Consider the following 52,793-nt stretch of genomic DNA (forward strand, 5'->3'; position numbering starts at 1 on the left):
CCCCGCCTATACCGCCGAGCAGCGTGCGGCGGGGATGCAGGGGCAGGGGCGCATCGGCCTCGTCATCTCGGCCGAGGGGGCGGTGGTCGAGGCGGCGATCCAGCATAGCAACGCGCCGGCCGAACTCGATGCCGCCGCGCTGGCGGCGGCGCGGGCGCTGAAATTCGCGCCGGCGGCCGACAAGGCGGGCAAGCCGATCGCGGTGCCCGCGGTGCTGCCCTTTTCCTTCGCGGCGGCCGACGGCAATCCGATGTATGTCGAGCGCGTCGAGCCGCTCTTCAGCGACGCGGCACGCGCGGCGGGTGAGCATGGCAAGGTGGTGATCGACGGCAAGATCGGGGCCGACGGGCGGCTGATCGACGCGGTGGTGACGACAAGCAGCCGGTCGGCGATGCTCGACGCGGCGGCGCTCGAGGCGGCCACCGCCTCGCGCTATCGTCCGTATCGCGACGGCGCCGGAAAGCCGATCGCGCTGCCGGTGCGGCTGCCCTTCGGTTTCGACAATTACCGCACGCCGGGACCCGGCGGCGGCATATTGCGCTATCGCTGCGACCAGTTCGTGCGCGACGAAAGCTGGTGGGCTGCGACCTGGCCGGCGAGCGAGAAGCGCGAATTCTATACGATGATGCTGGGGATCGGTGCGTTGTCGCAGGGCATGTTGTCCGAGCCTGCGAAGCTCCGCGAGAAGATGGCGGCGTTCGATCTGCGCTATGCGGCGGCGGGGCTGGAATGCGCGGCGCGGCCCGAGAAATTGTTCGTCGACGTCATGAAGGTCGAAGGGCCGATCGCGCGGCGGATGGCCGAGCAGGCGAAATAGCCGGCGATATTAGCCATTGCCAAGCCGGTCGATATCGCGAGGATGGCTCGCACCCAAAACGGACTCGACAGGGGATAAGCCATGAAAAAGACTCTGATGCTCGCGATCGCCAGCAGCCTCGCCCTCGCGGCGTGCGGCGACAAGGCGGCCAAGGACGGCGAGTCCGGCAAGGCCGCGTCGAACGAGCCCCCCGAACTGCGCCAGCCGGGCAGCTGGAGCCAGGAGATCGAGATCGTCAAGCTCGAGGGATCCGAAGTGAAGCCCGAGGACAAGGCCAAGATGCAGCAGATGTTCTCGATCCTCAGCGGCATGACGGTATGCGTGACCCCCGAGGTGGCGAAGCAGGAGGATTTGGCCAAGAGCCTGTCCGACATGGGCGCGCGGGGCGAGAATTGCGCCTTCGACAAGAAGGTCTTCAGCGGCAAGACGGTCGATTTCGCGTCAACCTGCAAAGGCGACGGCGGCATGACGACAAAGGTGACGGCGACCGGCACCAGCGGCGCTACCGCGCAGGACATCACGATGACGATCCTTGCGAACAAGGAAGATGGTACCAAGGCAACCGAGGTGGTCATGCGTCTCACCGGCGAGCGCAAGGGCGAATGCGGGCCGAACGACATCGCGCTGCCGCCGCCGCCGGCGCCCGCCGCCAAGAGCTGATCGGGTCCGCCGATGCTCGGTTATGTGACCATGGGCGCCAGCGATCTGGACCGGGCGCGCGGATTCTATTCCGCGCTGCTCGGGACGATCGGCGCCAGCGAGCTGATGCGCATGTCCGATACGGAGGCGAACGGCTTCACGCTTTACGGCACCGGCTGGGGTCAGCCGGGGATCGCGGTGACGCGGCCCTATGACGGCCAGCCCGCCGATCGCGGCAACGGCCATATGGCGGCGCTGGTCGTCGACGAACGCGCCAAGGTCGATGCGCTGCATGCCAGGGCGCTCGAACTCGGCGGGACCTGCGAAGGCGCGCCGGGCCTGCGCGGCGACGAGGGCGAACAGGCCTTTTACGCCGCCTATTTCCGTGACCTTGACGGCAACAAGCTCTGCGCCTTCCGGATCGGACCGGCCTGAGCGCCGCGACCTGGCTCGACCGGCGCTGGGCGCCGCTCCTCGTCGGGCTCGCGGCGGGGCTCGTCGCTGTCGCCGCCGCGCTTGTCGCCGGCAAGGGCGCGCCGCAGGAGGCGCTGCTTGCCGCGCGCTGGACCGCGCGCACCGCCGCGCCGGTCTTCCTTGTCGCCTATCTTGCCTCGACGCTCTGGCGGCTGTGGCCCGGGGCGCTGACCGCCGCGCTGCTCAAGCGCCGCCGCCAATGGGGGCTGGGCTTCGCGCTCGCGCATACGATCCATCTCGCCGCGCTGCTGGTGAATATCATCGCCTTCCGCCCGCGTCCTTTGATGACGCTCGTTGGCGGCGGGCTCGCCTATGCGATGATCTATCTGATGGCGCTGACCTCGAACGACGCGTCGCAGCGCGCGCTCGGCAAGGGGTGGAAATGGCTCCACCGCATCGGCATCCATTATATCTGGCTGATCTTCACGATCAGCTATGTCAGCCGCGCGATCCACGCCGACCCCGCCTATCATGTCGAAGGGCGGCTGCTGGCGCCGCTGTTCCTTGCGGCGCTCGGCCTGCGGCTCTATGCGGGTCGCAGGCGGCGATGATGCGTCGGCAGGGGCGACCGCATCGTGATTTTCAACAGGGATATGCAGGCGGACTTGCCGGACCGGGAAACGGGTGGGGCCATTTCCCGACCCGGCGAAGTCTCTGTGTATGAAGTCGGAGAGCCATGTGACAGATGCCAGGGACCAGCTCGCACCTATCGGTTCACCAACCTCAATTCGTCATGCCGGACCAAGGCCCGGACCAGACGGCGACGTCATCGAGATGACACCACCACGGTCATGGATTGCCCGAAACGGGACAAGAGGGTGAGTTACAACGGGTCACGTAGCGGGTTGTCGCAATCCGGTAGGGAATTTTTAACCTTGTTTCGCCGTTTTTCGCGCCCGTTTGGCCGCAGCGTAATTTTATGTTATAGAAATTGGCTTTGTTGTTACCGTTACAAAGAAGTAACAACGGCTGGTCGCGCCAGGTTATTGGCGTATCTACCGCGCAGCAGCTCGCTAGTGGGCAATCAGGGGTAGTATGGACCGCACGAAGGTGAGCGCTGATCAAACTTCCGACGATGCCGAGAGCATCGTTGCCGACGAACTGGCGCGCCTGCTCGAATCCCCGATGTTCGTACGCTCGCCCGTGCTGACCCGGCTGTTGCAATATCTGGTCGACCACCGGCTGCAGGGCAATCGCACCGCACCAAAGGCCTATGCCATCGCGACCGAGGCGCTGGGACGCAGCAGTGACTTCGATCCCGCCATCGACAGCTATCCGCGGGTTATGGTCGGCCGGCTGCGCAACCTGCTCGACCGCTATTATGCCGAGACGCCATGGCTTCACCGGCTGCGCGTGCCGCAAGGCAGCTATGAGATCGTCGTCCAGCATCGCACCGCGCCGCCCAGTTCGCGCAATGCCGACGCGCCGCGCGACGAGAGCACCGCGACGCAGCCCGACGCGGGCGGTGCGGCCTCGATGCCGCCCGCCAAGGCCATGCCGCCGGCCGCACCGGTGCCGGGCCGCTCGCGCCGCATCCTGCCATGGCTGGGTTTCGCCGTCGCGCTCGTGCTCGCTGCGCTTGCCGGCTGGTGGTTCGCGCGGTCGGACGGGCAATTTCTCGGTGCCGATTTCGTGCCCATGCCGACGATCGAGGTGAGCAACCCGGCGTCGGGCGACACCGGACCCTCGCGCGCGATGGCGCGCGGACTCGACGGCAAGCTGCGCGACGGGCTGCGCCGCTTCGAACTGGTGCAACTCCTGTCGTCGCGCAAGCCTGGCGCGGCGGCGCGGCAGGTCCCCGCCGATTACCGGCTCGACGCGTCGATCGTCCGCACGCTCGAAGGGCCGGTCGATGTGACGCTGGTGCTCAACCGGGTCGCCGACGAGCGCGCGATCTGGTCGCAGCAGATTCGCCTGACCGACGAAGACATCCCCGAGTTCCGCGGCCTCGAACCGGCGATCGCCCAGATGGCGGGCGACTATGGCGTCATCGTGCGCGACCAGTTGCAGCGCGAGCCCGACAATTATGCCCCGGGCTTCCCGTGCCTCGCGCAGTTCAACCGGCTGCGCCAGATGCGCAGCCCGGCGGCGGCGCTGCGCATCGACCGCTGCCTGCGGGCAACGCTGGTCGACATGCCGGGCGACCCGGTGCCGCTGGCCGCGCTGTCGCTGCTCCGCTTCGGCGAATGGCAGCAATTGCGTGCGACGCCCAAGGGCAAGGAAGCCTTTGCCGAAGGCCAGGATTTCGCGCAGCGTGCCTATATGGCCGCTCCGAACAGCGCGCCGGGCATCTTCGCCATGGCGCGCGCGCATTTTTATTCGAGCAATTGCCAGCGCGGGGTCGCGATGGGCAATTCGGCGGTCGAGCTCAACCCCTATGACCCCGACCTCGCGGGGTTCATGGGGCTGTTCAAGACATCGTGCGGGCTGGGTGCGGAGGGCGAGGCGCTGCTCGCGCGATCGGTGATGCTCGACGATTCGCACGCGGGTGTGCCCGCGGTGACCCTGGCCTTCGTGCATTCGCAGCGCGGCGAACAGGCCGAGGCGCTGGCCTTGCTCGATCGCATGCCGTCGCCGAGCAACCTCGAACCCCAATATCTGATGGTGCGCTCGATCGTGCTCGCGCGGACGGGCAAGGTCGACGAAGCGCGTGTCCTCTGGCGCCGCCTGCTCGACTATACCGGCCAGCCGGCCGCGGCGCCGCCCGAGACGGTGCTGCGCCAGTTCATGATAACCCCCGCGGTGATCGCCCGCGCCTCGATCGCACTCCGCGAAACGGGGGTCGTCGGACCGCGACCGGCGCCGCCGCCCGCCGGAGCGAAGCCCGCCAATTGACAGCATCGCCGCCGACGAACAGGATCGGGCGATGCTGACAATCTTTGCCGCCCTGACGCTTGCTGCCGCACCGCCGCCGCCCGCGCAGGTCGCGGTCGCCTTCGACCGCGAGGGCAAAATCGAAACGCGCGTCGTCGAGGGGGAGGCCGACCGGGCGACCGGACGCCCGCTGACCGCCGACGATCCGGTGCGGATCGCGTCGGTGTCGAAGCTGGTCGTCGCGCTCGGCGTGCTGCGGCTCGCCGAGGCGGGCAAGCTCGACCTCGATCGCGACGTGTCGGATTATCTCGGCTGGCGGCTGCGGGCGCCGGCCTTTCCCGACCGGCCGGTGACGCTGGGACAATTGCTCGGCCATCGCGCCGGGCTCACCGACAATGTGAATTATGCGCTGCCGCTCGACAGCGATCTCGAAACGGTGCTGCGCGATCCCGCCGCGTGGGACGCGGCGCGGCCGCCCGGCGGCGATTTTACCTATGCCAATCTGAACTATCCGGTGGTCGCCGCGGTGATCGAGGCGGTTGCCGGCGAACGCTTCGACCGGGCGATGGCACGGCTGGTCCTCGAACCGCTGAGGCTCGAAGCCTGTTTCAACTGGACGACGTGCAGCGACGGCGCGGTGGCGCGCGCGGTGGTGCTGTACGGCGCCGATGGCAGCGTCGAGCGCGACGAGTTGAAGGGGCAGCGTCCGGCCTGTCCGGTCGTGCCCGCCACCGATGGCAGCTGCGACCTTTCCGTCTATCGCCCCGGCCGCCATGGCGCGGGGTTCAGTCCGCAGGGCGGATTGCGCATTTCGGCGAACGGCCTGGCGCGGATCGGCGTGATGCTGCTGCGCCGCGGCGACGGCTTCCTGAAGCCCGAAAGCCTCGCGCGGCTCGAGGCGATGGCGCCGGTGCATCCGACGAGCGGCGAGGGGACGGGCGGCTTTTTCTGCGAATATGGCATGGCGATGCACAGCAATGGCGGCCCCGCACTCGCCGATCCCGCGTGCCGCGACGATCTGTTCGGCGACGGGCGGCTGCGGCTCGGCCATTCGGGCGATGCCTATGGTCTGCGCTCGGGATTGTGGTTCGACCTTGAACGCGGGCGAGGCATTGCCTATTTCACCACGCAGGTGCCGGAGGGGCAGAAAGGGAAGCGGTCGGCCTATAGCGCCGCAGAGGAGGCATTGGTCGACAAAGCACGCGCCGGGCACCCCGACGCCAGCCCTCTTGCCAGCCCCGCTGGGGCGCATTAGGGCAAATCCCAACATTCACGGCTTAGTCAGAAAAGGAATAGCGCATGAGCGATTCGGCCGAAAAGGTTAAGAAGATCGTCGTCGAACATCTGGGCGTCGAAGCCGACAAGGTCACCGAGGAAGCGAGCTTCATCGACGATCTGGGCGCCGACAGCCTCGACATCGTCGAACTGGTGATGGCGTTCGAAGAAGAATTCGGCGTCGAAATCCCCGACGACGCGGCGGAAAAGATCGCCACCGTCAAGGACGCGATCGACTATATCGAAGCGAACAAGGGCTGATCCAGCCTGTCCGGCGTTGCCGGACGCGGCGGCGACGCCGCCCACGCGTTTCCGGCTTCCCGGTCCCGAGCGCTCGCGCGCAGAGACCGGGAAGCTTTTTTTATGCGCGCGGCTCCTCTAGAAGCGCGCCGAGACGATTGATATCGGGTCCCGGGCGAAGCGGGGCCGACGAAAGGAATGATTATGCGCCGGGTTGTGGTGACGGGATTGGGTTTGGTGACGCCGCTGGGCGGCGACGTCGAGACCACATGGGCCAATCTGCTCGCGGGCAAATCGGGCGCCGGCCAGATCACCCATTTCGACGCGTCGGACCAGAAATGCACGATCGCGTGCGAGGTGAAGCCTGCCGACCATGAATATGGCTTCGATCCCGGCAAGCGCGTCGACCACAAGGTCCAGCGCCAGGTCGACCCGTTCATCATCTATGGCATCGATGCCGCGGGACAGGCGATCGAGGACGCGGGACTCGAGGAGATGTCCGACGAACTCAAGCTGCGCGCCGGCTGTTCGATCGGATCGGGCATCGGCGGCCTGCCGGGCATCGAGAGCGAAAGCCTGCTGCTCGCCGAAAAGGGCCCGGGTCGCGTTTCGCCGCACTTCGTCCACGGCCGCCTGATCAACCTGATCTCGGGCCAGGTCAGCATCAAATATGGCCTGCAGGGTCCGAATCATGCCGTCGTCACCGCCTGCTCGACCGGCGCGCATTCGATCGGCGACGCGGCGCGGATGATCCGCGACGACGATGCCGACATCATGCTCGCGGGCGGCGCCGAGGCGACGATCTGCCCGATCGGTATCGCCGGCTTCGCGCAGGCGCGCGCGCTCAACATGAGCAGCAACGACGCCCCCGAAAAGGCCAGCCGCCCCTATGACAAGGACCGCGACGGTTTCGTCATGGGCGAGGGCGCGGGCGTGGTCGTGCTCGAGGAATATGAGCATGCCAAGGCGCGCGGCGCCAAGATTTATGCCGAGGTCGTCGGTTACGGCCTGTCGGGCGACGCCTATCATGTCACCGCGCCGCATCCCGATGGTTTCGGCGCCTATCGCTCGATGGAAATGGCGCTGAAAAAGGCGGGCATGACCCCCGCCGACATCGACTATGTCAACGCGCACGGCACCTCGACGATGGCCGACACGATCGAGCTGGGCGCGGTCAAGAAATTGTTCGGCAACGAAATCGCCAATGTGTCGATGAGCTCGACCAAGTCGGCGATCGGCCACCTGCTCGGCGGCGCCGGGGCGGTCGAGACGATCTTCTGCATCCTCGCGATCCGCGACCAGATCGTCCCGCCGACGCTCAATCTCGACAATCCCGACGAGGGCACCGACGGCGTCGACCTGGTGCCGTGGAAGGCGAAGAAGCGCCCGGTCAAGGCGGCGTTGAACAACAGCTTCGGTTTCGGCGGGACCAATGCGAGCCTGATCGTCAAGGCGGTCGAGGGCTGATCCCATGCGCTGGCTGCTTGCAGCCCTGATGGCCTTGACGCTCGCCGCCTGTTCGGGCGGCGCGCCGCGCGACACGGTGGTCGTCATCCCGCAAGGCGCGAGCATCGCCAAGGCGGGCGAGATCGTCGAGAAAGCGGGCGCGGTCTCGGCGTCGAGCTTTCGCAACGAGGCGCGCTTCTTCGCCTCCGACGACCCGATCAAGCCCGGCGAATATAAGATCGAAAAGGGGATGGACGCGGGCGACATCCTCGAACTGTTCCAGTCGGGCAAGACGGTCCAGCGCTTCGTGATGATCCCCGAGGGCATGCCGTCGATCATGGTCTGGGACCGGCTGATGGCCGAAAGCCGCTTGAAGGGCGACATTCCGGTGCCCGCCGAGGGCAGCATCCTGCCCGACTCTTATGCCTTCACCACCGGCGAAAGCCGCGCCGCGGTCGTCAAGCGCATGCAGGCGGCAATGGACAAGGCGTTCGACGCGCTTTGGAAAAAGCGCAGCCCGCGGACCGCCGCGAAGGACCGCAACGAGGCGATCACGCTGGCGTCGATCATCGAGAAGGAAACCGCCGTTGCGGCCGAACGCCGCACGGTCGCGGGGGTCTATACCAACCGGCTGGGCGTCGGCATGCGGCTGCAGGCCGACCCGACGATCATCTACCCGATCACCAAGGGCAAGCCGCTCGGCCGCCGCATCCTGCGCAGCGAGATCCAGGCGGTGAACGGCTATAATACCTATAGCATGGCGGGGCTGCCGCAGGGACCGATCGCCAACCCCGGCAAGGCGTCGATCGCCGCGGCGCTCGACCCCGAGGCGAACGACTATCTCTTCTTCGTCGCCAAGGGCGACGGCGGCCATATTTTCAGCCGCACGCTGAGCGAGCACAACGCCAATGTGCAAAAATGGTACCGGCTCCGCCGCGATCGCGGGGAGATGGAATAGCGCGTCTCCCCGGCTCGGGTGACGGACAGGGGGTGACGATGACGGCCAAGCTCTTCCTCCATGGCGTGCCCGACAGCCCGGCGATCTGGCGGCCGTTGCTCGCCGCGCTCGACCTTGGCGATACGCCCGTCGCGGTGCCCGCGCTCCCGGGCTTCACCGCACCGCTGCCGGCGGGTTTTGCCGCGACCAAGGAGGCTTATGCCGACTGGGCGGTGGGGCAGGCCGAAGCCTTGTTCGCGCAGCACGGCCCGATCGACATCGTCGGGCACGACTGGGGTGCGCTGATCGCGCAGCGGGTGGCGATGCTGCGGCCCGATCTGCTGCGCAGCTGGGCGATCTCGAATGCGGTGATCGATCCCGATTATCGCGGGCATCGCCTCGCGCGGATCTGGAACACCCCGATCCTCGGCGAGCTGTACATGATGGTGAGCAACCAGCCCGCGAAACTTGCCGAGGGCCTGACGGCGGCGGGCATGCCCGCCGACATCGCGGCCGAAGAAGCGGCGCAATGGGCGAATAAGGACAAGCGCCGCGCGATCCTGAAACTATACCGCTCCGCCAAAGGGCTGAGCTTCGCGCATGACTGGGCGCTCGACATCCCTAAGCTGCCGAAGGCGGGCGCGCTCGTCTGGGGCGCGGGCGATCCCTATGTCGAATTGTCGGTGGCGCAACGCTATGCGGCGAACACCGGGACGCCGCTGACGGTGATCGACGGGGCAGGGCATTGGGCGATCGCCGAGCGTCCGGCCGAGGTAGCGGCGGCGTTGAAGGCCTTCTGGGGCGGCCTAACGGCCTGATAATATTATTTCATCGCTTTATACGATTATTGTCATGCATTTTATCGATTGGCGTTTTTCCGCGGCTTTCCCCATTTGGGGACCATCAGAGACAGGGTGTCCCATGGACGTCGGCATTCCCCCTCCTCCCCGCCGCGTTCTTCCCTGTCCGTGAACGGCGATCCGGTCATCCCCCCTCCCGGCCGGATTCCTGGTGCCGCGCCCATCATCGTGACTGCGACGATGGGTGCGGCCGACCAGCACCGCTTCGACACGCTCCGCGCCCGCCATTTTCCGCCCGAGCGCAACCAGCTTCGCGCCCATATCACGCTGTTCCACCAGTTGCCGCCGTCGTGCCTCGGTGAACTCGACCGCCTGCTCAAGGCGATCGCGCAGGATGCGCCGCCGCCCGCGACCGTCAGCGACATCTTCTCGCTCGGGCGCGGCGTCGCCTATCGGATCGAAAGCCCCGAACTGCTCGCGATCCGCGCGCGCATCGCCGACTGGTTCGCGGGCTCGCTGTCGGCGCAGGACCAGGGTGTGCCGCGGCTCCACATCACCGTCCAGAACAAGGTCGATCCCGCCGAAGCCAAGGCGCTGCTCGCCGAACTGCGGCGGGATTTCCGCCCGCATCCGCTGGCGATCACCGGGCTTGCCGCGCATCATTATCGCGGCGGGCCGTGGGAAACCGCCTTCGAGCGCAATTTTCGCGGAAGGCGGGCGCGAGGTCAGGGAGCATATTGACCGGGGGGCGGCGCCTATCTATAGGCGCTGCTCGCCCAACAGGGCGGCCTTTCGGGGCGGAGTAGCTCAGCTGGTTAGAGCACCGGAATCATAATCCGGGTGTCGGGGGTTCAAGTCCCTCCTCCGCTACCAAAGACCCATATTCCACCAACGACCCATTTTGACCACCGGTGGATTTTTCTGCAATAAAATCAACTATTTCTTGCGGTTCATTGCGTGCTTGGGCGTCCCGTTGCGGCTCGCTGCGACCACCCACGTCGATTTGAATTGGGGGTATTTTGGGGGTATTTTTGGCCTGTCCCCAAAACAGGCGATACCCCCACATGGCTCTCAAGGAACTCGAAGTAAAATATGCCACCAAGCGACAGCGGCCCTACAAGCTGTCCGACGGGGAGGGGCTGCACCTGCTCGTTCAGCCCAGCGGAGCGAAGCTCTGGCGTCTGAAATATCGGTTCGACGGCAAGGAAAAGCTGCTCAGCTTCGGCAAATATCCGGTCGTCACGCTGGCAATCGCCCGCGAGAAGCGCTGGGAAGCCAAGCGCCTGCTCGATCAGGGCAAAGACCCGGCGGAGGCGAAGAAACAGGCGAAAAGGCAGCGGGCTGCCCTCAAGCTGTTCGAGGAGATCGCGCGGGCCTGGCATCGGAATCGCGCCGAGGGGCTCGACCCGGCGCACGCCAAGCGTGTCATCAACCGGATGGAGCGCGACGTCTTTCCCGTCATCGGCAAGCGCCCCATCGCCGAAATCGACGCCCCCGAGATTCTGGAAATGATCAGGGCGGTCGAAGCGCGTGGTGCCCTCGACGTCAGCCGGCGCCTCAAGCAGGGCGTGAGCCAGGTTTTCCGGTTCGCGATCGCGAGCGGCTGGGCGACGGTCGATCCCACCCTCGGCCTCAACGATGCGCTCAGGCCCAAACCGCCCGTCAGGCACATGGCGCGCGTGCCTCTCGCCGAGTTTCCGACGCTGGTTCGCGCTATCCTGGCCTATGACGGCGAGGAAACGCCCCGGAGGAGCGACATCACGCGCGACGCGCTCATGTTCACCCTTCTGACCTGGGCCCGGACGAGTGAAACCCGGTTTGCCAGATGGGACGAGTTCGAGAATCTCGACGGGGAGCAACCGCTCTGGCGGTTGTCGTGCGAACGCATGAAGATGGAGCGCGAGCATCTTGTGCCGCTGTCGTGCCAGGCCGTCGAGCTGCTGCGCCGTCGCCGCCGGGAAACCAACAGCGACTTCGTGTTTCCAGGTGCCAAGCAGGAGAAGCCGATTTCAGAGAATACGATGATCTATGCCTGTTATCGCATGGGATATCGCCGACGCCAGACGGTGCACGGGTTTCGGGGGCTGGCTTCAACCTGGGCGAACGAAGCCGAGTGCTACAAACCCGATTGGATCGAGATGGCGCTGGCGCACGAGGACGAAGATGAAGTGCGCGGGGCGTATAACAGCGCGCTCTATCTCACCCCGCGACGGCGAATGCTCCAGGATTGGGCGAACATGATCGATGAAATCGCCAGACCTCCGAGCGTCGGGGACCGTGTGGCGCGCGCAGAGCCGCCGAGATCGACGAGCCCTCACCGGGTTGAGCCCGAGCCTCAACGCCTGTTGCCGGAGACGCGTGACGCTTTCTGGCGGCGGCCACGTCGACCGGTGCTTATTACGGCAACGGATATTCGCGACTGAATGGACGGCACCTGTCGTGTGCCGTCGCTCGCGCTCCTTTCGAGGTGAGCCTGGCCCCAACCGCGGGTCCCATGCCTCTCGAGAGGCAGAGGAGACCCGAGCCAGCAATTAACACAACATTCGTTTGCAGAATCATTCCGCCTCGTTTATCTGTGGGTCGCAGTCCAGTATCGGGAGAAACGCGTCATGGAAGAGTCGGTAAGGAAGGCCTATCGGGAGGACGGCGCCGTTCTCATGAAGAATGTCCTTAACGCGGAACAGTTGGCAGCGTGTCGCGACATCTACGACTGGATTGTCGCGAATCCGGGTCCCAATGGTCATGCCCTGTATCGGGGGGACCAAAAGGAGCACATCTCGTCGCACGTCGACAATGCCAATCCGCTCGTTAAGGATCGCCTTGACCGTTTCGTGGCAACGCTGCCCCTCGGCGACCTGTTCGCCGACCTCTGGGGATCCCGGAATGTCTGGTACTTCGCCGAGGAGGTCTTCCTGAAGGCCGGCGGCGAAGGCACCCGTACCTATTGGCATCAGGACACCTCCTATCTTCCCTGGGCCGGAAATCACTGGGGGAACGCCTGGATCAGTTTCGAGCCTATCCCCAAGAAGAACGCGCTCGAGATCATTCGCGGCTCGCATCGGGGGCCGCTCTACGACGGCACGACCTTCAGTCCGAACGACCCGACCGACCCGCTCCATGGCGGCGACGCGCTGCCACGTCTCCCGGACATCGAGGCGGAACGCAAGGCCGACCCGGGCAAGTATGAGGTACTTTCCTGGGCAACCGAGCCGGGTGACGTGCTATTCCTGCATCCCGGCTCACTTCACGGCGGCGCGAACGTCGACGCCGATTGTCCCGAGCGACATACGCTCGTCTTCCGCTTTTTCGGCGATGACGCGACCTTCCGTCCGCTGCCTGCGGTCAGCAAGTCGGGCTATGAGCGCAACGGCAATCTTTTCAAGGAAGAGGTTGCCAAGATGGAGCCCGGCGCGCCTTTCCGCGCATCGATCTTCCCGCAAATCGTCGAAGCATGACGGCCGTCGACGCTCGGCCGTAGCCGATCCTGAGTATCTCCCGCCGATTATTCGGCTCCGGGCAACTGACGCGGCGGCGGCGGAACTCCGCCGCCGCCGCTCTTTTGTTGTCTTCCTGACGTTCGTTCCGCGGGCCGGATCGGCGCGGGCGGTCTAGGCCGGCACCGGCGCAGCACCGGCCTGATCGACCTCCTGCTGGCGCACAGAATGTCCCCGTGCCGACCATAGAATGGCGAGCCGTCGATAATCTGGCTGGATATGCAAGCGCGTCGAGGATTTCGCGGACGGCCAGCCGCCCTCAGGGGGGCAGGCGACAGCCGCAGGCCAATCGGTCCAACAAGCACGATAATGTCACCTGTCACGCCATCGATGTGACGCCTGGCAAGGTGTCCGCGCCCGACGGCTCGATATCCTACTTTGCAAAACATATGTTGCGTAAAACTGCGACCTTGTTATTCTCATAGTCCGGACCTGCGCAGGCATGCGCATGACAACGGGTTTTCGAGGCATTTCGGCGTTCCCGGCGCGGGTCGCTCGGGTTCCGCGCTCCACGCAGCGCGGAAGAAGATGGGGAAGCATGATGCAAGATAGTCAGGGCACCGCCAACGTCACCAGTCGCTATCGTCCCATCGGCGGCTGGCTGGAGACGCCGCGCGATTTGCAACCAAGCCTCGACACATCCGTCACGGCTGACGTCGTCGTGGTTGGAGGGGGATTTGCCGGCCTTTCGACCGCGCTCGAATTGGCCTCCACTGCTGCCGATGTCGTGCTGCTCGAACAGGAGTTTGCGGGCTTCGGCGCGAGCGGCCGAAATGCCGGCTATCTCGCCGGCGGCCAAGGTCTCGATTATGACATGTTCCTCAAGCGTGTGAGCGCCGACCAGGTCAGGCAAATCGTTCGCTACTTCGAGGAAGGTGTGACCTATGTCGAAGGGAAGATAGCGCAGTACGGGATTGAATGCGACTATCTGAGGACAGGTCTCCTCCGTGCCGGCATCCACCCCTCACAGGAAAAGAAGCTTCGCGAAAGCATGGCGCACGGCAACGAATTTGGTGCGTCGGCGCAATTTCTGGGTGAAAAGGAGCTACGCGCACGCGGCATCCCGCCCGCGTTCCTTTTCGGCTACCTGACGGCCAATGGCGGGACCCTGCAGCCTGGCAAATATGTGCTCGGGCTGCGGCGCGCCGCGATCGATGCCGGGGTTCGGATTTTCGAGAAGAGCCCGCTCGTTCGCTATGTCGAAGGCCCGACCGTCCGGTGCGAGACCGAAAAGGGATCCGCGACGGCGCCGTTCGTCGTGTTCGCCACCAATGGCTACACGCCGCAACTCGGCCTTCTCCGCGACAAGGTCGTGCCGATCCGCGTATCCGCGCTCGAAACCCAGCCCCTCACGCCAGCCCAGCTCGCGGCACTCGGATGGGAGAATAGGGAAGGGATAACAACCCAGCATCTGATCATGGAGAGCCATCGTCTGACCGTCGATAACCGGCTGGTTCTGACCACGAAGCATCTCGATTACGTATATGGCTCGAAGACCCCCAACGTTCCCGACAAGGTGGCTTACAAGGAGCTGGCGGGGCTCTTGGGCGAGCGCTTCCCGATGCTGGGACGCGTCGCGGTGCGAGCTTGCTGGAGCGGCTATATCAGTTTCGCCTATGATGCCTTGCCGGTCGTGGGCGAAACAGGCGACCGCGGGAACATCCTCTACACTGCCGGCTGCTCGGGCCATGGCGTGGGCACCCAATCCTATGTTGGACGGCTGTTGTCGGACCGGGTGCGCGGGATCGAACATCCCATGCTTGCCGCGCTTCGCCACGCAACGCCGCGCACGTTGCCCGAGCCGCTCCAGTGGGGCATGATGAAGTCGATGTTTGGCGCAGCCCATTTCCTTGACAACCGCGTCAATCGCAAGGTTCGCAACTGAATTCCCTATCCGGCGACGGGGCGGCAGCGCCCATCGCCGGCGTGAGGGCCGATCAGCTGCGCGATGGCGCCATCTGCCGAAGCAAGGCGTCGAGGAGCCGGTCGACCCGCTCAGGCGTGAAGCGGTCGGGCTCGATCGGTAACATCATCGCCCATCCATCGGCGAGAGCGGCGATCTGTTCGGCAAGCAGCTCCGCGGAAATGTCGTCACGGATCGTTCCCGATTTCTGTTGAGCTTCGATCCGCCTCGTGGTGATACGGCGGTATTGCGCGTAGGTATCCCTGTATATCGCAGCAAGCTCCGCGTCATGACGCGCGCGCGTCAAAAGCTGGAAACCGGCAGGCCATATAAAAGAATCCGCGTTGATGTCGAACCAGTGTTCAAAACGGCGACGATAATCGCCGATATCTTCGCCAGCATAAAGCATCTCGTCGAACCGTTGGAACATATATTCGACGATCGCGGCGAACAGCTGCTCCTTGTTCGCAAAATAATAGGTTACCGCGCCCGTCGTATATCCGGCCTTTTTTGCAACTTTGCGCAGCGATGCGCCGCCCAGTCCCAATTCAGCGATAACCTGGACACCGGCGTTGAGCAGCTCGATCCGCCTGGCTTCGCGGTCGCCGACGGGACGTCCCCTGCGTATTGTCACGTTGTCAGTGGGGGAGAGATGCCCATCGCCTTTCATACGCAAAGCGTAGCGCCATTACGCTTCCGATCAATTGAAATGTCGTGCGTTTTTAAAAAACGGCGACGAGTTCGCTTTGCGACGTCTCATCATCGGTCGTGGACTAACGCTGCAATCTGCCCGCGTCGATCGAAGACGACGACCGCTGCCGCCGGCGGACGGGAGCATTGTCGAAATCGGAGCGGGCGCGGGTGCTCCTGACAGGACCGGTATGCTGGTCGTTTCGAACCAGCCGTTGCTTCAGCACAGCGCCGAACGAAACGCATTATTGCGATGAAGCCCGCGGCACCGTCGCATGAGACCGTCTTCCGCTTGTGCCGACAGCTGACCAGCTTATTTAGATATCGTGCGTTGCGTAAATATGATTCAGCGGCTATGGCGGAGTCGGAATCATATTTTAGGGAGCTGCAAAAATGGATGCTGCGTTGCGTAGGAGCTTCGATGATGATGGCGCTGTCGTCGTAAGGAACTGCCTCGATAGCGATCAACTGGCACTGTGCCGGGGTGCGTTCGACTGGGCCGTTGAAAACCATGGGCCGAATGCTTCCATGATGTTCGAGGGGACGGAGCAGCAGTCGCACGTCGACAACGCCAATCCGAACGCCAAAGAGCGCCTGGACGAACTGGTGACTCAACTGCCGTTCGGGAAAATTTTCGCCGACCTGTGGGGCTCGGAAAACGTCTGGTATTTTGCCGAAGAGATCTTTTTCAAGACGGGTGGCAATAGCGCCCGGACCTCCTTCCATCAGGATACCTCCTATCTGCCTTGGACCGGCAAGCATTGGGGCAACGCCTGGATCAGTTTCGAGGCGGTGCCGAAGAAGAATTCGCTGGAGATCGTCAAGGGTTCGCATCGCGGAATCCAGTATGATGGTCCCAATTTCACGGATCCCAACGACCCGACCTCGCCCCTCCACGGCGAGGCGGCAGTGCCTTTCCTGCCGCGTCTTCCCGACATCGACGCCGAGCTCGCCCGCGATCCGGCCGCCTATGACATTCTCTCGTGGGCAGTCGAGCCGGGCGATGTGGTGCTCCTCCACCCGCACTCGCTGCACGGCGGCGCACAAACCGATCCCGACTTCCCGACCCGCCACACGCTGGTCCTGCGCTTCTTCGGTGACGATGCGACCTTCCGCTCGCTTCCCGAGAGCAATTCCGGCCTCGGTCGGGGCGGCATCCTGTTCACCGAAGAAATGGACAAGCTCAAGGACGGTGACCGCTTCCGCGCGCCGGTGTTCAAGAAACTCGTCTGACGCGCGATTTGGGTGCCGCCCCGTTTCACCGAGGGTGATGCATCCAGACTGCCGGGCGTTTCCATATCGCGGGAGCGCCCGGCGTCGACCGGTATCGGGTTCGGCCGCGACGGGAACAGCCATCGAAGGCGGCTTCGTGTTCGGCGCTATTGCACCCCGCCTCTTGGTGTCGGACGCGGAAGTTGGACGAGGTATCTGACGTATTTTTCCGCGACTGGGCGGAGGTCGCCCATCCTATGCGGTACGATTCACTGGACGCTCGCTGCGCGCCTCTGACAGGCGAGCGGTCTCGTGAGGCTCTCTTCGGTCCCGAAGCCGCTGCCTGACCCGTCTTCGGGCCAAGTGCCGCCCGGTCGCCCGGGCACGGCAAATTCCAGACCCCATGTTTCCGCTCATCCTGTCCGGCGCTGGCGGCCGACCGGACAGGCGGTAGCGTCCAGAGCCCCGTTCCGCGAAACCTTCGCTGAACCGCAACCCCATATGCGCAATGAAGCCGTCGCACGCGCTGCAGAGGCCTTGCCCTATTCTAGCGGGCCTGACGTGGGGTAGAAGTCTGCCACTATTACCAGGGGTGTCATCGGCGTGCGGCGGCCCAAGCCGTGAAGACCCTGACTGGTCTGGCGGAAGTGGCTTTGCCCGGCGCATCGCATGTGCCTCAATCGGCCCAGACCTGTCGGCGTTCGACATGTCTTCCTGGAACCGGCACAGCAAGGCAATGGCCGGCGCCGACGTCCGGCGGTGCCGGAAATCAGGTCAGGACTTGAAACGTCTTTGCCCCGACCCGAACGGAGGCGGGCGGGCTCCGTCAGAAGCCCGCCCGCTCATGTCCGGGACGCTTCAAGGCGCAGCGGCTATGCCGCGGCGCCTCGAACCCGTCACCATTTTCTGGTGAGACGGATACCCAGTTCGCGCGGGCGCGAGACCGAGAAGGCTTCGCCCCAGTCGCCCACGAGCGCATAAGACGACAAGGTCCGAACATTGGCACCATAGACGACCCGCTTGTTGGTCAGGTTGGTCCCGAACAACTCGATCTTCCAGTCGTCGACGTCATACCCGATGCTGCCATTGAACATGATGTACGCGGGCGCCTTGCGAGCAGGCGCGTTGATGCTCAGACTCCGAAGTTGATTGATCGTGGAGCTGCGGAAATCGAAGCCGAGATTGAAGGTCAGTGCGCTGTCCGCGAAATTATGCTCGTAGGTGAGCGAACCGGCGCCGCTCCAGTCGGGCGCACCGGGCAGCCGGTCGCCCGAGCTGCCGTGGATGGCGTCCGGCACGATGCCGCCTGCGGCATTCCCGGCGGGATAGCTGAAGTCGCCCGTCAGTCGCGCGCGGGCGTACGCCAACCCCAGGCTGAAGCTCAGGCCCTGCGGGCCGATGGGACCCTGGAGTTCGGCCTCGAAGCCCTTCGACGTGGCCTCGGTTCCGTTCACAACGGCGGGATAGAGGTTGAACGGCGTTTGCAGATCGATCTGCGGATCGTCCCATTTGATGTAGAAAGCGCTCAGCGAATAATAGATGCGCGAGAATTTGCCCTTCGCTCCGATTTCGAAGTTGTTGGTGCGATCGGGCTTGTAGACCAGCAGCGGCTCGGGCTCGAGGCCGAGGCCCGAGAGCGCGAATGCGTTGGTCCCGCCGCGGCGGAAGCCTTGCGAGAAGGTGGCGTAAATCTGGCCATCCTCATACCATTTGTACGATGTGTTCAGCTTGAAGATCTGGTCGGTGACCTTGTTCGCATTGGCAGCGGCAAAGTCGAAGATGAACAGCTGGCTTGCGCCCGCCAGCGTCGAACTGAATTTCTGCCGGAAGATGCGGGCGCCGCCGGTGACCGACCAGGCATCGGTCACGTGCCAGGTCAGATCGCCGTAGAAGGAAATCTCGTTGAACTTCTGGTTCGCCACCTGGCCATAGGTTTCGCCATCGGCAAGCGTCGGCACATACCCGCCTCCAAGGACGCGTGGGACGCGCGACCCGCTTGCAGCGAAGCTCTGATCGCTTGCGCCGGGGGCGTAAACGAACAGGCCGATCCGGCGCTTGTGCTGCTGAAGGAATACGCCGGCCGTGTAGTCGATGGGTCCGCCCTCGCTGGACACGATGCGCAGTTCCTGCGTCCAGGAGCGTTCGTTGTCGGAATTCAGCACGGGCAATACGGCGCGCGGGTTGGCGGGCGTTCCGGTATAATAGACACCGTAAGGCGAGCCGAGCAGAGCGACCGTGGAGTCGTTGACGATTTCCCCTTCGGTCTTGCCGTAGGCGATCGTCGAGGAAACGGTGGCGAAGCCGAGGTCGTAGCTCATGTCGAGCGTTGCAAGCTGCGTGCGGCGCTCCCAGGGTTCCAGGGTTGGAACCGAGCGCTCATAGTCGCCCGTGGCCTCCAATGTGCGTCGCGGATCGAGCGGCGAAGGCCCGCCGGCAAAAGCATTGTTGTCGATATTGCCGCCGTTGCCGCGTGACTTCGCGAAATTATAGGCGAGGTTTACCGAAAGATCGTCGGTCGGTTCCCACAGAAGCGAAGCCCGCGCCGAAGTCGTTCGCGCAAAGTTATAATCCTTCTTGTCGAAATAGACGCCGGGGCTGTTGGCAACATCAGCTTGGTCCGCGAGCACAGGGGCTCCGGTGAGATAGCTGTCTCCTTGCCGTTTCAGCACATCGCGGGCATTGATGAAGCCGCCTTCATATTCGTGCCGGGCATTAAGACGCAGCGCCAGACGGTCGCCGATCGGAAGGTTGACCGTTCCTGCGAACAGATAGGAGGGATCGCTCGAATGGGCGGTCGTTCCGATAGAAGCGGTGACCGATCCGCTGGTCTCGCCCAGCCGCGGCTCGTTGGGAACGATACGCACCGCGCCGGCAAGCGAGCCGGCTCCATAGAGCGTTCCCTGCGGTCCGCGCAGAACTTCGACGCGCCCGATGTCATAAAGCGGCAGCGACCCCGTTATGGACGCATTGCCGAGGTAGAAACCCACCGGTGACTGAAAGTAGCGCGCGGCCGCGGTCGTCGGCTGCGAGGCGTTGAGGCCGCGAATGATGGGAATCTGCGATGCCGACGTGCGCGCGCCGCTATCGATGATGTTGAAGTTTGGAACCTGACGGGTCAGCGATGCGACATCGGTTACATTGGCGCGCTCGAGCTGCTCGTTGCCATAGGCCGAGATATTGAAGGGCAGGCTCGTCACCGTCTCTTCGCGGCGGCTTGCGGTCACGATGATGTCGCCCTGGTTCTCGACCTCTTTGGAGGCTGGCGCAGCTTCCTGCGCCTGCACGTCCATCGCCGGCAGCAGCGCTGCAAGACCGACCAGACAGCTGGCGGCGTGCAGCATGGCCCTGCGGCGTTGCATGGTCCTTTGGTGTGTGATCATCGCTTTACTCCCCTTGCTCATTGTTTGTGTGACGGCTTTGTCGGTGTCTGTCCGGCGGCTGAGCTGCCTGCCGTGCTGTCAGCATTTGTCGGGTGCTTGAGCTGGGGAGGCGCCGGGGGGCGGCCGCGCCAGGGAAGCGACATCGCCCGATCATCGGTCGGATGGCCAATGTGCGATCGCCGATGACACGCGACATATCCGCATCCTCCCGGACGTTGGAATCTGCACCGGCAGCTGGTGGCCGCCGTTTTCATCACTAATGTTATGTCAAATATTTCGGGGATGTCGAGAGCGATTTTCATGCATGTTCGCGGAACGACCAGAATGAGCCCCGCCATGGGTTTGCCTGTCACAAACCATTGAAAAATGAGGCTTAAAGTACCTGCTTCGAGACGTTCGAAACGCTCTCGCCATGCGCTCGGACAATTTTCCGCCTCGCATGTGATATATTTGCAACGACAGTCGTTCTTGAAAATATGGCGGCGCCGACTTCCTGCGCCCGAGTCGGCCGGCGGGACACGCGCGCGGACCGGCTCGTCCTGCGGCGGGATGCGTCTCGCGATCCAGCGATCGCAAGCGGGCGCCCGCCCTTGAAACGGGTGAAACCGGGCGTGGCGGTCATGGCGTCACCTTCCCGAAATCTGCTTGCGCGGTTCGCAAGGGCGCCAGATTGCAATAGTGGGCACAGAACAAAATGATCCACGACAACAGGATCAGCGCGCCACCGACGCTCAGAAATGCCTCGACCGACCAGTGGGTCAGAAACCAGCCTGTGAATTTGGTCCCGCCTGCAGTGCCCAGCGCGTGGATGGCAGGGAAGGCCACAAAAATTCTACCCGACCTGTCCAGTTCACGCGCAATGCCCAGCAGATAGGCGTAGGCTGCGGTAACGAAGGCGCCCTGGATCGCCAGCGCCGCGATAAACACGTCGGGCTGGCGAAACGTCAGGGCAGGATAGGTCAGCACGACTGCAGCCATCGCAACGGTTATCATCGTTATTGGCGATCCCAGCCGTCTGCCGATCAGGGCCGGCGCAATGCCGCCGACCAGCGAGCCGATGAGTCCAGCCGCGACAAGCGCGCCCGCCCCGTTCACTTCCATCCCGTTCGCAACGCCTATGACGCCCACGAAATTGTAAATGCCACCCCAGCTCACGCCAAGGAAGATCGCCCCCGCCACCATCGCCAGCAGCGGAGCGGCGAGCATCCGCGCGGACAGCCGATCCTGCTGGACGTGCGACGCGTGCGCCGCATCGGACGATAGCAGGCGACGCCCTAACCCCAGCGCCAAGGGCGTCGAAATGGCGAACAGGATCGCGCCCATCAGGAATGTCTGGACGATGCCGATGCCCGGCATTGCGAAGGAGATGAGCGTCGCGATCAACGTCGAGCCGAATATGGCAAGACTATAGGTCCGGGTAGGATTTGGGGTGTCGCCGAGGATGGCGAAGGCGGGCGTGGCGGCGAAGCCCGTCGAGAGGCCGATTACGAACCATCCGGCGACCAGGGACGACAGATCCGAGAAAAAGGAAATGAAAAGCAGCGAGCCTGCAGCAACGAGCAAAGCGGCGGCGCTGGATGTCATGACATTCACACGCCTGAGCCATAAGGGACCCGCGGCGATGACAATGCCGTGTCCAAGGACATAGGCCGAACCAACCGAACCCATCTGGCTTTCGTTGAGCTTCATGCCTTCGCGCAGCAACTCGAGGACCGTCGGAAGGATATTCGTCGGAAGGATGCCCAGCGTCCAGATGAGGCCTGCGCAGAGAAGGAGAACGGTCGCTCGATCCGATTGCGGTCGCACCTTTGACAGATAGGCATCCCTCGCATTGGGCGTTCGGACGGCAGGATGTGGCAAGTCAGCCTTCACGCCGGTAGCGACTTCGCACGCCGTAGCTGGTTCGCCACTCTCGCCGCCGGCGGCCCACGGTCCGGATTCAGTCATATCGTTGCTCCGGTGGACGGCCATGGAGGCTGCCTGCCCAGGAGATGTCACGCACGGGGTTCGGCCTGTGTCAGCCTTCGCCCGCCGCTCGGTTTCCCGGTTCGGCTCGTCGTCCAGTCGACTCGGACAATAATCGTAACAATAGTTATGTCAACGGTCGGGCCGGCCCGGGCTCGAGGCGCTTCGGTGCGGCACCCGTCCCGCGGAATCGGGCAGCCGTCGTCGCAAACCGTCCTTCCGCCTTGGCGGGCGATCTGCCGTTGTTGTTATACCCCCGGTAACGTCGAGTTCCGCCCGGCAGAAATCGCACGGCGGGGTGGGAGGGCAAGATAGCTTCGCACGCGTCGCCGTTTTCGAGGGTAAGACAAAAGGAGGAGGCGCGACCGCATTCCATCGGCAGATGGCACCGCGGACGTTAGAGTCGGTGCGACATCGTATCCGTGACGATCACCCAGGGGGCCAGCCGGGGGGATCGGAGGTGGTGCGCGAAGTGCTCGGCAAGCGTCCAGCGCATCGAGGTCATTGCGCGGGACTTGGCGACAGTCCCAAGCCGGCCTTGGGTCCGACGCCGGCTTGGGCCGTTACCGCCGAACCGCTTTCGCGGGCGGTTCGATCATCTTGAGAACGGCATCGGTCAGTTCGTCCATGCGGGTCCCGACAAAGCGTTCGGGCTCGATCGGGAACATCATCGCCCAGCCGTCCGCGAGGGCAGCGATCTGATCGGCGATGATATCGGCGGCGATGTCGTCTCGTACCTCCCCCGACCGTTGCTGCATGGCTACCGTCGCCGTGAGCCTGGCGCGGTACGCCGAATATCGGCGCTGATAAATCTCTGCCAATGCCGGTTCATGGCGGGCCTGCGCCAGCAGCTGAAACTGCGCCATCCATTGGTCGGAATCGGTATTCATTTCTTTCCAGCGGCGGAATCGCTGCCTCAAGTCGCCCACTGCTCCGCCTATGTCCAGCAGCGTGTCCCACTCGTCGAACAGATGCTCGAGGATAGCGCGAACCATCGCTTCCTTGTTCTGGAAATAATAGGTGACGGCCCCCGTCGTGTGTCCCGCCCGGCTCGCGACCTTGCGGAGCGAAGCACCGCTATATCCGAGTTCCGCAATCGTCGCGATGCCGGCGCGGAGCAGTTCGTTCCGTTTGCTTTCGCGGTCCCCCACGGGGCGGCCTCGACGCGCTACCGTCTGGTCGTCTGGATCGCCGTCGTCTTCGAACGCGGCTGCGGGAGCATGCTTGGTCATCATGCCACCACCCCTACAGAAACAATCCGCAAAAGCAATTAAGGCAACGAATGATCTAAGATTGCGGGACGACCATCGAATCTATGGCCCTGAAGAACTCGCTGGTAACTTGTCTGCCGTTCCCCAGGGCCGCGATGGAGAACGGCCTCGTCCGGTCAGTTCTTCAGGAAATCGCCGAGCTCGGTGAAGTTCACCATCCACACGCCGAACGTTCCGACGGGATATTGCGACCGGAAACCAAGTATCCGCTGGACCCGCTCGGGAAGGTCGCGAACCAGTGCAGGATCAGCAAGGAACGGTAGCGCGTCTCCCGGGGTCAGATATCCCACAACCAGAGGAATTGTGATGCCGCGGCGATAAACGTCGCGGGTCCGGTTCGCACCGCCGGCATGGACCGTTTTGCCGCTGAAGAAGACGGCATCGCCGGCTTCCATTTCCACCGGAACCGACATCTCATGCGAGCCGAGTTCGTCGAAATCGGCCCATTTGTGGCTGCCGGGAATAACGCGCGTCGCGCCATTCTCCTCGGTGAAATCGGTGAGGGCGATGATGAAATTGACGATGATCTCCGGCCCGGAAGGCCCCATCGCCTTGAAGGGCGGCCACGCGCCGAGGTCGCGATGCAACATCTGGGCGGGGCTGTTCGGGCCGATTTCGATGACCTGCGACGTGTCCAGCCAGTAGGTGCCGGACTCCTTCAGAAAGATCGCGTCACCAAGCGCATGGTAGAGGTCATGATCGAGAATTTCCTCCCGGAAGGTGCGGCTTGCCCGGGTTACGTCGGTCAGGCGCTTTGTATTGGCGCCGTGAAATTCCTTGATCCCCTCCTCGTCATGCTTGCTCCCGACCGACAGGGCCTGCATCGATGGCTCGATGTCGGCATTGAGGGCGCGAACCTGGTCGGAGGTCAGGTAGTTTTTGAGGATGACGCAGCCGTCCTCCCCGACAATCGCGAGGATGTCCTCGATGGGGGCCGTGCTCGGCACCGAGCGGATTGCGCTTTTCGTAAGGGTAGTCATTGAGGCGTTATCCTTTCCCGATCAACGGATCCCGATGATGGACGCGACATCATGTCTGTCAGGCTTTTCGATGCGGAAATCCGTGCGTTTGCCGGTGCTCCCACGTCCCACCAAACATTATCCTAACGATAGTTTTGTAAAAGTCGACCCCTCGAAACATGTGCGGTGTAAAATCGAAATCGCGCGCGGCCCGGTCAGATCAAGTTGGGCGGTCTCGAGACAGGTGGAACGATATGGGCGGCGCCGTTCCAAAGCGTCCGCTGGCGAGGCAGCGCCGCTTTTGAGATCGGAGATCCGGCGCGGCGTGCCGTCACGACGTAGATCTACGGCCCGAACGTGCGGACCGCTGGCATGTCCTCAGGCCAGTTCGGGGTCGATCCCGCCCGCTTCGAGACGCTCGATCAGGGGGCGCAGCTGCCGGGTTTTGCGCCCGGGCCCAGATCTCATCCTCCAGCTGCTCGCTGGACGCTTTCCTGATATCCTGAACCCTATATTCTGCGAACCGGCCCCTCGCGTCGAAGCCGCCGGCTACTATGGCCATCGCGGCGCGATTGCCGACGCGGACGAAGTGCCAGATCCCGTCTTTCGACCGTCCCCAAAGTTGGACGGAATTTTCGTCGCTACCGGCCATGGCTTCGCCTCCTGTGGTGTCTATCGCGAGCCGGGGTGAACCATGTCAGGACTACATTGGCAACGGACGGTCTCCGGTCCAAAGCTGCGCGAGCTTGTCGGCGATCGCTTTCCAGCGTGCGACGCCCGCAGCGTCGTTCGCGGCCGCGAGGATCGCGATGCGTTCTGCAATGTGAAGCGCGGCAGTGTCGCCATGCTCCTGCTCCAACAGCAGTGCGCACGCCCATAGCTCCTTGTCGGGCGTCATCATGCGGCGATGACAGCATGGCGGGCGGCGTCGCGCAACAGGCGGCCGATGTTCGTGGGGATGGCTTCCCGGGCCCCAGAGAATGTTCGAACCGGGATCGGCAGGGGCGGACCACCGCAGGACGAGGACTTTCGGCTTTGGCCGGGCGGAGCTTGGCCGTATTCGGGCGCGCGGCTTGAAGCCGGAAAGCGTCCTTGTCCCCGCGGCAAAAGCGGCCACCGGTAAGGACAGGGGCCGAAGCCTGACATGTCCTGCACCTGAAAATGCCGGCAGACCGGGTGCGCGCGACGTGCCGGAGGCTTCCGCCAAATTAATCGAGCGACTGCAAAATCATCGGATGGACGTCGGCGCGCGACGACGCAGAGCACGAATGCATCAGGTTGCTGAAACATGCGTCCACCGCGATCTTTTTCATCCTTTGCAGACCGCGGTTCCGGTCGCGGAGCCCACGATAAGACAAGTGTCGCTCGTGGCGGGGCCGAAGAGCGTCGACGCGGTCGCTGTCACGCTTTCAGCTTTATCTTCCGTTCGACTTCCGCACCGGATTTCTCGGCGCTCTTTCGGCGATTGAAGACGCTACGCATATGCCGCATGTCGGCGGGGCTCAGATGTTTTTCCGCAGCGACGAACTGCTCCTGTTCCTCTTCGCGAATGTGATGGAGGTATTTTTCCTTGGTCGCCGCAAAACGACGTAGCCATCCGGGCGAGGCCATGTCACGAGCGGCGAGATCGGCAAACATGTCGTCGATTTCCTTATGCTCGGCGACAGCATGACGGGCATCCTCGGTCGTCTCGGGATTGCGTAGCACCGTCGACCACAGTGCCTGCTCTTCGGCGGCTGCATGGCCTTTGATTTCGTGCACTAGCTCGCTGAAAAGACGGACCCGGTCGGGCGACTTGCCGACGGTGTCCTCGATCATCGCAAACAGCGCCCGATGCTTGTCATGGTCTTCGACGAGACGCCCGAAAATGTTCGGGTCACCGCGAAACGTCGTCGCGGGTGTGGAGCCGATGCGCGCGGCGCGATCGGGGGCGATCGCTTTCGCTTCGGAAATGGCGGCAGCCTTTGCCGCTTCGGGTGATCTGCGGACCTTTGTACGGACTGCCATATCGAGCTCCTCCGGCGATGCACTCCAGTCTCGCTCGCGGATGATCGCACCGCACTCGCCCCCGGCTTTTGGCCAGTCGACCTTGCGGGAGGCAGGAAGCAGCAGTCGCCGGGCGGCATCGAGAAGTTCCCGTTCGCCCAGGCGACCGCCGGCAAGGCATTCTGCCGCGAGGCTATGCCAGTCGGCAAGAAAATCGGGAGGTGGGGTGGGTCCTTCAGGCATGTCGGTGCCTCACCATATCGCCGGAAATTGTCAATCTATAAGCGCCGGCCCCTAGCCTGTGCGAGTATGCCATCGGCCATCGCATCATGCGCTATTCCCATCATTGCCAGCTTCGATACCGGCGCAATTCTTTGCATGAATGCAGGAGAGGCAAAGTCGGGGCGGCGCATCGGCTCGGGGGCGGGAGGCGGATCAATCTGTCCTCGGACAGGCATTTCACCACGCCTTGACGTCGCGGTCCTCGGCAACGAAATGGCTAGCTGCGGGTATTGTGCGATGCATTACCGCCCGGGTTCGATCCGGGCAAACCATTGGCGGAAAGGCATGAACGCCCGTGCATGATGATGACAGAAAGGCGCTTGGGTCGGTCGGAACCGCGGCGCCGGTGAGCGAGACGGGCCGCGATCATCGCCGCGACACCACGGTCACGCATGGCGGGCTCGACGAAAGGGGAAGTGTCTTTTTCGCCGCGATCGAGATGACGCGGATGCCGATGATCCTCACCGATCCCAATCTGCCGGACAACCCCATCGCATTCGCCAACAAGGCCTTCCTCGATCTGACGGGCTATGAAGAGGCCGAAGTCCTCGGCCGCAACTGCCGCTTTCTGCAGGGCGCCCAGACCGATCGCGATAGTGTAGCGGAGCTGCGCGATGCGGTCGAGCGGCGCCAGTCCATCGCCATAGAGATTCTCAACTACAAGCGGGACGGGACGCCCTTCTGGAACGCGGTGTTCATCGGCCCCGTCTACGACACCAGCGGCAAGCTCCTCTACTTTTTCGCCAGCCAGCTTGACGTTACGCGGCGTCGCGAGAGCGAACAGGCCTCGCAGCACGCGCAGAAGATGGAAGCCATCGGCCAGCTGACCGCGGGGCTTGCGCATGACTTCAACAACCTCCTCCAGGTCGTGAATGGCAATCTCGAATTGCTCGGCTCGCGGATCGATGACGAAAAGCAGCGCAGCTATCTTGAGCGCGCACAAGGTGCCGCCGAACGCGGCGCCAAACTCACCGGGCAGCTGCTCGCCTTCGCCCGCAAGACGCGCCTCACGCCGCGGGCCATCGACGTCAACGAATGCATCCACGCGTTTGCCGACATGCTCGAGAGCTCGCTCGGCACCCGGGTCGAGCTTCATCTGTCGCTGCGGCGCGGCCTGCCGAAAGCGGTGCTCGACCCAGAGCAGTTGGAGATGGCGATCCTCAACGTCGCGCTAAATGCGCGCGACGCCATGCCGACGGGCGGGCTGCTGACGATTTCGACCGCGAAACTGCATCTTAATGGCGATGCGCCGGCGCGGGGCCTGACACCGGGTGACTATGTCGCGATCGAACTTGCCGACGAAGGCGAGGGCATGGAAGACCATGTCATCGCCCGTGCTGCCGAGCCGTTTTTCACGACCAAGGCGACGGGTAAGGGAACCGGCCTCGGGCTCGCCATGGCGACGGGGTTTGTCCAGCAGTCGCGGGGGCGGATGGAAATCGAGAGCAAGGTGGGCGTAGGCACCACCGTGCGCTTGCTATTTCCCGTCGCGTTATCGGGCGAAGGGGAGAATAGCGAGGTAGCGCCGCTCTCGTCGCCGACCGATGTGCGCGGATCGGCGCACATCCTGCTCGTCGAGGACAATGCCGATGTACGGACACTCGCTCGCGAGAATCTCGAGGGTGCAGGGTACCGCGTGACCGTGGCGGAGAATGGCGACGCGGGTCTGGCAGCCTTCAAACAAGCCATGGGCGATGATCCCTTCGATCTCCTGTTCACCGACATCGTCATGCCGGGGACGATGAACGGGATCGCCCTTGCCGACGCGATCGCCCGGCTTGCTCCGAACCTGCCCGTCCTGATGGCGACCGGCTATAATGAGGAGCTTGTTGCCGAGGAGCCCCGGCGTTCAGGACGCGACGTGCTCGGGAAACCCTATCGGAAGGGCGAACTGCTCGATCGTGTGTCGCAGGCACTCGCCAGGCCCGGGCCCGACGGAGATCGACGTATACCGTCAGATTTTGGCGCCGCTGAGGAATGAGTGCCGCGCTCGGGCGCACCCCAAGATGTCGCTCGCGGGGATGCGCGGATCGAGCCAGGCGGCCCAGCGGTCGCGGGGCAGGGGAATGATCTGGCGGTGATGATAGGCGGCGATGTCGGGCCCTGCCTCCATCGTCAGCAGACTGAACGCTTCGCCGACATGGGCGTCGCGCCAGATGCCCGCCATGCAGAACCAGCGATGATCCTTCAGCGTGAAGAGCCATTTATCAAGCCGCTTCTGTGCCTTGTCGGTCGGGTCTGTGAACTCGTAGAAGCCGTCACAGAGGACGAGGCAACGTTTGTCGCCGAGATCGCGGCCTTCCGAGCGGACGTTGTAGACGGGCTTGCCGCCCTGACCCGGCCAGCTCCAGCGCCGGTTGACGAGCTCGCCGATCGCGTCGCCATCGCTGCTCTTCACGATCGGCGCCATGTCGGTGATGCGGACATCCTCTCGCGCCGGCACGTTCGGCGCGCCCTCGGGCATCCTGATCTTGATCTGGAGGTCATCGAAATCCTCGGCGATCGAGGCGATATCGACTTCCAACCTGTAATCATTGCACATGCGTGCGCATTCCCTGTCGCCCTTGGCCGCGCTTGCGACTCAGTATCGTTCCCATTATGTTCCAACTATGAGCGGCGCGCCAACCCCTTTCGACCCCGAGTCCGCGGACGGCTGCCGTGCGCTCATAAGACGCAATCCCGTGGATGAAAGCGAGATCGAAATGGTCGAGGCGGTTTGGGGCAGCGACCCGCGCTTCTCCGACGGCATCAACTATCGCTTTGTCCGCTCGGAAGGCCGCGCCTTTCCGATGCGCCGCTGCCTGATCCCCGCGTCGGAATTCCGGATGGGGACGGGCGATCATCGCTACCGGGTGACGCTCGACAGCGGCAATTTCTTCTACCTTGCTGCGATCTGGGACCCGCCGCTCGCCGACTGGCCGCTCTCCTATCGCATTCTCACCATCCCGGCGGGTGCCGATGTCATACCCTATCAGTCGCGCCACGGGGTTATCGTCCAGCGGCGCGACGTTATGGGGTGGCTCGACGGGAGCATCCCGAACGAGGTGCTGTTCGAGGAACCGCCGCGCCACAGCTTCTTCGTCGAACCGCTGAAGGCGCAGACCGAGTTCGCGCTATGAGGTCGCGCGCCGCGCGGGCGAAGGTCACGCTGCAGCCCGCCGATCTGTTCGGCGCGCCGCTGCTGCCGGGATTGAACTACGCCGATGATGTTCTTGATATGGCTGAAGAGACTGTGCTGATCGAGCGGATCGGTGCCGCCGGACTGACGCCGTTCCAGTTCCAGCAATGGGAAGGCAAGAGGCTCACGCGCTCGTTCGGCTGGACTTATGATTTTCAGACCGGGCGCTTTGCGCCGTCGGACCCGATTCCCGCCTGGCTCTTGCCGCTGCGCGAGCGCGCGGCCGCGTTCGCGGGGCTCGCGTCTGGCGATCTCGTGCAGGCGCTCGTCATCGAATATGGCGTCGGCGCCGGGATCGGCTGGCACAAGGATCGCCCGGTGTTCGAGCATGTCGTCGGCATTTCGCTGGGGGCCGAGGCGGCGATGCGGTTCCGGCGGCGGATAGGCTCGCGTTTCGAGCGGGTCTCGGTGCCGCTCGCGCCGCGGTCGATCTATCATCTGGACTGCGAAGCGCGAACGGATTGGGAGCACAGTATTGTCGATATGCCGGCACCCCGCTGGTCGGTGACGTTCCGGAGCCTGCGCTAGCCTAAGCGTTTTGAGCCGATGTTTGCGCCTAAGATCATGCGCCCAAACAAAATATCGTGTCGCCGGGAACCGGATAAGGGGTATCCGGGTATTCCCGGCGAGCTTCAAAACGATAATGGTTTGAGTGCTTCCCACCGGGCCGCGCTCTCGCGCGGCCCGGACTAACTTCCACCCTTTTCTTGTCCCGGAATGCCGTCGTTAGGTGTGGGCATCGACCGGCCCGAGCGCGTCGATGATCGCGTCGCAGAAGGCCGGGAGATCGTCGGGGCAGCGGCTCGTGATGATGTTGCCGTCGACAACCACTTCCTCGTCGACCACCTCGGCGCCGGCATTGGCGACATCGGTGCGGATCGACTTATAGCTCGTCATTTTCCTGCCCTTGGCGAGACCGGCTTCGACGAGCAGCCAGGGCGCGTGGCAGATCGCGGCAACGGGCTTGCCGGCGTCGGCAAAGGCCTTGATCAGCGCGATCGCCTTGTCGTCGACACGCAGCAGGTCGGGATTGATCTGGCCGCCCGGAAGAACAAGGGCGTCATAATCCTCTGCCTTGGCATCTGCGATCAGCAGATCGACTTCGATCTCATCGCCCCAATCGTCTTCGTCCCAGCCGGTGATGTCGCCGGTCTCGAGCGAGGCGATGTCGATTTCGGCGCCCGCATCCTGAAGCCGCTTGAGGGGCACTTCGAGTTCGGATTGTTCGAAGCCGTCGGTCGCCATGATGAGAATGCGGCGCGTGTCGAGGGGATTGGCCATCTGATTGTCTCCTTGATGTCTTTCGACAATGCGCGGCGGCGGGAGATGTTGCGGCGTCCACGGCAGAACGCCCCGCGTTCGATCTGAGCAGATGCTGGATTGGCTTCAGGACGTTTGCCCTGACCTGTCGAAAGCGCTTTGACGGAACATGCCATTCCTGTCGCTACCGCGACGTCCTGAAAGCCCCATCCAGGTGGAAGAACCCGGGTGGGACTGCTTGTGAAGCAGGAAAATTCTCGGGATCTGAAGCGGGACATTGACGCGCAAAGGAACCGAATATCTTATCGTGATAATCGAAAGAAATTTGAGGAATTCGATTCCGGCTCGGCCGAGGGGGGCTCATGCGACTGACAGGGTTTGGCCGACGTGCCGTTCAGACCACCGCTCTGGCGAGCTTGCTGGTGGCCGGGGGCGTCGCATCAAGCACGGCGCAGGCGCAAAATCAGCAAACCCAGCAATGCCTGTACGAGAAAAGAGGCAATTTCGTGCACTCACGCTCTTCCGCGCGGTACGGCGGCGTCGCCTCGTACAATGCCACCGAATATATGTTCACGCCGCATAATGACATGGTGCGGTTGAGCCTCACCTTGACGGCTGCTGCGGAAGCAAACGACAATCCAAAGGCCAGTATCAGTCTTGTGGCCGAAAACGCAGACGATGCTTCGCTTCATGACCTGTATGAAGAGATCGATCCGCCTGACCCGATTCCTGTCGAGCGGCTGCGCATTGTGGACGAAGTGAACACGGTCCTTCTGGACTGGCGTGACCAGCAGCCGGCGAACTGGCGGCAGCCGAACCCTCTCATTGTTGCCGAACCTGGTAGCCAACTGGAGCGAAGCATGTTGAACGGACAGCCGGTTTGGATCGAAGTCACAGTGAAAGGCGCCGGGATATCTAGGCTACGGATGCGTAGCCTGAAACTAGCGCGCGCGTTTTTTGATGCCCGGGTGATGGCTAATGATCTGGTGGCGAAGGCGCATGATGGACGGTGCACCCTAGTCCCTTGATCTCTCCCCGGTCGGCAGCCGAGACCGAATGTCACTGATGCCACAAACGTGGCCTTAGGAAAGTCTGGACCGAGGCAGCGACCGCTTGGCGCCCGAAATCAGACGTTCGAACTACGCGCAGAGCGACAGGGATCCGGTCGAACTATTAAAAGCGCAATGTCCGCAATCGGCCAAACGGAGCCGCGCCACGGGCTCAGCTTCATAATGCTGCGCGCGCCATGACGGAGTAGATCGGGGCATGATCCAACTCTCAAAGGCCGTGCGGGTCCATCCCATTTTGCACCACGAGCAAAACTATGACACTTAAGCATATGCTTGACTAACGAAATTCTTGCGGTATCAGTTTAGCATATGCTTCAGTATGATGCCAAACCGCTGGACCTCATTTTTCACGCTCTGTCCGATGCGGGGCGCAGGGCAATGGTCGATCGCCTGAGCCGCGGACCCACCTCGGTAAGTGATCTTGCCCGACCGATGCCCATGACCTTATCGGCGGTCGTTCAGCACCTGAAGATACTCGAAGAAGCGGGCCTCGTGAAAAGCGAGAAGGTGGGACGCGTTCGTACCTGCACGCTCGAAATGAGCGCGATGGCCAATGTCGAGCGTTGGATCGCCGAGCGCAAACGCTTCTGGCAGCAGCAATATGACCAGCTTGAGGCCTATTTGGCTGATAGTGCGCCCAAGGAGAATGACGAATGACTGTTACCAACGCCTCCTTCACGATCGAGCGGGTGCTGAATGCCAAGCCCGAGCGTGTGTTCGCCGCCTACAAAAGTCTTGAAGCTAGGAGCGCGTGGTTCAAGGCGCCCTCCGATATTGAGACGCTGGATCGCGAGCTCGACTTCCGGGTCGGCGGAAAAGAACGTTTTCATGCCCGTTGGCCGAGCGGTCTCGTCACTGACTTCCAAGCGGTCTATCACGACATTGTCGAAAATGAACGGATCGTGCTCGTCTACGATCTATTCCATGATGGCGACAAATTGTCTGTCTCCCTGCAGACTCTTGAGCTCAGGGCTGAAGGCACCCAGACGCGCCTGCTCCATACCGAACAGGCTTCCTATTTTTCTGGCGGCATGAATGCTGTGAGCGGCCGCGAGCATGGCACCGCCTGGCATGTCGATAATCTGGTCGCCGTCATCGAAGGCCGTGAAGCGAGGGCCTTTGCATGACACTCGAACTTTTTGCGCACCCGTTCTCGTCCTATTGCCAGAAAGCACTCATCGCCTTTTACGAGAATGACATCCCCTTCACCTACCGGATGATGGAGGATTCTGGCGTCGGGGAAGAACTCGCATCGCTGTGGCCGATGAAGCGCTTTCCGATATTGCGCGAGCACGATCGCACCGTGATCGAAACGACCATCATCATCGAATATCTGCATCTTCATCATCCGGGACCGGTGAAGTTGATCCCCGAAGATCCGGATCTTGCCGTCGAAGCGCGGATGCTTGACCGCTTTTTCGACAATTATGTCATGACACCCCAAGGAAAATTTGTGTTCGACGCGCTTCGGCCCGCCGAAAGCCGGGATCCCTTCGGTGTCGAGGAAGCCCGCAAAATGCTGGATACCAGCTATGCTTGGCTAGATCGAAGAATGAACGGCCGCACCTGGGCCGTCGGTGATCACTTCACCCTTGCCGATTGCGCCGCCGCGCCCTCACTCTTTTATGCTGATTGGACGCACCGCATTCCGGAGCAATTCGAACATCTCGCAGCCTATCGTGCACGGCTGCTAGGACGGCCGTCGTTCGCACGCGCGATCGACGAGGCGCGCGGCTTCCGACACTATTTTCCTCTGGGAGCGCCGGACCGCGACTAGAGGGCAGGACAGGTCGTCGAATGTCCGCTCGCGAAATGTATCGCTGTAAAGCCGACCGACCGCAAACGGCCAGACCCAGTTGTTCAGAGCATTCGCACCGAGATCGCTTTTAACCAAAATCGGCTAGAAGGAATGATACCGCGACAGCCAGCATGATTGCCGCAAACACGCGGCGAACGGCCTTGGTACGCCGCGGGTCGGATAGCCAGTCATGTGCCCAGCTTCCCGCGATAACGATCGACAGGTGGATGGATGTTGCGATGGCGACGCTGATCAACGACAGGATCAGCGCATTACGAATGCCGAGCGCCTCGCCATTAAGGAACTGCGGGGCCACCACGAGGAAGAAGATATAGGCCTTGGGGTTGAGGAGATTGATCAAGGCTCCGGTAGCAAAGGCGCGGCGAGGCGCACTCTGCGGCCGGATCGCTTGAGATCCATCGCCCGTGCCGTGCCAGGCTTCGATAGCGAGCCACAGCATCATTGCTGCGCCCGCGAAGCGAAGGATGTTCCAGAGTTCCGGGGCGGCTTGCAGCAATGCCGCCAGCCCCAAGGCTGCCAGAACGCCGTTCGCGAGCAGTCCCAGCGCGACGCCTGCGACGGCAGGCAGGCCGCAACGCCGGCCTTCGATGGCGGCAAGCCCGGCGAGCCAGGCCATGTTCGGGCCGGGCGTCAACTCTATCAGCAGCACCGCAAGCGCAAACCCGATAATGTCCAAGCGCCTATTCCCTCGCGGTTAGACGGCAGTTCCGACCAGTCGCCCGATTCCTGCCGTCAGCGCCATGGCGAGAGCTCCCCAGAAGACGACGCGCGCGACAGGCTTCAACGGCCTCGATCCTCCCGCCGTTGCCCCAACCCATCCGAGCAGAGCAAGAAAGAGGAGCGATGCAACCGCCTCGCCGGGCACAAGCCAGTCGTGTGGGAGCATCGCTGCCGCCAGCACAGGGAGCAGGGCGCCCAGTGTGAAGGTCCCGGCCGAGGTGAACGCTGCAGTGATCGGCCGCGCCGCTGTCATGTCGGTGATATGGAGTTCGTCGCGGGCGTGGGTGCTGAGCGCATCGAACGCCGTCATCTGAGTGGCGACGGTTCTGGCGACATCGGCATCGACGCCCCGTGCTCGATAGATGCCGGCAAGTTCCTCAAGTTCAGCCTCCGGGTCTGTGGCCAGCTCGAGCCGTTCGCGTTCGAGGTCCGATCGCTCGGTGTCCGACTGCGAGCTCACCGACACATATTCTCCGGCGGCCATCGACATCGCGCCCGCGACAAGCCCGGCAATTCCCGAGACGAGAATCGCAGAGCGCGGGGCGCCCGATGCGGCGACGCCCATGATGAGGCTTGCGGTCGAAACGATGCCGTCATTGGCACCGAGCACGGCGGCTCGCAGCCAGCCGATGCGCGACACAAGATGGCTTTCGCGGTGGCTTCTCATCCATTGTTCCCCTGCAGTTTGGCTCCGGCCGGTTCGATCGCATCGCCGTCGACAAGGTCTTCGACCATCAGGGCCATCAGGCCGACTTGCGAATGGACTCCGGCCTTGGCGTAGATACGCGCGAGTTGCGCCCGGATCGTCCCCGACGCCGCGCCGCGGAGGTGCGCAATCTCGGCGGCATCGAAGCCCTTGAGCGCGAAGAGCGCGACATCCGCCTCGGCGGCAGTCAGTTGCCAGTCGAGAAACCGCTGCCGGACAAGGTCCGACATGGCGCCGCGCGCCGCCGCGACCGCCGTCTCGTCAAGTCGCGCGCGAAGGATCAGCCAGCGCAGCTGGAGAGCGCCGAAGCCGACCCCGGCAAGAAGCGCGACGGTCGCGCCGGTTTCGACGAGCAGGTGCATGCTCCAGCCATCGTCCAGGATGTCGCCAGCGACGTCGGCGATGAAGAAAATGGTCGCCAGGGTCTGGAGGATCACCAAAAAGGTGGTCGCGACCGCCCGGCGTTCCAGCGATCTTCTTCGTTCCTGCATGGCCAATGTTTACGCGCGGCCGGGCAACATAGCCAACAGGATTTCCCGGCCACTGCGGCGCGTCTCGAAGGCCACCCCGGCGATATGCAGTGCGATGAGAATGTAGAGCAGATTGACGGCCGTTTCGTGGACTTCCTCCCACACGCCGTCCTCGCCGCCTTCGCCCTCATCATCGTCGTCATGATCGCCCTGTTCTACGGCCAGTTGCCGGCTGACCTCGCCTGACAGCGCGGCTCGATCGAGAAAAGCCGTCGAAGGAGGCTCCCCCATAGCTATGCCGCTGGCGATGATGACGCCGAGCATGCTCCAGATTGCATAGACCATCAGCGCGCCGAGCGGGTTGTGCGAGCGATGAACCTCCTTTTTGCCGACCCTGATATCGCGCAGGTGGGCGAGTGCCCGGCGGGGGCTCGGGGGAAAGGCCGAGTAGCGAGCTTCGGGCGGTCCTATCATTCCCCACAGCAGGCGAAGAGCGAGGATGGCGGCCAGTGCATAGCCGACCCAGATATGCACGCCCGACCCTTCTTCGGTGAATAGCGCGTTGGCGATGATGGCGGTAACGATCGACCAGTGGGTTATTTTCACGACAGGGTCCCAGCTACGACGCGAGCGAACAGGTCTGTCGGCAAATTCTTCGGCATCGAAACGGGGCGAGTAAGTCATGATCTTTTCCTTCGCTATTGGGAGGATGTGACCATCGTTAAAGTCGCTTGGCCATCGGCGAACCGCTTATGAGCGCAGGCATAAGCATCTGCTTATGTCGAGAGAGTCATTGGGCGCTACAAATCGGCGACATTTTGTCCCATTCACGCCTATGGCTCTTCAAATCCGACCGTCGCCTCTCGGCCACTTCCGGCGTTACGCTCCCGGAATTCCGGCGAGTTCGGCTGGCGTGACGACAGGTTCGTTCCGGTCCTTCCGTTCCGAATAGCGGTCCACGAGCTGGTCGGCATGGCCACGCGTCAGGACGGTGAAACGCGCCAGCTCTTCGGCGACGTCGACGATCCGGTCATAGTAGCTCGATGGCAGCATCCGGCCGGCCTCGTCAAACTCCTGATAGGCCTTGGCGACGCTCGACTGGTTGGGAATGGTGATCATCCGTATCCAGCGTCCGAGGATGCGCAGCGTGTTGACGCTGTTGAAGGATTGCGACCCTGCGGACACCTGCATCACAGCGAGCGTCCGACCCTGCGTCGGGCGGAGGCCCTTGTAGGCGAGCGGCAGATGGTCGATCTGGGCCTTCATGATCCCGGTGATCTGTCCGTGACGCTCTGGGCTGCACCAGACTTGCCCTTCGGACCAGAGCGAATGCTGCCTCAGTTCCTCGACCGCCGGATGATCGTCGTCTGCGACCTGGTCGGGCAGCGGCAGGTCAGACGGATCGAATATGCGTGTCTCGCAGCCGAAGAGCTGCAGCAGTCGCGCGGTTTCCTCGACGACGAGCCGGGAGTAGGAGCGCTCGCGCAAGCTACCGTAGAGGAGCAGGATGCGCGGTGCCGGATGGAGAGGGCCGAGACCGAGGGCCGGCTGCCGGCGCAGATATTCGGGGCTGAGCGCCGGAAAATGGTCGGTGTCGACAAGCGCGCGCAGGCGCGTGAGGGTTGGGTCTGTCATGGTCATGCTTCCGACGGAGTGCTTGCGGGAAACCAGCGGTGCCCGAGGCGAAATGCCACGCCGACGAGGAGGATGAGGACGGGAACCTCGACGAGCGGGCCGATCACTGCCGCGAAGGCGACGGGCGAGGCGAGGCCGAAGGCGGCAATCGCGACCGCGATCGCGAGCTCGAAATTGTTGCCCGCAGCGGTGAAGGCGACCGCAGTCGTGCGCGGGTAATCGGCCTCGATGAGCTTGCCCATCCAGAAGCTGATAAGGAACTGGACAACGAAATAGATCGTAAGCGGGATCGCGATGCGGACCACGTCGCCAGGGATCGTCACGATCTCACCACCCTTCAGGCTGAACATGGCGACGATGGTGAACAGCAGCGCGACGAGCGTGATCGGCGCGATCTTGGGCAGGAAGCGGTTCTCGTACCAGTCGTTGCCCTTCGTGCGGGTGAGGATATTGCGCGTCACATATCCGGCGAGGAACGGGATGCCGAGATAGACGAGCACCGCTTCCGCGATCGTCCAGAAGTTTACGTCGATGACGCTGCCTTCTAGCCCGAACAGCGGCGGGAGCACCGCGAGGAAGAACCAGGCGTAGACGCTGAAGAAGAGGATCTGGAAGATCGAGTTGAAGGCGACCAGTGCCGCGACATATTGATTGTCGCCCTTGGCGAGCTGGTTCCACACGATCACCATCGCGATGCAGCGCGCGAGGCCGATCAGGATTAGGCCAGTCATATACTCGGGCTTGTCTGAGAGGAAGATGACTGCCAGCGTGAACATCAGCACCGGACCGATGATCCAGTTCTGGATGAGCGAGATGGCGAGCACGCGCCTGTCGTCGAACACGCGCGGGAGTTCGTCATAGCGAACGCGGGCGAGCGGCGGGTACATCATGAGGATCAGCCCGATCGCGATCGGGATATTGGTCGTTCCCACCGACAGGGCGTCGATCGCGCCGGGCAGACCTTCGAATATCGTGCCCAAGAGTACGCCCAGCGCCATCGCGAGGAAAATCCAGAGCATCAGGTAGCGGTCGAGGAACGACAGCCGTTCCTTCTTGATCTCAGCCATCGCTTAATCGCCGACGCGATTGCCGGCGGCGTCGACGACGGGCTGGCCGTCCTCCCTACTAAAGACGCCGAGCTGCGTGGCCGGAAGGATGTCGAGCACGGCCTCTGAGGGTCGACAGAGCCTGACCCCGAGCGGTGAGACAACGAGCGGGCGGTTGATCAGGACCGGATGCGCCATCATCGCATCGATGAGTTCGGCATCGCCGAGCGCCGGATCTTCAAGGCCGAGTTCGGCATAGGGGGTGCCTTTTTCGCGAAGAAGATCGCGGGGCGTCAGCCCGGCGCGCGCGATCAGCTGTTCGAGCAGGACGCGAGATGGCGGCGTCTTCAGATATTCGACGACGTGTGGTTCGATCCCGGCGTTGCGGATCAGCCCGAGGGTGTTGCGCGACGTGCCGCAGTCGGGATTGTGATAGATGATGATATCGGTCACGGCCTTGGCTTCCTTCAGCAGCAGGCGAGTTCGGCGAGCAAGGGCTCGCATAGCTCGGCGCGACCCTGGCAACAGTCCTTGGCGAGGAAGAGCATAAGGCCGCGAAGCGCATTGATGTCGGGGCGCTGGATGAATTGGCGTCCGCACTTTTCCGACTGAACGAGCCCAGCCTTGGCGAGGACGGCAAGGTGGGTCGAGAAGGTGCTCTGCGTCAGTCCCGACTGTTCGACGAGCTGTCCTGTCGAAAGACCTTCGGGTTCATGTTGCACGAGCAGGCGGAACGCATCGAGCCGCGTCGGATGTGCGAGTGCGGCAAGGGCGAGCAGGGCGGCATCATTGTTCATGTATCGGAATTATCCGATGGGTTCGTACGGGTCAAGACCAATCGTATTTTTCCGATGGGTTGTCTCGGTCTTCTCGCGCTCCGTCTGGGCAGGGTGCGTTGATCGTCCGACCGCGGCAGGTCAGTGTGTCCAGATCCCGATTTTGAAGTGATGCAGATATGGATGTTCGTCAGATAGTCTTGGGAGACGCGCCAGCGGTTCAGGCCATCTACGCACCCTATGTAACTTCCACCACGATCTCGTTCGAGGAAGTGCCGCCCGATGTCGCGGAGATGGAAAGACGCATCGCCGCCATTCTGCTCAAATATCCCTATCTTGTAGCCGAAGTTGACGGGCAGGTTGTCGGTTACGCCTACGCTAGCGAGCACAGGACTCGCGCAGCATACCGTACATCCGTCGATGTCACTGTCTATGTGGCGCCCGGCGCACAGCGGAGCGGGGTGGCGCGCCGCTTGTATTCCAGTTTGCTGCCTACCGCGGCGAACATGGGCTATCACGCCGCATTTGCGGGCATTGCGCTGCCAAATGACGCGAGCGTCGGGCTGCACGAAGCAATGGGCTTTGAACCGATAGGCATCTACCGCGAGGTCGGACGAAAATTTGATGCTTGGCACGATGTCGGTTGGTGGCAACGACTGTTGTGAATGATCCGGAGGCGGCGCACGCGGTTGAATCTGGTTTCTGTCGTAGCAGGCTGGCGAACACCGAATGGCCACTTTTCGCATTTTTTGCACAGAAGCGGACCGTCCCAAATCGGCCAAGCCCGGGAGATCACCCGACACTCACCGCATGTTGTTCAACTCGCCGTATCCTCATCGTGAAGTCGTTTCTCCTCAAGCTGCGACCTTCGCGCTCACCGTCGGATATCGTCCGCCGCGTCACATACCGAAGTCTGGAAAATCCGACGGTTTGTGGCCCGCTTCGATTGCGACGAAGCGGGCAACGTGAGGTCCTAGTTGTCGTTCTCGACGGTCGCCGCGACCGCTTCCAGGATGACGTCGGCCACCTCTTCCGGCTTCGAGAGAAGGCTGAGATGCCCCGCCTTCAACTCGACGGTCCTTGCCTTCATGGCGGCCGCAAGTTCGCGCTCCAGAGCGACGCTAACGATGCGATCCTCTGTCGAGACGATGTAGTGGGTCGGACGCGTTTCCCACGCTGCCTTCGTGATCTTGTCACTGAAGGTGCTTGCGGCGAGCGGCGGCTGAACCACGGCCAATGTTCGTGCCTCGATCTCCGGCAAATCCTGTGCGACGTCGGAAATCCAGCCTTCGACGTTGAGCTTCAGAAAGCCGGAACCGTCGTTGTCGATGTGGCTCAGTGCGGGTGGCGCATCGTGCCGACCGACCTGCTCGCCCACTGTTTCGCCGGCCTTCGGCGCAAAGGCCGCGACGAACACCATCGACTTCACCTTGGGATCGTTGCCGGCCTCGGTAATGACGGCACCGCCCCAGCTGTGGCCTACCAGAACAATCGGGCCATCGATCGCGTCGATCGCACGCCTGGTTGCCGCCACATCGTCGGCGAGCGACGTTGTGGGGTTCTGCACCGCTATAACCGGGACTTTTTTGGCGAGCAGAAATGGAATTACCCGGCTCCAGCTCGAACCATCTGCCCAAGCGCCATGAACGAGTATGACGGTCGGTGCCGCCTGCGAATGGTCACTCATAACTTGATGCTCCTGCTCATTCTGGTCTGCTATCGGGAAAAGCTGCAAGCCCTCAGGCTGCGTTCCCTTTTCATCAGGCGGCGTCGACGAGAACGATTTCGCTGTCCTCAATGGCAGTGACGCGCAGCACGTCGATATTGCTGATTGCGGCTCCGTCGCGGGCATTTACCCGGACGTCGTCGATCTGAACGGCGCCCTTGGCCGGGACGAGATAGGCCTTGCGGTCCTTGCCCAGCGGATATTCGGCGGTCTCGCCAGCCCGCAACGTGGCGCCGAGGACGCGGGCGTCGGTGCGGATCGGCAGCGCGTCATTGTCGTTGTGATAGCCCGAGGCGAGCGTCACGAATTTGCCCGACCGTTCGCCCTTGGGGAAGGGCTTGGCACCCCACTGCGGCGCTTCGCCGTCGCGGGTCGGCATGATCCAGATCTGGAAGATTTTCGTGGTGACATCCTCGAGATTATATTCCGAATGGCGGATGCCGGTGCCGGCGCTCATGACCTGCACGTCGCCCGCTTCGGTGCGACCCTTGTTGCCGAGATTGTCCTGGTGCGTGATCGCGCCTTCCCGGACATAGGTGATGATTTCCATGTCGCGATGCGGATGCGGCGGAAAGCCGGTCTGCGGTTCGATCGTGTCGTCGTTCCAGACGCGCAGATTGCCCCAGCTCGTGCGGGCGGGGTCGTGATAGCCGCCGAAAGAGAAATGATGCTTGGCATCGAGCCAGCCATGGTTGGCGCCGCCGAGGCTGTCGAAAGGTCGAAGTTCGATCATAGTCTGTCTCCAGGGCCGCACCGGGATGGCGGCCGATGGAGCTGATTTAGGCGTTGCGGCCATTCCCGTTCAGTGGGATAAAACGCGGCAATATGTTCGAGGAAATGGAAAAGTGAACAACCCCGGCACGCCGACGCTCGACCAGCTGCGCATCTTCCTCGCGATCGTCGACACGGGGAGCTTCGCGGCGGCCGGGCGCCAGCTCAACCGTGCCGTATCGGTGATCAGCTATGGCATCGCCAATCTCGAGGCGCAGCTCGGCCTCACGCTTTTCGAACGCGAGGGCACGCGCAAGCCGCAACTCACCGTCGCGGGCCGCGCGCTCTTGTCGGAGGCGCGGGCGATTTCGGTCGGGATCGACGGGCTCCGCGCCAAGGTGAAGGGGATGCTCGACGGGCTGGAAGCCGAACTCGATCTGGCGGTCGACGTGATGCTGCCGTCCGAAAGGCTGGGCCGGGTGCTGCGCGCCTTTGCCGCCGAATTCCCGACGGTTCAGCTCCGGCTCCATGTCGAGGCGCTCGGCGCAATCACCGCGATGGTCCTCGATCGCAAGGCCATCCTCGGCATCTCGGGGCCCTTGGCGGTCGGGGTCGAGGGTGTCGAATGCGTTGCAGCGGGGTCGATTTCCATGGTCCCGGTGGCGGCGCCCGATCATCCGCTCGGACGGATGGAGCGGATCCCGCCCGGAGCCGGGCGCGATTATACGCAGCTCGTACTTACCGATCGCTCGCGCTTTACCGAAGGGCGCGATTATTCGGTGATGAGCCCCAAGACCTGGCGGCTCGCCGACCTCGGCGCCAAGCATGCATTGCTGCGCGAGGGCATCGGTTGGGGCAATATGCCGCTGCCGATGATCGAGCCCGATCTGGTCGCAGGGACGCTGGTGCAACTTGCGATGCCCGACCATCCGGGCGGGACCTATCGATTTGCAGGCGTCTGGCGCCGCGACACGCCGCCGGGACCGGCAGCCTCTTGGCTGCTCGAACAGTTCGTCACGCTTGGCCAGCATGATGCGGAAATTGCCGGGATGATCGACCTTTAATATTTCAGCATCGCCTCGGCACCGACCATGCGGATCGTTCGGCCCGGGCCGGTGTCGCGGATGAAGGCGCCGGGCCGAAAGGCCGAAAGCGATGCCGAGAAGGACAGGGTATCGCTTGCCTGCCAGGCCGCCGAAATTTCCGCCTGGTCGCCGATATGGCGCGCGCGGCTGCTGCCCGCGGCACGGAGGAGCTGGCCGGGGAGGTCATAGATGCCGTCGCCGCGGCTTTCGCGCCAGAAGCGCGCCGCGAACAGTTCGACCGTCACGCCCTTGCCGAGATCGAAATCGACGCTGGGATGCAGGTTTACGATATTGCGCGGGCCGATCGGCGACAGCTCGCCGAAATATTTGCCCTTGGGAAAGAGCGCGTTGAAAGTGCCGAGGCGGTCGTCCGCGGCATCGCGGTCGCCACTTGCGATATTGGCGCGGAGGCGCAAGCGTGGCTTGAGTGGCGCTTGCAGGAAAGTCCATGCGGTCTCGGTCGCAAGCGACCAGGCGCGAATGCGGTCACCGTCAAACTGCCCGCGCTGGAGCATGGCCTCCCAGTTCCAACCCAGGTTGCCGTGCCGGCCGAAGAAGCGCAGGCCGAAGGTGTCGCGGCTTTCGCGTCCGGTCCGGCCGGCAAAGCGCGCCGCCTCATTCTCATATCCCAGCCAATAGACGTCGATGCCGACATCGCTTGCCGGCGCGATCGTGGTGTAGACGCCGTCGAGCCGCCGCGTCTTCGTCGTGCGATCGTCGAAATCGCCAGCGCCGATCGCGACGGGACGCAAGTGGAATGCGTCGACGCGCACCGGCCCGATATCCGCGATCGCGCGCAGCCCGTCGAATGCCTGCGGAATATTGGGGCCATAGCGGATGCCGACGAGCCGCTCCGACCCCATCGCGACGAGTTCGCGTCCGCCGCGCAAGGTCAGGTTGGCCTTGTCGCCCAGCGGGACGCGGACGTCGGCGAAAGCCTGCAACAGGTCGATCCCGGTTTCATCGGCTGGCCCCTTTCCGGCGCCGACGCCGCGGGCATAGCCGGCAATGCCTTGCACGAAAACCCGCGCCGGACCCGCGTGCAGGTCGGCGTGCGGCAGGACGCGCAGCCAAAGATAGCCGTCGTCGGGGGCTGGCGGATCGCCCCATAGATTGTCGTCGAACCCCTCGAAGCGCGCCCGCGCCTCGCCGCCCAGCGTCAGATAGGCCGATCCATCGCTTGCGATCGGGATATATTTGACCTCGCGCCATCCCTTGCGGGGCGTATCGCGCAGCACCGACCAATCCTCGTCGTAGCGCAAATTGGTCTGCGCCACCTCCTGCGCCTGCGCCGCCAGGGGCAGCAGCGCGGCGAGCAGGGCGGGGATCCGCATCGTCAGCGACGCGTGACGAAGTGGCGCACGACCGGCGGCGTATCCTCCGTCTGGAAGGCGCGCAGCGCGTCCTGCTGCACGCGGTCGGCATTGGTCACGCGGTCGTGCTGTCGCAGATGCTCGAGCCAGCTTTCGACCGTGAAGCTCTCGATCACCGTGCCGGGAACCGACGTATCTTCATAGACGCCCCAGTGGATGGCGCCGTCGCGGCGGCGGATGCGGCGCATTGTCTGCATCGCGGCGAAGAAATCGGGCACTTTCGCCGGGTCGACGCGATATTCGATCGTCACCAGTACCGGCCCGCTGTCATGCTCGACGGTGCCGTCGACGAGCGGTGCCGGCCAGTGCGCCGAAGGCGCGAGGTCGAGCATGCTCGCGCGGTCGAGCGGATAGCGCCAGGCAAGGATGATCGCGGCGGCGACCAGCAGCGCCGCGGCGGCGAGCAGCGTCGAGGGAACGCCGATGCGCGACGCGACCGATCCCCACAGCGCCGATCCCCCCGCCATCGATCCCTGAAAGACGAGCAGATAGATGGCCAGCGCGCGCGCCTTGACCCAGCCGGGGGAGGTCGCCTGCGCGCCGCCGTTGAGCGACGCCATCATCGCGATCCACGCCAGCCCCGCGACGAACAAGGCTGCGGAGGCGGTCCAGAAGCCCCCCGCCAGCGACAGCGCCGCCATCGCGGCAGCGAGCAGGATCGACGCGGCCAGGGTGATCGCGTTCGCGCCCATCCGTCCGCGCAGCTTCGGCATCAGGATCGCGCCGCCGATCGCGCCGAGACCCATGAAGGTGAGCAGTCCGCCATAGCCCGCCGGACCAAGGCCCAGGTCGCGGCGCGCGATGATCGGCAACAGCGCCCAGAGGCCGCTGGCGAACACGAAGAAGCCGACCGAGCGGATGAGCACGACCTGCAGTTCGGGCGCGCGCATCGCATAGCGCAGCCCTGCGCGCATGGCGCCGACCATATGCTCGGCGGGCAGGTGGCGGTCGGGCGCGTTCCGGCGCCAGCGGACCAGCACGGTGATAACGCCGATTACCGACAGCGCGTTGACCGCGAAGACGGCGGCCGGGCCCGATGCGGCGATGATGACGCCGCCCAGCGCCGGGCCGATCGCGCGGGCGATGTTGACGCCCAGCGAGTTGAGCGCGACCGCCTGCTGCAATGCCTTCGGCGGCACCAGTTCGGGGACGATCGCCTGAAAGGCGGGCGCGGAAAATGCGGCGCCGACCGCGATCAGCGCGGTGAAGACCAACAGCACCCAAGCGGTGGTGAGGCCTGCCAGCGTGATCGCGGCCAGCCCGGCGGCGCCGACCAGCCCGAACAGCTGCGCGCCGATCAGCAGGCGACGGCGGTCGACGATGTCGGCGAGTGCCCCGGCGGGGAGCGCCAGCGCGAACATCGGAAAGGTCGTCGCGGCCTGCACCAGCGCGACCATCAGCGGGTCGGGCGACAGCGATGTCATCAGCCAGCCCGCGCCGACATCGTGCATCCATGTCCCGACATTGGAGACGATGGTGGCGATCCACAGGGCGCGGAACATCGGGCTGGCGAGCGGGCGTTCGGCTGCTGCTGCGGTGGCGGCGGCGGCGCTCATGCCTTGCGCTCCTGCAGGATCGCGGCGAGCATCAGCCCGCCGATCAGGCCGGCATGCTCGAGGAAGGTATTGCGTTCATGGAAGCGCGTAACCGGATCGGCGACCTGCCAGAAGGGGTGCGCGATCAGCGTTGCGGCGGCGGTGAATACGCCGAGCGCGCCGGCGCCGAGCCAGGCCTGACGCCCGATGATGACGAGCAGCGAGCCGCCGATCTGGACGGCGATGGTCAGCGCGACGACGAGTGCGGCGGGCTCCAGCCCGAAATGCCGGGCTTCGCCGAGCGCGCCGCCAAGGTCGAACAGCTTGGCAATGCCACTGGTCCAATAGGGGAGAGTGAGGAGAGCCGCGGCGAGGGCCGCAAAGCGGCGGTCGCCGAGCAGGCGGGCGACAGGAGCAGGGGTGTTCATCGTTCAGACCGCCCAGCAACCGCAGCCGAAGGCGCCCCAGAAGCTCTGGACGTCGGCCGCCGGAACATTGGCGCCGAGCGCCGCGGCATGGTCGTGGCCATGGACGTTGCACGCACTGGCGCAGCCGCAGGCCGACGCCATCTTCTGCGCACCCTCCGGGCGGCGATAATGGCCGCCGAAGGTCGCGACGGGCGACCAGTCGGGCATGGGTTTCGGCAGCGCAGGCGCGATCGGACCATAGTCGCCTTCGCCGTGAACGACCTTGCCGCCGACGATGGTCAGCACCGCGCGCAGGTGAACGATGTCGCTTTCGGCAACGCCGAAATAATCATCCGACAGCAGCGCGAGGTCGGCGAGTTGACCGGCCTTGATCTGACCCTTCTTGCCAACCTCGTTCGAGAACCATGTGTTCTTCTCGGTCCACAGGCGCAGCGCGGTTTCGCGGTCGAGGCGGTTGCGCACGGGATAGAGGGTCGTGCCGCCCATCGTCTTTCCGGTGACGAGCCACGACAGCGAAACCCAGGGGTTATAGCTGGCGACGCGCGTTGCATCGGTGCCCGCGCCAACGGGAATGCCGGCCTCCATCATCCGCTTGATCGGCGGGGTCGCCTCGGCCGCCTTGGCGCCATAGCGTTCGATGAAATATTCGCCCTGAAACATCATCCGGTGCTGCACCGCGATCCCGCCGCCAAGCGCGGCGATCCGGTCGATATTGCGCTCGCTGATCGTCTCGGCATGATCGAAGAACCAGTTCAGGCCCTGCAGCGGAATGTCGCGGTTGACCTTTTCGAACACGTCGAGCGCTCGCGAAATCGTCTGGTCATAGGTGGCATGGAGCCGCCACGGCCATTTGCGCTCTGCAAGCAAACGCACGACGGGTTCGAGGTCGCTTTCCATGCTCGGCGGCATGTCGGGCCGTTCGACGCGGAAATCCTCGAAGTCCGCTGCGGAGTAGACCAGCATCTCGCCCGCACCATTGTGGCGATAGGTGTCGTCGCCATCGCCGGGCTTCACCTGCGTCGACCAGGTCGCAAAATCCTTGAGTTCTTCCTTCGGCTTCTGCGTGAAGAGATTGTACGCGATGCGCAGCGTCATCTCGCCGTCCTTGTGCAGCTTTTCGATGATCTGGTAATCGTCGGGATAATTTTGGAAGCCGCCGCCCGCGTCGATCACGCTGGTGACGCCGAGCGAGTTGAGTTCGCGCATGAAGTGGCGGGTCGAATTGAGCTGATAATCCTCGGGCAGCTTCGGCCCCTTGGCGAGCGTCGAATAGAGGATCGTCGCATTGGGCTGCGCCAGCAGCAGGCCGGTGGGATTTCCCGCCGCGTCGCGGACGATCTCACCGCCGGGCGGGTTCGGCGTATCCTTCGTATAGCCCACCGCCCGCAGCGCCGCGGCGTTCAGAAGCGCGCGGTCATAGAGGTGCAGGATGAACACCGGCGTGTCGGGCGCCGCGGCGTTGATCTCGTCCAGTGTCGGCAGGCGCTTTTCAGCGAACTGATGTTCGGTAAACCCGCCGACGACGCGCACCCATTGCGGCGGCGGCGTGTTCGCAGCCTGCTTCTTGAGCATAGCCATCGCATCGGCAAGGCTCGGTACGCCGTCCCAGCGCAGCTCCATATTATAGTTGAGCCCGCCACGGATGACATGGATGTGACTGTCGATCAGCCCGGGTATCAGACGGCGGCCTTTGGCGTCGATCACCGTCGCGTCCGGACCGGCGGCGGCGCGGACCTGCTGTTCGCTGCCGACGCTCAGGAATTTGCCGCCGCGGATCGCGACCGCCTGCGCCTCGGGATTGGCGCGATCGAGCGTGGTCACCTTGGCGTTCGTGATGATGAGGTCGGGCTGGTTCATGGCGAAGCTTTCCGTGGCGGTGAGAAGGGCGGTGGTCGCGGCGCCGGCGAGCGCCTGCCGGCGAGAGATCGGGTTCATGCGTCGCGCTCCTTAGCGGTCGGCGGCGTCCCCAATATCTGCGGGGCGCAATCCTGGTGAAAGTATCGAACCAGTTCGGGCCTGTCGGCAAGCCGCTTGGCGAGAGGGATGATCTGCTCGCCGAGCAAGATTCCCGCAAGGCCGACGAGCGCAACGATCGGAGGGGCGGGAGAACGGACGCCGAGCAGGCTGTAGACGATACCGACCAGAAGTCCGGCACCCAGCGAGACGAGGTAGAGTTTCATCGTCCGTTCTCCCGTCTCGGCTCAGGCCCGCACGAAGGCGAGGAGGTCGGGGTTGATGACGTCGGCGTTGACCGTCAGCATGCCGTGCGAAAAGCCCTCATAGATTTTCAGCGTCGCGTTCGGCAGGATTTCGGCCTGCAGCACGCCGGCATTCTTGTAAGGCACAACCTGGTCGTCATCGCCGTGCAGGACGAGCGTAGGGACGGTGATCGCCTTCAGATCGTCGGTCTGGTCGGTTTCAGAGAAGGCCTTCACTCCATCATAATGAGCCTTGGCGCTGCCCATCATGCCTTGGCGCCACCAATTGTCGATGACCGCAGGGATGACATTCGCGCCGTCGCGGTTGAAACCGTAGAAGGGGCCCGAGGGCAGGTCGCGGAAGAATTTCGACCGGTTGGCCGCGAGCTCGCTCCGGATGCCGTCGAATACTTCGATCGGCAGGCCGCCGGGATAGCGGTCGGTCTTGAGCATGATTGGCGGGACCGCCGAGACCAGCACCGCTTTGGCGACGCGGCCCTGCGGAATGCCGTAGCGGGCGACATAGGCGGCGACTTCGCCGCCGCCGGTCGAATGTCCGATGTGGACCGCGTTGCGGAGGTCGAGATGCTCCATCACCGCTGCCGCGTCGGCTGCATAATGGTCCATGTCATGGCCTTCGCTCACCTGCTGCGACCGGCCGTGACCGCGGCGGTCGTGCGCGACGACGCGATAGCCATTGGCGAGGAAGAAGAGCATCTGGATGTCCCAGTCATCCGACGACAGCGGCCAGCCATGATGGAACACGATCGGCCGCGCGTCCTTCGGGCCCCAGTCCTTGTAGAAGATTTGGGTGCCGTCTTTGGTGGTTACATAGCTCATGATGAAAATCCTTTCGATTGACAGGGATTGGGCCGGACGGGATGCCCTCCGGCCCGGTGGGCAAAATCAGTGGCCGCCCTCCGACGCGCCGAACATCGTCTTGGCGTAGGTGATGCCGAGCCCGTAAGCGCCGCCCCATTTGCGGGCGATGCCGGTGGTCAGGTCATAGGTCTCGGCCCGTGCCCAGTCGCGCTGCAGCTCGAGCAGATACTGGAGTGCCGTCATCGGACGGGCGCCTGCCTGAATCATGCGTTCGACGGCGCGCTCATGGGCCTCTGGCGAAATGTCGCCGCTGGCATCGGTGATGACATAGGCTTCATATCCCTGCTCCAGGGCCGAAAGCGCCGGCCCGACGATGCAGACCGAGGTCCACAGGCCCGCAAACACCAGCCGGTCCTTGCCGATGCGGTTGACCTCGTCGATCACTGCGGCGTCTTCCCAGGTATTCATGCTGGTGCGGTCGAGCAGCTTTTGACCGGGAAAGGGATCGGTGACTTCGCTGAACATCGGACCCGAGAAGCTCTTCTCGGCGACGGTGGTCAGGATCGTGGGAACATTGAAGCCCGCGGCACCATTGGCAATCAGCGCGGCATTGTTACGCAGAAGTTCGGGGGCGATCGACTTGGTGGCGAAGGCCATCTGCGACTGATAATCGATAAGAAGCAGGGCGTGGTTGCTGGGGTTCAGCAGGGCCTTGCCGGGAGTAGGGGCAGCTTTGATCGACATTTCTGACACTCCTGTTGGCTAATCCGGGACCCGATCCGTTCGGGGTGTGGCCGGTTTAGACAGGAGAATTTGTACGAAACAGACGGATAAAATTATCTGTTGTGTTCTATAAAATAGAAAAGAAGCGAGCGGTCATAGCGGCGATGGCAGTCAGTCCGGGGTGACCGAAGGGCCGCATTATTGAATTTCAGTTTCAAAGCTGACTGACCGTTACCGGCCAGATCAGGCGAGCTAGGGGCCAAGCTGCAACGCGCCTCATATCGGCAGTTCGGACCATCGGTTAGCGTATGCCAAATGCCCATGTGGGTCACGACAATGGTCGCTGAATACGACTGGCCGGAATCTTTTAAGGGCCATAATCTTGCGAGCGGGGAGGCGTGATTGGCAAAACATATTTGGCCGAAATGGGCACATGATCTCATTCCTGAGATGGCGGGGCACAAGCAGGTCGTCTTCGAGGGACCGGTTACTCGCGATGTCATGTCACGCGTTTATGATCGGGATCGCCAAGGATCCGTCGCCAAGGTTGTAGTCAGACGTGTGTGCAATACCTGCAACAACGGCTGGATGAGCGAGTACGAGGGCAAGGCGAAAGCCATGCTCGCGGCTATGATGATGGGCCGCAACCTGGCGCTCGGTGACGACGGCGACATAGTCGTCTTTCTCAATGATCATCAAGAAGCCAAAAACGCGTTCGAGGACGTCGGCTTCCTCGTCGAAGAAGGCCACCGGGCGCTCATAGGAGAAGCAAATTGCCGAATAGAGCGTTTCTCCCATTGGGCTGCGGACGGCGCGGAACATATTCTGGGACGGGGCGGCCGCCTTCGCCCGGACCGCACCAAACAGGCGATCGATCGCGTCCTGCGACAATCGCCGCTTCCCTCGGTAGAAATAGGCGGAGCGGTCGACGACCAAATGCTCGATCATGAATTCTCTCTCGCTTCATATTCGGAGATTTCGCGCTTCGTCCTCTCCTTGCGTGGCGGCGCGGCCGTGCGTATGTTGATGGGGTCATAGCCAGGCGTTAGTTTGCGGCGTGCCTCGACCGATGGATCGATGACTTCATTTTGGTAGACCGGTCGCGGCTCGGCACGCGGCATATAGAGGCCAAGAAACGAGCGGCGGTGCCACTTGCGATATTTGACGCTTTTTGGGATGACCTCGAGTGGCACCCAACCCCAGCCAAGCGACTTGTGCATCACCGCCAGCCTGAATCGCTCTATGACGACCTTACCATCGGCGCCAACGGCAAGTCCCTTCGCGACCGTCTCGGCGCAGCGCAGGCCGCCTACGACCCGCTCAAGGCACGCGTCCTTGCCGGCGACTGCTCGGCCTATGACGACTTCGCCGAAGCCGCGAAGGCCCTGCTCGACATCCAGCGCGAGTTTTCGGGTTCGCAGTCGCCCTATTTCAACCTGCTCGACGAGATCACCCAGATCACGAAGGCGCGCATCGATGCGGAAGCGAACATCGCGAGCATTGCCGCGAACCGAGACTCGCCGTTCACCTCAACGGGTCAGGTGAACAATGACACCGCCCCAGTTGTCAGCGCGAGCGGCGAGACCAACCGGATCCTCGTGGAAGGGTTTCGGGCGCTCTTGGGATCGACCTCCGGAGGCGCCGGTCTTGCGCCGATCGGTTTCCTGACCCAGCGCTTCGGGACGGCCTGACATGGGAGTGAAGGTCGCCATTCAGATGCCGCCGCCCTCGGCCTTTGCCGAGTTCGAGCGGCAGAGCGTCGCTCGCCTGAAGAGGGCCGCGCTTAACGGGACCCAGATCGCCGCGGAGAAGCGATCATGAAGGATGCACAGCAGTCGCTGCCGTTGATAATCGAGCAGCAGCTAAATCGCTAACCCGTCGCGGGATCAGGACACCGTGTACCAAGGGTCCTCTTGATCGTTCACGAAGCTGCTACCGCCGCGCGTGCGCTTCGCCGGACTAACCTCACGAACCTCAGGCGTTTTCCAAGCTTTCAGCGACTTTGCCGATGTCGGGGTGCTTGTCATGCTAAGCCTCTCTTTAAACGAGCGAATCTTGCATAACCTGTATTGCACTTCTGACCTAATGGGAAGGCCCGCCCGGCGATACGGGAGGGGGGGCAATCGAGCGGGCCTATCCTTTCATCGCACGACGAGCGGAAAGGATGCGCCACCGTGCCCAAGCATGCGACGAAGCGAGTGCGCGTGTCGGGTTTGCACAAGTTACCGGAATGATTTCAGGGCAATGGCTGCGCACAAGCTCGGTTTGTCGGGGACCACTTGCGACCCAGGTCCAGGGCAGGCAGAGGGGGCGATGCTCTTCGGGACATCGTTGAAGCGGCGCGGTCTTGATGGCTGCGTCGCTTCTTTTTTCAATCGAACCTAAATAATATTAGGCACCTTGCCCGCGCCAGATCGGCTAGAGAATGATCGACGGCGGCGGCAAAAGGGGGGAGCAATGCCAGCGGCGATCAACACGGATTTGATGACGTGCGACAATTGCGGAAGAGTTGGCCTTGTATCTGAACAGGCGGGGCAGTGGGTCGGCGCGACGGGCTGCTACAGCATTAGCGCCGACGGTCATCTGCATTGCCGCTGCGAGACTGTTCCGAAAGCCTCGTCGGATCAATCCCGCTGGCCTGAAACTGGTCCAGTTCTCACTGCGCGATTCCAAGCCTAGTGTAGGCCGGCGCCCCCGCCCCGGTCACGCCCGCCACTAGAAATTTGCTTGGCTAGTTTGGCTTCTTGCTTTGCGCTATGCTGCTTGCGGCGGCCTCAACCGCTGGCTCGATGATCCCTCTTGGGCCGCAAGCAGGTCAGGCGTTTGGACCCCCAAGGACAGCCCTGGCCTGCTTGCCTGTACCGCAGGGGATTTGCACGCCGGTAAGTCTTGTGCGAGGCTGCGCGCGCCGTGTCCGGGTGTTGCCTC

Annotated in this window: 52 protein-coding genes and 1 tRNA gene; 26 read left to right on the plus strand and 27 right to left on the minus strand. The window is 63.4% G+C overall.

The window, feature by feature from the left end; genetic code table 11:
- The 15 genes from B1A78_RS03340 to B1A78_RS03410 all read left to right on the plus strand — a co-directional run.
- A partial coding sequence (locus B1A78_RS03340; protein WP_144037665.1) for a TonB family protein occupies positions 1-817 on the plus strand: 817 nt, incomplete at its 5' end.
- A gap of 81 nt (positions 818-898) precedes the next feature.
- A complete protein-coding gene (locus tag B1A78_RS03345) occupies positions 899-1,477 on the plus strand; it encodes a DUF3617 family protein (RefSeq protein WP_077145597.1) in 579 nt (192 codons plus the stop codon).
- Between the two features lie 12 nt (positions 1,478-1,489).
- Complete coding sequence (locus B1A78_RS03350; protein ID WP_077145598.1) at positions 1,490-1,891, plus strand: VOC family protein; 402 nt, start codon at positions 1,490-1,492, stop codon at positions 1,889-1,891.
- A 323-nt stretch (positions 1,892-2,214) separates the two neighbouring features.
- The gene (locus B1A78_RS03355) at positions 2,215-2,481 is read left to right on the plus strand and encodes a hypothetical protein (RefSeq protein ID WP_218667934.1); all 267 of its coding nucleotides are present in this window, start codon (positions 2,215-2,217) and stop codon (positions 2,479-2,481) included.
- 499 nt (positions 2,482-2,980) lie between these two features.
- Positions 2,981-4,765: a M48 family metallopeptidase gene (locus B1A78_RS03360; protein ID WP_256837442.1), complete on the plus strand. Its 1,785-nt coding sequence runs from the start codon at positions 2,981-2,983 to the stop codon at positions 4,763-4,765.
- A gap of 31 nt (positions 4,766-4,796) precedes the next feature.
- Positions 4,797-5,999: a serine hydrolase gene (locus B1A78_RS03365; RefSeq protein WP_077145601.1), complete on the plus strand. Its 1,203-nt coding sequence runs from the start codon at positions 4,797-4,799 to the stop codon at positions 5,997-5,999.
- A 44-nt stretch (positions 6,000-6,043) separates the two neighbouring features.
- Positions 6,044-6,280 (plus strand): acyl carrier protein, encoded by a 237-nt coding sequence (locus B1A78_RS03370; RefSeq protein WP_003039428.1) that lies wholly within the window; start codon positions 6,044-6,046, stop codon positions 6,278-6,280.
- A 183-nt stretch (positions 6,281-6,463) separates the two neighbouring features.
- A complete protein-coding gene (gene fabF / locus B1A78_RS03375; protein WP_077145642.1) occupies positions 6,464-7,726 on the plus strand; it encodes a beta-ketoacyl-ACP synthase II in 1,263 nt (420 codons plus the stop codon).
- Positions 7,727-7,730: 4 nt separating this feature from the next.
- Positions 7,731-8,663, plus strand: a complete 933-nt coding sequence (mltG, locus tag B1A78_RS03380; protein ID WP_077145602.1) for an endolytic transglycosylase MltG — start codon at positions 7,731-7,733, stop codon at positions 8,661-8,663.
- A 38-nt stretch (positions 8,664-8,701) separates the two neighbouring features.
- The gene (locus tag B1A78_RS03385) at positions 8,702-9,460 is read left to right on the plus strand and encodes an alpha/beta fold hydrolase (protein WP_077145643.1); all 759 of its coding nucleotides are present in this window, start codon (positions 8,702-8,704) and stop codon (positions 9,458-9,460) included.
- Positions 9,461-9,682: 222 nt separating this feature from the next.
- Positions 9,683-10,183, plus strand: a complete 501-nt coding sequence (locus B1A78_RS03390) for a 2'-5' RNA ligase family protein (RefSeq protein ID WP_077145603.1) — start codon at positions 9,683-9,685, stop codon at positions 10,181-10,183.
- A gap of 55 nt (positions 10,184-10,238) precedes the next feature.
- A tRNA-Met gene (locus B1A78_RS03395) sits at positions 10,239-10,315 on the plus strand.
- Positions 10,316-10,506: 191 nt separating this feature from the next.
- On the plus strand, positions 10,507-11,865 hold the full coding sequence (locus B1A78_RS03400) for an integrase arm-type DNA-binding domain-containing protein (protein ID WP_077145604.1): 1,359 nt from the start codon (positions 10,507-10,509) through the stop codon (positions 11,863-11,865).
- A gap of 186 nt (positions 11,866-12,051) precedes the next feature.
- On the plus strand, positions 12,052-12,897 hold the full coding sequence (locus tag B1A78_RS03405; RefSeq protein ID WP_077145605.1) for a phytanoyl-CoA dioxygenase family protein: 846 nt from the start codon (positions 12,052-12,054) through the stop codon (positions 12,895-12,897).
- A 580-nt stretch (positions 12,898-13,477) separates the two neighbouring features.
- Positions 13,478-14,821: an FAD-binding oxidoreductase gene (locus B1A78_RS03410; protein ID WP_218667935.1), complete on the plus strand. Its 1,344-nt coding sequence runs from the start codon at positions 13,478-13,480 to the stop codon at positions 14,819-14,821.
- Positions 14,822-14,873: 52 nt separating this feature from the next.
- On the opposite strand, the gene B1A78_RS03415 is transcribed toward B1A78_RS03410, so the two are convergent.
- Complete coding sequence (locus B1A78_RS03415) at positions 14,874-15,509, minus strand: TetR/AcrR family transcriptional regulator (protein WP_077145607.1); 636 nt, start codon at positions 15,507-15,509, stop codon at positions 14,874-14,876.
- A 413-nt stretch (positions 15,510-15,922) separates the two neighbouring features.
- Here B1A78_RS03415 and B1A78_RS03420 point away from each other — a divergent pair, with 413 nt between their 5' ends.
- Positions 15,923-16,762 (plus strand): phytanoyl-CoA dioxygenase family protein, encoded by an 840-nt coding sequence (locus tag B1A78_RS03420; RefSeq protein WP_077145608.1) that lies wholly within the window; start codon positions 15,923-15,925, stop codon positions 16,760-16,762.
- Positions 16,763-17,637: 875 nt separating this feature from the next.
- Here B1A78_RS03420 and B1A78_RS03425 read toward each other — a convergent pair.
- The 6 genes from B1A78_RS03425 to B1A78_RS03450 form a co-directional block, all read right to left on the minus strand.
- On the minus strand, positions 17,638-20,121 hold the full coding sequence (locus tag B1A78_RS03425) for a TonB-dependent receptor (RefSeq protein ID WP_218667937.1): 2,484 nt from the start codon (positions 20,119-20,121) through the stop codon (positions 17,638-17,640).
- A 618-nt stretch (positions 20,122-20,739) separates the two neighbouring features.
- The gene (locus B1A78_RS03430) at positions 20,740-22,068 is read right to left on the minus strand and encodes an MFS transporter (RefSeq protein WP_144037666.1); all 1,329 of its coding nucleotides are present in this window, start codon (positions 22,066-22,068) and stop codon (positions 20,740-20,742) included.
- A gap of 581 nt (positions 22,069-22,649) precedes the next feature.
- Positions 22,650-23,321, minus strand: a complete 672-nt coding sequence (locus B1A78_RS03435; protein WP_077145611.1) for a TetR/AcrR family transcriptional regulator — start codon at positions 23,319-23,321, stop codon at positions 22,650-22,652.
- Between the two features lie 152 nt (positions 23,322-23,473).
- A complete protein-coding gene (locus B1A78_RS03440; protein WP_077145612.1) occupies positions 23,474-24,337 on the minus strand; it encodes a phytanoyl-CoA dioxygenase family protein in 864 nt (287 codons plus the stop codon).
- A 682-nt stretch (positions 24,338-25,019) separates the two neighbouring features.
- Complete coding sequence (locus B1A78_RS03445; RefSeq protein ID WP_306171642.1) at positions 25,020-25,217, minus strand: hypothetical protein; 198 nt, start codon at positions 25,215-25,217, stop codon at positions 25,020-25,022.
- Positions 25,218-25,717: 500 nt separating this feature from the next.
- The gene (locus tag B1A78_RS03450) at positions 25,718-26,545 is read right to left on the minus strand and encodes a hemerythrin domain-containing protein (protein ID WP_256837447.1); all 828 of its coding nucleotides are present in this window, start codon (positions 26,543-26,545) and stop codon (positions 25,718-25,720) included.
- 334 nt (positions 26,546-26,879) lie between these two features.
- On the opposite strand from B1A78_RS03450, the gene B1A78_RS03455 reads away from it, so the two are divergent.
- The gene (locus B1A78_RS03455) at positions 26,880-28,565 is read left to right on the plus strand and encodes a PAS domain-containing protein (protein ID WP_077145613.1); all 1,686 of its coding nucleotides are present in this window, start codon (positions 26,880-26,882) and stop codon (positions 28,563-28,565) included.
- On the opposite strand, the gene B1A78_RS03460 is transcribed toward B1A78_RS03455, so the two are convergent.
- Entirely contained in the window at positions 28,539-29,126 is a 588-nt protein-coding gene (locus tag B1A78_RS03460; protein ID WP_077145614.1) for an SOS response-associated peptidase family protein, read from the minus strand. The genes B1A78_RS03455 and B1A78_RS03460 overlap by 27 nt on opposite strands.
- 139 nt (positions 29,127-29,265) lie before the next feature.
- Between B1A78_RS03460 and B1A78_RS03465 the strand changes: the two genes are divergently transcribed.
- Both B1A78_RS03465 and B1A78_RS03470 read left to right on the plus strand, forming a co-directional pair.
- The gene (locus B1A78_RS03465; RefSeq protein WP_256837448.1) at positions 29,266-29,703 is read left to right on the plus strand and encodes an SOS response-associated peptidase family protein; all 438 of its coding nucleotides are present in this window, start codon (positions 29,266-29,268) and stop codon (positions 29,701-29,703) included.
- Positions 29,700-30,290, plus strand: a complete 591-nt coding sequence (locus B1A78_RS03470) for an alpha-ketoglutarate-dependent dioxygenase AlkB (RefSeq protein WP_077145615.1) — start codon at positions 29,700-29,702, stop codon at positions 30,288-30,290. Before B1A78_RS03465 ends, B1A78_RS03470 begins: the two co-directional genes overlap by 4 nt.
- A 198-nt stretch (positions 30,291-30,488) precedes the next feature.
- On the opposite strand, the gene B1A78_RS03475 is transcribed toward B1A78_RS03470, so the two are convergent.
- Positions 30,489-31,043 (minus strand): type 1 glutamine amidotransferase domain-containing protein, encoded by a 555-nt coding sequence (locus B1A78_RS03475; protein WP_077145616.1) that lies wholly within the window; start codon positions 31,041-31,043, stop codon positions 30,489-30,491.
- 341 nt (positions 31,044-31,384) lie between these two features.
- On the opposite strand from B1A78_RS03475, the gene B1A78_RS03480 reads away from it, so the two are divergent.
- The 4 genes from B1A78_RS03480 to B1A78_RS03495 all read left to right on the plus strand — a co-directional run bounded on the left by B1A78_RS03480 (position 31,385) and on the right by B1A78_RS03495 (position 33,869).
- Entirely contained in the window at positions 31,385-32,050 is a 666-nt protein-coding gene (locus B1A78_RS03480) for a hypothetical protein (protein WP_077145617.1), read from the plus strand.
- 351 nt (positions 32,051-32,401) lie between these two features.
- Positions 32,402-32,749: a helix-turn-helix transcriptional regulator gene (locus tag B1A78_RS03485; protein ID WP_077145618.1), complete on the plus strand. Its 348-nt coding sequence runs from the start codon at positions 32,402-32,404 to the stop codon at positions 32,747-32,749.
- Positions 32,746-33,219, plus strand: a complete 474-nt coding sequence (locus B1A78_RS03490; RefSeq protein WP_077145619.1) for an SRPBCC domain-containing protein — start codon at positions 32,746-32,748, stop codon at positions 33,217-33,219. Before B1A78_RS03485 ends, B1A78_RS03490 begins: the two co-directional genes overlap by 4 nt.
- Positions 33,216-33,869, plus strand: a complete 654-nt coding sequence (locus tag B1A78_RS03495) for a glutathione S-transferase family protein (protein WP_077145620.1) — start codon at positions 33,216-33,218, stop codon at positions 33,867-33,869. Before B1A78_RS03490 ends, B1A78_RS03495 begins: the two co-directional genes overlap by 4 nt.
- A gap of 109 nt (positions 33,870-33,978) precedes the next feature.
- Here the strand turns inward: B1A78_RS03495 and B1A78_RS03500 are convergent, their stop codons facing one another.
- From B1A78_RS03500 to B1A78_RS03535, 8 genes are all read right to left on the minus strand, one after another.
- Positions 33,979-34,587, minus strand: coding sequence for a LysE family translocator (locus B1A78_RS03500; protein ID WP_077145621.1), 609 nt, complete (start codon positions 34,585-34,587; stop codon positions 33,979-33,981).
- Between the two features lie 18 nt (positions 34,588-34,605).
- A complete protein-coding gene (locus B1A78_RS03505) occupies positions 34,606-35,298 on the minus strand; it encodes a VIT family protein (RefSeq protein WP_077145622.1) in 693 nt (230 codons plus the stop codon).
- Complete coding sequence (locus tag B1A78_RS03510; protein ID WP_077145623.1) at positions 35,295-35,834, minus strand: helix-turn-helix transcriptional regulator; 540 nt, start codon at positions 35,832-35,834, stop codon at positions 35,295-35,297. Before B1A78_RS03510 ends, B1A78_RS03505 begins: the two co-directional genes overlap by 4 nt.
- Positions 35,835-35,837: 3 nt before the next feature.
- Positions 35,838-36,491 carry a cytochrome b/b6 domain-containing protein gene (locus B1A78_RS03515; RefSeq protein ID WP_077145624.1) on the minus strand — a complete coding sequence of 218 codons (654 nt, stop codon included), beginning with the start codon at positions 36,489-36,491 and terminating at the stop codon, positions 35,838-35,840.
- A 195-nt stretch (positions 36,492-36,686) separates the two neighbouring features.
- Positions 36,687-37,442 (minus strand): arsenical resistance protein ArsH, encoded by a 756-nt coding sequence (gene arsH / locus B1A78_RS03520; protein ID WP_077145625.1) that lies wholly within the window; start codon positions 37,440-37,442, stop codon positions 36,687-36,689.
- Positions 37,443-37,444: 2 nt separating this feature from the next.
- Entirely contained in the window at positions 37,445-38,500 is a 1,056-nt protein-coding gene (gene arsB / locus B1A78_RS03525) for an ACR3 family arsenite efflux transporter (protein WP_372236863.1), read from the minus strand.
- A gap of 12 nt (positions 38,501-38,512) precedes the next feature.
- Entirely contained in the window at positions 38,513-38,941 is a 429-nt protein-coding gene (arsC, locus tag B1A78_RS03530; RefSeq protein WP_077145627.1) for an arsenate reductase (glutaredoxin), read from the minus strand.
- Positions 38,942-38,955: 14 nt separating this feature from the next.
- Positions 38,956-39,285 carry a helix-turn-helix transcriptional regulator gene (locus B1A78_RS03535; protein ID WP_077145628.1) on the minus strand — a complete coding sequence of 110 codons (330 nt, stop codon included), beginning with the start codon at positions 39,283-39,285 and terminating at the stop codon, positions 38,956-38,958.
- Positions 39,286-39,443: 158 nt separating this feature from the next.
- Between B1A78_RS03535 and B1A78_RS03540 the strand changes: the two genes are divergently transcribed.
- On the plus strand, positions 39,444-39,929 hold the full coding sequence (locus B1A78_RS03540; RefSeq protein ID WP_077145629.1) for an arsinothricin resistance N-acetyltransferase ArsN1 family B: 486 nt from the start codon (positions 39,444-39,446) through the stop codon (positions 39,927-39,929).
- 308 nt (positions 39,930-40,237) lie between these two features.
- Here B1A78_RS03540 and B1A78_RS03545 read toward each other — a convergent pair whose 3' ends face one another.
- Together B1A78_RS03545 and B1A78_RS03550 are read right to left on the minus strand one after the other, a co-directional pair.
- Complete coding sequence (locus B1A78_RS03545) at positions 40,238-40,951, minus strand: alpha/beta fold hydrolase (protein WP_077145647.1); 714 nt, start codon at positions 40,949-40,951, stop codon at positions 40,238-40,240.
- 73 nt (positions 40,952-41,024) lie between these two features.
- On the minus strand, positions 41,025-41,723 hold the full coding sequence (locus B1A78_RS03550; RefSeq protein WP_077145630.1) for a pirin family protein: 699 nt from the start codon (positions 41,721-41,723) through the stop codon (positions 41,025-41,027).
- Between the two features lie 112 nt (positions 41,724-41,835).
- On the opposite strand from B1A78_RS03550, the gene B1A78_RS03555 reads away from it, so the two are divergent.
- A complete protein-coding gene (locus tag B1A78_RS03555) occupies positions 41,836-42,765 on the plus strand; it encodes a LysR family transcriptional regulator (RefSeq protein ID WP_077145631.1) in 930 nt (309 codons plus the stop codon).
- Here the strand turns inward: B1A78_RS03555 and B1A78_RS03560 are convergent.
- From B1A78_RS03560 to B1A78_RS03595, 8 genes are all read right to left on the minus strand, one after another.
- Positions 42,762-44,120: an alginate export family protein gene (locus B1A78_RS03560; RefSeq protein WP_077145632.1), complete on the minus strand. Its 1,359-nt coding sequence runs from the start codon at positions 44,118-44,120 to the stop codon at positions 42,762-42,764. The two genes, B1A78_RS03555 and B1A78_RS03560, sit on opposite strands and share 4 nt — an antisense overlap.
- A gap of 2 nt (positions 44,121-44,122) precedes the next feature.
- Positions 44,123-45,715: an MFS transporter gene (locus tag B1A78_RS03565; protein WP_077145633.1), complete on the minus strand. Its 1,593-nt coding sequence runs from the start codon at positions 45,713-45,715 to the stop codon at positions 44,123-44,125.
- Positions 45,712-46,122 (minus strand): DoxX family protein, encoded by a 411-nt coding sequence (locus B1A78_RS03570; protein ID WP_077145634.1) that lies wholly within the window; start codon positions 46,120-46,122, stop codon positions 45,712-45,714. Before B1A78_RS03570 ends, B1A78_RS03565 begins: the two co-directional genes overlap by 4 nt.
- Positions 46,123-46,125: 3 nt before the next feature.
- Complete coding sequence (locus B1A78_RS03575; protein ID WP_077145635.1) at positions 46,126-48,057, minus strand: amidohydrolase; 1,932 nt, start codon at positions 48,055-48,057, stop codon at positions 46,126-46,128.
- The gene (locus B1A78_RS03580) at positions 48,054-48,302 is read right to left on the minus strand and encodes a XapX domain-containing protein (RefSeq protein ID WP_077145636.1); all 249 of its coding nucleotides are present in this window, start codon (positions 48,300-48,302) and stop codon (positions 48,054-48,056) included. The genes B1A78_RS03575 and B1A78_RS03580 overlap by 4 nt, the downstream gene beginning before the upstream one ends.
- Positions 48,303-48,323: 21 nt before the next feature.
- Positions 48,324-49,160 carry an alpha/beta fold hydrolase gene (locus B1A78_RS03585; RefSeq protein ID WP_077145637.1) on the minus strand — a complete coding sequence of 279 codons (837 nt, stop codon included), beginning with the start codon at positions 49,158-49,160 and terminating at the stop codon, positions 48,324-48,326.
- Between the two features lie 66 nt (positions 49,161-49,226).
- On the minus strand, positions 49,227-49,886 hold the full coding sequence (locus B1A78_RS03590; protein ID WP_077145638.1) for a hydrolase: 660 nt from the start codon (positions 49,884-49,886) through the stop codon (positions 49,227-49,229).
- Positions 49,887-50,369: 483 nt separating this feature from the next.
- Positions 50,370-50,813, minus strand: a complete 444-nt coding sequence (locus B1A78_RS03595; RefSeq protein WP_077145639.1) for a hypothetical protein — start codon at positions 50,811-50,813, stop codon at positions 50,370-50,372.
- A 140-nt stretch (positions 50,814-50,953) separates the two neighbouring features.
- Here B1A78_RS03595 and B1A78_RS03605 point away from each other — a divergent pair, with 140 nt between their 5' ends.
- On the plus strand, positions 50,954-51,556 hold the full coding sequence (locus B1A78_RS03605) for a hypothetical protein (RefSeq protein ID WP_144037667.1): 603 nt from the start codon (positions 50,954-50,956) through the stop codon (positions 51,554-51,556).
- Positions 51,557-52,793: the final 1,237 nt, after the last annotated feature.

This window comes from Sphingopyxis sp. KK2, from assembly GCF_001990265.1.
Classification (GTDB): Bacteria; Pseudomonadota; Alphaproteobacteria; order Sphingomonadales; family Sphingomonadaceae; genus Sphingopyxis.

What these genes read in the sequence shown, in the direction of transcription:
- B1A78_RS03565 (WP_077145633.1), bottom strand. Translation starts at nt 45,715, where the DNA reads ATGAGCGCCGCCGCCGCCACCGCAGCAGCAGCCGAACGCCCGCTCGCC.
- B1A78_RS03495 (WP_077145620.1), top strand. Translation starts at nt 33,216, where the DNA reads ATGACACTCGAACTTTTTGCGCACCCGTTCTCGTCCTATTGCCAGAAA.
- B1A78_RS03470 (WP_077145615.1), top strand. Translation starts at nt 29,700, where the DNA reads ATGAGGTCGCGCGCCGCGCGGGCGAAGGTCACGCTGCAGCCCGCCGAT.
- B1A78_RS03385 (WP_077145643.1), top strand. Translation starts at nt 8,702, where the DNA reads ATGACGGCCAAGCTCTTCCTCCATGGCGTGCCCGACAGCCCGGCGATC.
- B1A78_RS03425 (WP_218667937.1), bottom strand. Translation starts at nt 20,121, where the DNA reads ATGATCACACACCAAAGGACCATGCAACGCCGCAGGGCCATGCTGCAC.
- B1A78_RS03560 (WP_077145632.1), bottom strand. Translation starts at nt 44,120, where the DNA reads ATGCGGATCCCCGCCCTGCTCGCCGCGCTGCTGCCCCTGGCGGCGCAG.
- arsH (WP_077145625.1), bottom strand. Translation starts at nt 37,442, where the DNA reads ATGACAGACCCAACCCTCACGCGCCTGCGCGCGCTTGTCGACACCGAC.
- B1A78_RS03480 (WP_077145617.1), top strand. Translation starts at nt 31,385, where the DNA reads ATGCGACTGACAGGGTTTGGCCGACGTGCCGTTCAGACCACCGCTCTG.
- B1A78_RS03415 (WP_077145607.1), bottom strand. Translation starts at nt 15,509, where the DNA reads ATGAAAGGCGATGGGCATCTCTCCCCCACTGACAACGTGACAATACGC.
- B1A78_RS03410 (WP_218667935.1), top strand. Translation starts at nt 13,478, where the DNA reads ATGCAAGATAGTCAGGGCACCGCCAACGTCACCAGTCGCTATCGTCCC.
- B1A78_RS03350 (WP_077145598.1), top strand. Translation starts at nt 1,490, where the DNA reads ATGCTCGGTTATGTGACCATGGGCGCCAGCGATCTGGACCGGGCGCGC.
- B1A78_RS03545 (WP_077145647.1), bottom strand. Translation starts at nt 40,951, where the DNA reads ATGAGTGACCATTCGCAGGCGGCACCGACCGTCATACTCGTTCATGGC.
- B1A78_RS03595 (WP_077145639.1), bottom strand. Translation starts at nt 50,813, where the DNA reads ATGATCGAGCATTTGGTCGTCGACCGCTCCGCCTATTTCTACCGAGGG.
- B1A78_RS03390 (WP_077145603.1), top strand. Translation starts at nt 9,683, where the DNA reads ATGGGTGCGGCCGACCAGCACCGCTTCGACACGCTCCGCGCCCGCCAT.
- B1A78_RS03575 (WP_077145635.1), bottom strand. Translation starts at nt 48,057, where the DNA reads ATGAACCCGATCTCTCGCCGGCAGGCGCTCGCCGGCGCCGCGACCACC.
- B1A78_RS03590 (WP_077145638.1), bottom strand. Translation starts at nt 49,886, where the DNA reads ATGTCGATCAAAGCTGCCCCTACTCCCGGCAAGGCCCTGCTGAACCCC.
- B1A78_RS03570 (WP_077145634.1), bottom strand. Translation starts at nt 46,122, where the DNA reads ATGAACACCCCTGCTCCTGTCGCCCGCCTGCTCGGCGACCGCCGCTTT.
- B1A78_RS03420 (WP_077145608.1), top strand. Translation starts at nt 15,923, where the DNA reads ATGGATGCTGCGTTGCGTAGGAGCTTCGATGATGATGGCGCTGTCGTC.
- B1A78_RS03485 (WP_077145618.1), top strand. Translation starts at nt 32,402, where the DNA reads ATGCTTCAGTATGATGCCAAACCGCTGGACCTCATTTTTCACGCTCTG.
- B1A78_RS03490 (WP_077145619.1), top strand. Translation starts at nt 32,746, where the DNA reads ATGACTGTTACCAACGCCTCCTTCACGATCGAGCGGGTGCTGAATGCC.
- B1A78_RS03585 (WP_077145637.1), bottom strand. Translation starts at nt 49,160, where the DNA reads ATGAGCTATGTAACCACCAAAGACGGCACCCAAATCTTCTACAAGGAC.
- B1A78_RS03450 (WP_256837447.1), bottom strand. Translation starts at nt 26,545, where the DNA reads ATGCCTGAAGGACCCACCCCACCTCCCGATTTTCTTGCCGACTGGCAT.
- B1A78_RS03460 (WP_077145614.1), bottom strand. Translation starts at nt 29,126, where the DNA reads ATGTGCAATGATTACAGGTTGGAAGTCGATATCGCCTCGATCGCCGAG.
- B1A78_RS03540 (WP_077145629.1), top strand. Translation starts at nt 39,444, where the DNA reads ATGGATGTTCGTCAGATAGTCTTGGGAGACGCGCCAGCGGTTCAGGCC.
- B1A78_RS03505 (WP_077145622.1), bottom strand. Translation starts at nt 35,298, where the DNA reads ATGAGAAGCCACCGCGAAAGCCATCTTGTGTCGCGCATCGGCTGGCTG.
- B1A78_RS03355 (WP_218667934.1), top strand. Translation starts at nt 2,215, where the DNA reads ATGACGCTCGTTGGCGGCGGGCTCGCCTATGCGATGATCTATCTGATG.
- B1A78_RS03370 (WP_003039428.1), top strand. Translation starts at nt 6,044, where the DNA reads ATGAGCGATTCGGCCGAAAAGGTTAAGAAGATCGTCGTCGAACATCTG.
- B1A78_RS03515 (WP_077145624.1), bottom strand. Translation starts at nt 36,491, where the DNA reads ATGACTTACTCGCCCCGTTTCGATGCCGAAGAATTTGCCGACAGACCT.
- B1A78_RS03440 (WP_077145612.1), bottom strand. Translation starts at nt 24,337, where the DNA reads ATGACTACCCTTACGAAAAGCGCAATCCGCTCGGTGCCGAGCACGGCC.
- B1A78_RS03435 (WP_077145611.1), bottom strand. Translation starts at nt 23,321, where the DNA reads ATGATGACCAAGCATGCTCCCGCAGCCGCGTTCGAAGACGACGGCGAT.
- B1A78_RS03345 (WP_077145597.1), top strand. Translation starts at nt 899, where the DNA reads ATGAAAAAGACTCTGATGCTCGCGATCGCCAGCAGCCTCGCCCTCGCG.
- B1A78_RS03535 (WP_077145628.1), bottom strand. Translation starts at nt 39,285, where the DNA reads ATGAACAATGATGCCGCCCTGCTCGCCCTTGCCGCACTCGCACATCCG.
- B1A78_RS03445 (WP_306171642.1), bottom strand. Translation starts at nt 25,217, where the DNA reads ATGATGACGCCCGACAAGGAGCTATGGGCGTGCGCACTGCTGTTGGAG.
- B1A78_RS03475 (WP_077145616.1), bottom strand. Translation starts at nt 31,043, where the DNA reads ATGGCCAATCCCCTCGACACGCGCCGCATTCTCATCATGGCGACCGAC.
- B1A78_RS03400 (WP_077145604.1), top strand. Translation starts at nt 10,507, where the DNA reads ATGGCTCTCAAGGAACTCGAAGTAAAATATGCCACCAAGCGACAGCGG.
- B1A78_RS03430 (WP_144037666.1), bottom strand. Translation starts at nt 22,068, where the DNA reads ATGACTGAATCCGGACCGTGGGCCGCCGGCGGCGAGAGTGGCGAACCA.
- B1A78_RS03365 (WP_077145601.1), top strand. Translation starts at nt 4,797, where the DNA reads ATGCTGACAATCTTTGCCGCCCTGACGCTTGCTGCCGCACCGCCGCCG.
- mltG (WP_077145602.1), top strand. Translation starts at nt 7,731, where the DNA reads ATGCGCTGGCTGCTTGCAGCCCTGATGGCCTTGACGCTCGCCGCCTGT.
- B1A78_RS03580 (WP_077145636.1), bottom strand. Translation starts at nt 48,302, where the DNA reads ATGAAACTCTACCTCGTCTCGCTGGGTGCCGGACTTCTGGTCGGTATC.
- fabF (WP_077145642.1), top strand. Translation starts at nt 6,464, where the DNA reads ATGCGCCGGGTTGTGGTGACGGGATTGGGTTTGGTGACGCCGCTGGGC.
- B1A78_RS03405 (WP_077145605.1), top strand. Translation starts at nt 12,052, where the DNA reads ATGGAAGAGTCGGTAAGGAAGGCCTATCGGGAGGACGGCGCCGTTCTC.
- B1A78_RS03550 (WP_077145630.1), bottom strand. Translation starts at nt 41,723, where the DNA reads ATGATCGAACTTCGACCTTTCGACAGCCTCGGCGGCGCCAACCATGGC.